At 56.2% G+C, this 57,671-nt stretch carries 44 protein-coding genes and 1 rRNA gene (1 of these 45 running past the window's edge); 22 read left to right on the plus strand and 23 right to left on the minus strand.

The annotated features are described in order from the left end of the window. The 3 genes from MK110_00005 to MK110_00015 form a co-directional block, all read right to left on the minus strand. Positions 1-696 (minus strand): 16S ribosomal RNA (locus MK110_00005); the annotation flags it as partial. A 282-nt stretch (positions 697-978) separates the two neighbouring features. Beyond that, complete coding sequence (locus MK110_00010; protein ID MCH2209654.1) at positions 979-1,431, minus strand: DUF983 domain-containing protein; 453 nt, start codon at positions 1,429-1,431, stop codon at positions 979-981. Between the two features lie 13 nt (positions 1,432-1,444). Beyond that, positions 1,445-2,236: a Nif3-like dinuclear metal center hexameric protein gene (locus tag MK110_00015; GenBank protein ID MCH2209655.1), complete on the minus strand. Its 792-nt coding sequence runs from the start codon at positions 2,234-2,236 to the stop codon at positions 1,445-1,447. Between the two features lie 87 nt (positions 2,237-2,323). On the opposite strand from MK110_00015, the gene MK110_00020 reads away from it, so the two are divergent. After that, entirely contained in the window at positions 2,324-3,223 is a 900-nt protein-coding gene (locus tag MK110_00020; protein MCH2209656.1) for a sugar phosphate isomerase/epimerase, read from the plus strand. Positions 3,224-3,377: 154 nt separating this feature from the next. Further along, positions 3,378-4,631, plus strand: coding sequence for a formylglycine-generating enzyme family protein (locus tag MK110_00025; protein ID MCH2209657.1), 1,254 nt, complete (start codon positions 3,378-3,380; stop codon positions 4,629-4,631). A gap of 31 nt (positions 4,632-4,662) precedes the next feature. Here the strand turns inward: MK110_00025 and hflX are convergent, their stop codons facing one another. Continuing rightward, positions 4,663-6,000: a GTPase HflX gene (gene hflX, locus MK110_00030; protein MCH2209658.1), complete on the minus strand. Its 1,338-nt coding sequence runs from the start codon at positions 5,998-6,000 to the stop codon at positions 4,663-4,665. Between the two features lie 180 nt (positions 6,001-6,180). Here hflX and queC point away from each other — a divergent pair, with 180 nt between their 5' ends. The 4 genes from queC to yidD all read left to right on the plus strand — a co-directional run bounded on the left by queC (position 6,181) and on the right by yidD (position 9,447). Continuing rightward, positions 6,181-6,975, plus strand: a complete 795-nt coding sequence (queC, locus tag MK110_00035; protein MCH2209659.1) for a 7-cyano-7-deazaguanine synthase QueC — start codon at positions 6,181-6,183, stop codon at positions 6,973-6,975. A 51-nt stretch (positions 6,976-7,026) separates the two neighbouring features. Beyond that, positions 7,027-7,704 (plus strand): 7-carboxy-7-deazaguanine synthase QueE, encoded by a 678-nt coding sequence (locus tag MK110_00040; GenBank protein MCH2209660.1) that lies wholly within the window; start codon positions 7,027-7,029, stop codon positions 7,702-7,704. 360 nt (positions 7,705-8,064) lie between these two features. Further along, on the plus strand, positions 8,065-8,988 hold the full coding sequence (locus tag MK110_00045) for a DnaJ domain-containing protein (GenBank protein ID MCH2209661.1): 924 nt from the start codon (positions 8,065-8,067) through the stop codon (positions 8,986-8,988). A gap of 189 nt (positions 8,989-9,177) precedes the next feature. Continuing rightward, entirely contained in the window at positions 9,178-9,447 is a 270-nt protein-coding gene (gene yidD / locus MK110_00050) for a membrane protein insertion efficiency factor YidD (protein MCH2209662.1), read from the plus strand. A 467-nt stretch (positions 9,448-9,914) separates the two neighbouring features. Here the strand turns inward: yidD and MK110_00055 are convergent, their stop codons facing one another. The 6 genes from MK110_00055 to ffh all read right to left on the minus strand — a co-directional run bounded on the left by MK110_00055 (position 9,915) and on the right by ffh (position 15,586). After that, positions 9,915-11,174 (minus strand): bifunctional riboflavin kinase/FAD synthetase, encoded by a 1,260-nt coding sequence (locus MK110_00055; protein ID MCH2209663.1) that lies wholly within the window; start codon positions 11,172-11,174, stop codon positions 9,915-9,917. A 99-nt stretch (positions 11,175-11,273) separates the two neighbouring features. Then, entirely contained in the window at positions 11,274-12,308 is a 1,035-nt protein-coding gene (locus MK110_00060; protein MCH2209664.1) for a hypothetical protein, read from the minus strand. A 110-nt stretch (positions 12,309-12,418) separates the two neighbouring features. After that, positions 12,419-12,802 carry a 50S ribosomal protein L19 gene (rplS, locus tag MK110_00065; protein ID MCH2209665.1) on the minus strand — a complete coding sequence of 128 codons (384 nt, stop codon included), beginning with the start codon at positions 12,800-12,802 and terminating at the stop codon, positions 12,419-12,421. 1 nt (position 12,803) lies between these two features. Further along, positions 12,804-13,526 (minus strand): tRNA (guanosine(37)-N1)-methyltransferase TrmD, encoded by a 723-nt coding sequence (gene trmD, locus MK110_00070; GenBank protein MCH2209666.1) that lies wholly within the window; start codon positions 13,524-13,526, stop codon positions 12,804-12,806. 40 nt (positions 13,527-13,566) lie between these two features. After that, on the minus strand, positions 13,567-13,872 hold the full coding sequence (gene rpsP, locus MK110_00075) for a 30S ribosomal protein S16 (protein MCH2209667.1): 306 nt from the start codon (positions 13,870-13,872) through the stop codon (positions 13,567-13,569). Positions 13,873-14,101: 229 nt separating this feature from the next. Beyond that, complete coding sequence (ffh, locus tag MK110_00080) at positions 14,102-15,586, minus strand: signal recognition particle protein (GenBank protein MCH2209668.1); 1,485 nt, start codon at positions 15,584-15,586, stop codon at positions 14,102-14,104. A 68-nt stretch (positions 15,587-15,654) separates the two neighbouring features. Here ffh and MK110_00085 point away from each other — a divergent pair, with 68 nt between their 5' ends. Further along, a complete protein-coding gene (locus tag MK110_00085) occupies positions 15,655-16,014 on the plus strand; it encodes a hypothetical protein (protein ID MCH2209669.1) in 360 nt (119 codons plus the stop codon). 476 nt (positions 16,015-16,490) lie between these two features. Continuing rightward, on the plus strand, positions 16,491-17,729 hold the full coding sequence (locus tag MK110_00090; GenBank protein MCH2209670.1) for an aminotransferase class I/II-fold pyridoxal phosphate-dependent enzyme: 1,239 nt from the start codon (positions 16,491-16,493) through the stop codon (positions 17,727-17,729). Positions 17,730-17,846: 117 nt separating this feature from the next. Here the strand turns inward: MK110_00090 and MK110_00095 are convergent, their stop codons facing one another. The 5 genes from MK110_00095 to MK110_00115 form a co-directional block, all read right to left on the minus strand. Further along, positions 17,847-18,197 (minus strand): aspartate 1-decarboxylase, encoded by a 351-nt coding sequence (locus tag MK110_00095; protein MCH2209671.1) that lies wholly within the window; start codon positions 18,195-18,197, stop codon positions 17,847-17,849. A gap of 102 nt (positions 18,198-18,299) precedes the next feature. After that, positions 18,300-20,321 carry a phenylalanine--tRNA ligase subunit beta gene (gene pheT, locus MK110_00100; GenBank protein ID MCH2209672.1) on the minus strand — a complete coding sequence of 674 codons (2,022 nt, stop codon included), beginning with the start codon at positions 20,319-20,321 and terminating at the stop codon, positions 18,300-18,302. Positions 20,322-20,492: 171 nt separating this feature from the next. Next, positions 20,493-21,047: an orotate phosphoribosyltransferase gene (pyrE, locus tag MK110_00105; GenBank protein MCH2209673.1), complete on the minus strand. Its 555-nt coding sequence runs from the start codon at positions 21,045-21,047 to the stop codon at positions 20,493-20,495. Positions 21,048-21,300: 253 nt separating this feature from the next. Continuing rightward, positions 21,301-21,690, minus strand: coding sequence for a hypothetical protein (locus MK110_00110; protein ID MCH2209674.1), 390 nt, complete (start codon positions 21,688-21,690; stop codon positions 21,301-21,303). A 35-nt stretch (positions 21,691-21,725) separates the two neighbouring features. Next, positions 21,726-21,866 (minus strand): hypothetical protein, encoded by a 141-nt coding sequence (locus tag MK110_00115; protein ID MCH2209675.1) that lies wholly within the window; start codon positions 21,864-21,866, stop codon positions 21,726-21,728. A gap of 421 nt (positions 21,867-22,287) precedes the next feature. Between MK110_00115 and MK110_00120 the strand changes: the two genes are divergently transcribed. The 3 genes from MK110_00120 (at position 22,288) to MK110_00130 (ending at position 28,003) form a co-directional block, all read left to right on the plus strand. Then, on the plus strand, positions 22,288-24,711 hold the full coding sequence (locus MK110_00120) for a PSD1 and planctomycete cytochrome C domain-containing protein (protein MCH2209676.1): 2,424 nt from the start codon (positions 22,288-22,290) through the stop codon (positions 24,709-24,711). 20 nt (positions 24,712-24,731) lie between these two features. Then, positions 24,732-26,159 carry a DUF1501 domain-containing protein gene (locus MK110_00125; protein MCH2209677.1) on the plus strand — a complete coding sequence of 476 codons (1,428 nt, stop codon included), beginning with the start codon at positions 24,732-24,734 and terminating at the stop codon, positions 26,157-26,159. 179 nt (positions 26,160-26,338) lie between these two features. Beyond that, positions 26,339-28,003: a CehA/McbA family metallohydrolase gene (locus MK110_00130; GenBank protein MCH2209678.1), complete on the plus strand. Its 1,665-nt coding sequence runs from the start codon at positions 26,339-26,341 to the stop codon at positions 28,001-28,003. A gap of 170 nt (positions 28,004-28,173) precedes the next feature. Here MK110_00130 and MK110_00135 read toward each other — a convergent pair whose 3' ends face one another. The 3 genes from MK110_00135 to MK110_00145 form a co-directional block, all read right to left on the minus strand. Continuing rightward, positions 28,174-29,583, minus strand: coding sequence for a hypothetical protein (locus MK110_00135; GenBank protein MCH2209679.1), 1,410 nt, complete (start codon positions 29,581-29,583; stop codon positions 28,174-28,176). A gap of 365 nt (positions 29,584-29,948) precedes the next feature. Next, positions 29,949-31,172 carry an SUMF1/EgtB/PvdO family nonheme iron enzyme gene (locus tag MK110_00140; protein ID MCH2209680.1) on the minus strand — a complete coding sequence of 408 codons (1,224 nt, stop codon included), beginning with the start codon at positions 31,170-31,172 and terminating at the stop codon, positions 29,949-29,951. Between the two features lie 331 nt (positions 31,173-31,503). Then, positions 31,504-32,166 (minus strand): protein kinase, encoded by a 663-nt coding sequence (locus MK110_00145; protein MCH2209681.1) that lies wholly within the window; start codon positions 32,164-32,166, stop codon positions 31,504-31,506. Positions 32,167-32,560: 394 nt separating this feature from the next. Between MK110_00145 and MK110_00150 the strand changes: the two genes are divergently transcribed. The 8 genes from MK110_00150 (at position 32,561) to MK110_00185 (ending at position 42,412) form a co-directional block, all read left to right on the plus strand. Further along, entirely contained in the window at positions 32,561-33,457 is an 897-nt protein-coding gene (locus MK110_00150) for a hypothetical protein (protein ID MCH2209682.1), read from the plus strand. Beyond that, positions 33,445-34,137, plus strand: a complete 693-nt coding sequence (locus MK110_00155; GenBank protein MCH2209683.1) for a hypothetical protein — start codon at positions 33,445-33,447, stop codon at positions 34,135-34,137. Before MK110_00150 ends, MK110_00155 begins: the two co-directional genes overlap by 13 nt. Positions 34,138-34,139: 2 nt before the next feature. Next, a complete protein-coding gene (locus tag MK110_00160; protein MCH2209684.1) occupies positions 34,140-35,480 on the plus strand; it encodes an FMN-binding glutamate synthase family protein in 1,341 nt (446 codons plus the stop codon). Positions 35,481-35,659: 179 nt separating this feature from the next. After that, positions 35,660-37,018, plus strand: coding sequence for a type III glutamate--ammonia ligase (gene glnT, locus MK110_00165; protein MCH2209685.1), 1,359 nt, complete (start codon positions 35,660-35,662; stop codon positions 37,016-37,018). 130 nt (positions 37,019-37,148) lie between these two features. Next, positions 37,149-38,393 carry an FAD-dependent oxidoreductase gene (locus tag MK110_00170; GenBank protein ID MCH2209686.1) on the plus strand — a complete coding sequence of 415 codons (1,245 nt, stop codon included), beginning with the start codon at positions 37,149-37,151 and terminating at the stop codon, positions 38,391-38,393. A 6-nt stretch (positions 38,394-38,399) separates the two neighbouring features. Continuing rightward, positions 38,400-38,666 (plus strand): sarcosine oxidase subunit delta, encoded by a 267-nt coding sequence (locus MK110_00175; GenBank protein MCH2209687.1) that lies wholly within the window; start codon positions 38,400-38,402, stop codon positions 38,664-38,666. Continuing rightward, on the plus strand, positions 38,659-41,562 hold the full coding sequence (locus MK110_00180) for a 2Fe-2S iron-sulfur cluster-binding protein (protein ID MCH2209688.1): 2,904 nt from the start codon (positions 38,659-38,661) through the stop codon (positions 41,560-41,562). The genes MK110_00175 and MK110_00180 overlap by 8 nt, the downstream gene beginning before the upstream one ends. 166 nt (positions 41,563-41,728) lie before the next feature. Further along, positions 41,729-42,412, plus strand: a complete 684-nt coding sequence (locus tag MK110_00185) for a hypothetical protein (GenBank protein MCH2209689.1) — start codon at positions 41,729-41,731, stop codon at positions 42,410-42,412. Between the two features lie 36 nt (positions 42,413-42,448). Here the strand turns inward: MK110_00185 and MK110_00190 are convergent, their stop codons facing one another. Both MK110_00190 and MK110_00195 read right to left on the minus strand, forming a co-directional pair. Then, positions 42,449-45,946 (minus strand): PSD1 and planctomycete cytochrome C domain-containing protein, encoded by a 3,498-nt coding sequence (locus MK110_00190; protein ID MCH2209690.1) that lies wholly within the window; start codon positions 45,944-45,946, stop codon positions 42,449-42,451. Positions 45,947-45,999: 53 nt separating this feature from the next. Beyond that, the gene (locus MK110_00195; GenBank protein ID MCH2209691.1) at positions 46,000-47,466 is read right to left on the minus strand and encodes a DUF1501 domain-containing protein; all 1,467 of its coding nucleotides are present in this window, start codon (positions 47,464-47,466) and stop codon (positions 46,000-46,002) included. A gap of 631 nt (positions 47,467-48,097) precedes the next feature. Between MK110_00195 and pepN the strand changes: the two genes are divergently transcribed. Then, a complete protein-coding gene (pepN, locus tag MK110_00200) occupies positions 48,098-50,725 on the plus strand; it encodes an aminopeptidase N (protein ID MCH2209692.1) in 2,628 nt (875 codons plus the stop codon). A gap of 114 nt (positions 50,726-50,839) precedes the next feature. Continuing rightward, the gene (locus MK110_00205; GenBank protein ID MCH2209693.1) at positions 50,840-52,429 is read left to right on the plus strand and encodes a D-aminoacylase; all 1,590 of its coding nucleotides are present in this window, start codon (positions 50,840-50,842) and stop codon (positions 52,427-52,429) included. A gap of 153 nt (positions 52,430-52,582) precedes the next feature. On the opposite strand, the gene MK110_00210 is transcribed toward MK110_00205, so the two are convergent. The 3 genes from MK110_00210 to MK110_00220 are packed head-to-tail and all read right to left on the minus strand — an operon-like array spanning position 52,583 to position 57,007. After that, the gene (locus tag MK110_00210) at positions 52,583-53,728 is read right to left on the minus strand and encodes a hypothetical protein (protein MCH2209694.1); all 1,146 of its coding nucleotides are present in this window, start codon (positions 53,726-53,728) and stop codon (positions 52,583-52,585) included. Between the two features lie 15 nt (positions 53,729-53,743). Beyond that, positions 53,744-55,603 (minus strand): signal peptide peptidase SppA, encoded by a 1,860-nt coding sequence (sppA, locus tag MK110_00215; protein MCH2209695.1) that lies wholly within the window; start codon positions 55,601-55,603, stop codon positions 53,744-53,746. A 42-nt stretch (positions 55,604-55,645) separates the two neighbouring features. Next, positions 55,646-57,007: a Gfo/Idh/MocA family oxidoreductase gene (locus MK110_00220; GenBank protein MCH2209696.1), complete on the minus strand. Its 1,362-nt coding sequence runs from the start codon at positions 57,005-57,007 to the stop codon at positions 55,646-55,648. 451 nt (positions 57,008-57,458) lie between these two features. Here MK110_00220 and MK110_00225 point away from each other — a divergent pair, with 451 nt between their 5' ends. Next, positions 57,459-57,671 carry the 5' portion of a succinylglutamate desuccinylase/aspartoacylase family protein gene (locus MK110_00225; protein MCH2209697.1) on the plus strand. It continues 855 nt past the right edge of the window, so 213 of the gene's 1,068 nt are visible here — the first part of the coding sequence; its start codon is at positions 57,459-57,461; its stop codon lies off the right edge, out of view.

Genomic DNA, 57,671 nt, shown 5'->3' on the forward strand with positions numbered 1-57,671 from the left:
GCATTTCACCGCTCCACTGGCAGTTCCGCATACCCCTGGAATACTCAAGTCTATCAGTTTCAAACGCAGTGCCTCAGTTAAGCTCAGGCATTTCACATCTGACTTGATAAACCGCCTACGCACCCTTTAAGCCCAGTGATTCCGAATAACGTTCGCACAGTACGTGTTACCGCGGCTGCTGGCACGTACTTAGCCCGTGCTTCCTTTGAGGCTCTGTCAACATGGAAGGATAACCTACCATGATTTCATCCCCTCTGACAGCAGTTTACAACCCAAGGGCCTTCATCCTGCACGCGGCGTCGCTCCGTCAGGCTTTCGCCCATTGCGGAAGATTCTCGACTGCAGCCACCCGTAGGTGTCCGGACAGTATCTCAGTTCCGGTCGTGGGGGCCATGCTCTCACACCCCCTAGACATCGTCGCCATGGTAGGCCATTACCCCACCATCAAGCTAATATCACGTAAGCCGCTCCTCGGGCGGAATCACACCTTTGGTCCACAGACATCATCGGGTATTACCCACAGTTTCCCGTGGCTATCCCCGACCTGAGGGTACGTACCTACGCATAACTACGCCGTTTGCCGCTGTCCTCTGAATGAATCCACCGAAGCTTCATCAAAACAAATTCTCGCTCGACTTGCATGCCTAATCCACGCCGCCAACGTTCATTCTGAGCCAGGATCAAACCCTTCAAAAATATGCTTACCAAGCAAAAGACAAAGAACAAAGCCTTTGTTCCATCGCTCGGCGATTAGCATGAAAAGAGTGATACCTGTTCGCCATCCCGGTCAAAAGATGGCAAGTGCAGATCGTTAGCCAAAACTCACAGACTCACAGATCTCAACCATATTGTCAAAGAACGGCGCCTAACCAAGGCCGTGTCACCCACGCCCGTTGACGCAAACTACGTCGAGGCATGGAGATGGCCGAATTCAGGCGGGCGGGAAAGTCTACCGAGCCACTCGATCCTGTCAAGGCCTCAGGGACCGATATTTGGGAGTTCGTCACGGCTTTCCTTCCGCTGCGAACTCAACCTGACCTGTTGAGCCCCCACCGGATCAAAAAAACAATCAAGCGACAACCACAGTGAACGAGCGTAGCGAAAAAAAAGTAAGGGAAAAATCAGGCAAAATGCCATCAATCCCGGTATCACCACTCGATTTGAACAGCCCAGGCCAATATGCAGCACCACATAAGTCAAAGAGGAAAATCCGGCGGTGATTCCATAGTTGATATAAGCAGAACCCAGAAAATATCCCGGTTCCCGCTCCAGTCGTGTCCCGCACTCACAGCAGATCGCATGCATGTGAAGCAGTCCTGCAAACAGCGGCCCCTTGCCGCAGTACGGGCAACGAATCCTGACCGCTAAAGACAACGCCCGGCCCAATGACAAGTCGAATACAGTGGATTCAGAACGATGCTCAAAAGTCATAGAACGGCTACTGTCAATGGCTCAGACGAAACGGATCCTGTTCATTGATGCTGGCTCGCACATCCACTCCGGTAAATGAGGCCTGCAGTTTGTCAGCCAGCCATTCCATTGCCGGCCGTTCACTGGAATAGTGCCCCGTCACTATCAGATTCACGCCCGCCGCTCGCGCCGCCAACGCAGAATGAAAACGAGCTTCTCCGGTCACAAAGGTATCACACCCCACTGCTATCGCGTCATCCAGAAACTCGGCCGCAGCCCCGCACGCTACGGCAACGTGCTCCACCACTGCGTCCTCTTCTCCGCAGTATTCAAGGTATTTCGCCTGACAGACCTCACGAACCACATCAAGAAAATCCTTGAGCAGACAGGGACCGGACAACCGCCCGACTCGCCCGCTGCCAATCTCCGGCAGGCATTCTGAGCGGCGGATCGGCACAACACTCCGCAGTCCAAAACCTTCTGCCAACTGCTGATTGACGCCATACTGCGCACTGTCGAACCGGGTATGAGCACTGTAAACGGCCACAGCCCCCTGAATCAGCTCCAGCAGCAAACGGCCCTCACTGGTCTGGTCGGAGATGGCCCTGGCACCCCGAAACAGCACCGGGTGGTGCGAAACAATCAACTGGGCTCCCTGTTTCAAAGCTTCTTTGGCAACATCGGACGTCAGTGTGAGGCAGGTCAGGATTCGGCTGACGTCGACGTCAGCCCGACCGACCAGCAGACCGGTGTTATCCCAGTCTTCAGCCAGCTCCTTCGGAGCCATTTGATCCAGAAATCGACAAACTTCAGAAACAACGGGCATTATCGGTTTTCCGGGTTCGGTTTTCCGGGTGCAGTGTTCTCTATCTGAACCCTAGACTGTTGATTCTCGTTTTATAGTCAAACGATCATGTCACTTCGACTTGCCGTGGCAACGGCCGATTTCGGAACACCACTTCGCCGGTCAATTCCTCGCGCAGGAAAGGCCCAGGTCTCCGGCATTCGATTAAACGCGCGTCATGAAATCCTCGCAGAGAACTTCTCCTCGTCAGGATTAAGACAGCTCTGGCAATACGTGCGGGAAAACCGAATGGAAGTCGCAGGACTCAGCTGTCCGGTTCGACACAGTCTGGCGGATCCGGAATACCTGGAAGAGCGAATTTCACTGATTCGCTCCGTAATGGATCTGGCCCTCCCCCTGAAGACGTCCCACGTGTTCGTGCCATGCGGTCTCATTCCCGATCCGTCGGCAATGCAGCCGGCTGCAGAACCGGACAATTCCAGTGTCCACCCTGTGGAAAAACTGTTCTCACCGGCAACAGATTCGTCGACAACGCCAAAGACAGTCACAGCTGACGATGAATTCAGTACGCTGTGTCAGGTGGCCGGTGACCTGGCAGGCTATGGAAATCATATCGGCTGCACCTTAACACTGCAGCTGCCAAACTACGACGTACCACTGATTGAACGACTGACGGCAGCCGTGACAACCGGTCCCCTGCAGATTGTTTTTGACCCGGCAGTGGCCGTTTTTACAGGCGTGTCGGTAGTCGATACCTATCGCAAACTTTACAAAAACGTGGGCGACATCCGGGCTCGGGACGGACGTCGGAATTCAGACGTCACCGGAACAGAAACGGCTTTGGGAGATGGGATTGTCGATTGGGAAGAGTTTCTGCCGACACTCGTTGAGGCGGATTATGCCGGCTGGGTTTGTGTGGAACGAACGTACGGTGGTCATCGTGAGCCGGACGTCCTCAATGGAGTGTCCCGGGTCAAATCGTTGCTTCCCCATCCTGCGGAAGGATAGAATTAAGGCTCGTTCCGGTAATATGTCAACCGATGTGATTCACTCGTACCTGATTACAGGACGTCTGGGGGTTCCGGCTGTCAACACGAAGAGATCAGGAACACCGCAGCCTTCCGACCGGGATGTTCGGTAATTTCTGAAACGGGAAAGCGTTTTGAAAAATCCCGTCGCTGCTGTTTTGATTTTTGCAACCTCGGCCGCAGCACTGTGTGCCGTGCTGCTGTTCCCGCGCAATGATCACGTGAATCTGAATCCGCCGGTAAAGACCGCAGAGATAACAGCGCAGGTTGATTCTGACTCAACCGGTCGTTTGCCTTACAGTCCGCCGAATCCCGAAGCACGTATCAGTCAGCAGGAACAGGATGCCGAAACACGTTCGCTGCTCGATGGGATTCCTAAGCAGATTCAGTCGTCACTGATCATTGAGGAACCTCAGCTTTCCACCGCAGACAGGGAACACCTTGCCGGCATGGTTTGGGTTCCTGGCGGTACTTTCGTGATGGGAAGTCGTCACGGACCTCCGGATGAAGCCCCGCGCCATGCACTGGTCCTCGATGGATTCTGGATGGACGCACTGGAAGTCACAAATGCCCGGTTCCGGAAATTTGTCGATGCGACCGGATATGTCACTTTGCCGGAAAGAAAGCCGGAACTCAGGAGTGTGAAAAAAGGCTCAAACCTGGATCAGCTGGCCATCCTGGAAGAAATGAATCAGCCTGGTTCGATTTGCAGCCTCCCGATCGCCAGTCGCAACGAAATTGACGCTCGAGGAGCATACAGCTGGTGGCAGTACGTTCCGGGCGCCAGCTGGAAACACCCGGAAGGTCCGGAATCCGGTATCACGGACCGCATGGATCATCCGGTCGTCCATGTCAGCTGGCTGGATGTCCAGGAGTACTGCCGATGGGCCGAACGAACATTGCCGACAGAAGCCCAGTGGGAATACGCCGCACGAGGTGGCCATCATGGCCGCATCTATCCCTGGGGAAACGTCCGTCAGCCAAACGGTAAATGGCTGCAGAACATCTGGCAGGGAGAATTCCCGGTAGAAGACACGGGTAAAGACGGACACACAGGAACGGCTCCGGTTGGATCCTACGAGTCTAATGATTACGGACTGTATGATATGTCGGGAAACGTGTGGGAATGGTGTTCGGACTATTACCGCCCTGATTCCTATCTCACAAGTACCGTTCATAATCCATCGGGTCCCGACAACAGCTGGGATCCTCTGGAACCCGACCTGATCAAACGCGTGCAGCGCGGAGGGTCCTTTATGTGCAGCGAGCAGTACTGCGTCGGATACCGGGTCGCATCCCGAATGAAGGGCGAAGAAGATACGGGAGTCTTTCATACCGGTTTTCGAACAGTCGTAACACCGGACATGATCGGCATCAGTGCCGATTAGCACAACGTATTCGAAATCTGCCTGGCCGGTTTTACGCTCCCCCGCTGCCGGTCAGATTGTCAACCGCTTCGTCAGAAACCACCACAACCGTTGTATCGGGGTCATCGATGGACGTGGTAAACCGGCGGGGAAGACGGCAGGTGATGATGACACGCCGGGCAGTCGAATCGGTGTACGTACGTTTAAGCTCTTCGGCGTGCTGTTTCAGCCAGGCAAACAGCCGGCCGTTTCCCGTACCCGTTTCAATCTCTGCCGTGACATACCCCCCCGACAACCGTTCAGCCACGACATGATTCAGCCGGTCAATTCCAACCCCGGTGGCAGCACTGATCGTCACAGTGTCTTCGTAGTGCCGACGCAGTACCGCAATCAATGACTGATCAGTTACCTGGTCCACTTTATTCAGGATCAGCAGCACATTGGTACAGTCAACACCGATTTCCTCGAGGACCTCGTAACAGGTTTGAATCTGCTGCTCAGCTTCGGGGTGGCCGGCATCGACGATATGCAGCAGCAGGTCAGCGTGACGGGCTTCCTCAAGCGTCGATCGAAATGAAGCAACCAAATGGTGCGGCAGATTGCGGACAAATCCCACGGTGTCGCTGAGCAGGGCCTCACCGTATCCGGGAACAGCCCAGCGGCGTGTGCGCGTATCCAGAGTTGCAAACAATTTATCCTGTACAAGCACATCAGCCCCTGTCAGTCGCCTCATCAGCGTGCTCTTCCCGGCATTGGTATAGCCGACAAGTGAAACAGTGGGGTGTTCACGGCGACCGGACACAGTGCGTTCGCGCCGCTGCTCAACACCTGCCAGTCGTCGCTTCAGTTCTGAGATACGTCGGTCAATCAGACGGCGGTCTGTTTCCAGCTGCTTTTCTCCGGGGCCACGCCCTGCACCGATACCACCGGTAATTCGTTCAAGATGAGTCCACATGCGTTTCAGACGAGTACGAAAGTACATCAACTGCGCCAATTCGACCTGCAGCATGGCTTCGTGAGTCCGGGCGTGTGTGGCAAAGATGTCCAGAATCACTTCACTGCGATCAACGATCGGTTTGTTGATTTCCTGTTCGAGCGTACGTCCCTGGGACGGTGTCAGGTTGTTGTCCACAACAACCAGTTCCGCATCGGTCGCAGCAACCAGAAGCCTGAGTTCTTCAAGTTTACCTGTACCAAGGCAGTGAGCCGGGTGGGGCGTGTCCCGAAACTGAACAATTTCCCCTACGACCTCCACCCCGGCGGTGGAGGCGAGTCCTCTGAGCTCATTCAGTGCATCGTGTTTTGACCAACAGTTGCCCGGACTGAACACGCCGGTCAGGACCGCCTTTTGGTTGGCAACTTTGAGTTCTTCGCGTTTGGGATCGCCCAACAGTCCTTGGCCTTTGAATTGCAGGAGAATCTGAGGATAAAGTCAGTGTGCAGCGGCATCCGGCCCATCCTAGCGTCAGACTGACACACCGAAAACACAAATGTTCGCGCTCAGGCCGCCGGTGGGTGTCCGGAACTCCCTGCCTGTCGCCATTGTCCTCACGCAACACCGAAACGGGCAATGTTGGAGTCACGCGAACTTCATCCTTTCATCGCCGAAAAACTGGCCCCTGCCGGGCGGGTCGTTTCACGAACGACGAATTGGTCTCAGATGCCGACTCCCAATAAAGCTGTGGTTCTGGTAAGCGGTGGCCTTGATTCTGCCACCGTGCTGGCGATAGCTCGGAAAACCGGTTGCGAACTGCATGCCCTTTCACTGGACTACGGTCAGCGGCACCGCTTCGAGCTGGAATCAGCCGCCCGTGTGTGTCAGGCCGAATCTGTGGCCAGCCATGTGGTGTTTCCGCTTGATGCCCGGATTTTTCGCGGGTCAGCACTCACCAGCGATATTCCGGTACCGCATCAGCGCTCGGATGCGGAAATCAGTACCGGGATTCCCGTAACGTATGTTCCGGCTCGCAACACGATCTTCCTGGCTGTGGCGCTTGGACTGGCAGAATCCATCGTCGCCGCCGACATTTATATCGGAGTGAACGCCGTCGACTACAGTGGCTATCCCGACTGTCGACCCGAATTCATTTCAGCGTTTGAGACGACAGCAAACCTGGGTACAAAGGTGGGAGTGGAAGGAACGCAAATTACAGTACACACACCTCTTGTGTCCCTGACGAAGTCACAGATCATTCAGCGTGGTCTGCAGCTGGGTGTCGACTACGGTCTGACCCACAGCTGCTACGATCCGAATGCAAACGGTGTCAGCTGCGGTGTGTGTGATTCGTGTCGCTTACGCCTGAAGGGTTTCCGCGAAGCCGGTGTCACCGACCCAATCCAATACCAGCGCAAGAACGACCAGTGACATGCTCATGAATGGCCAGCCGGGCCGAAAGCGGCACGGGTACCAAAATTGATGTTCATTGCCGAGACATACGAATCGTTTCAGGGCGAGGGGCCGTGGGCCGGGACCCGATCTTTGTTTATCCGAACATCCGGCTGCAATCTGCGCTGCTGGTACTGCGACACCCCGTACACGTCCTGGCATCCCGAAGGCAACCAGCGCACACTTGATGAGCTGACCGCAACTATTCAGAAATGTTCGGCCGAACACGTGGTCATCACCGGCGGGGAACCCATGCTGGCAGCCCAGTTGACGGAACTCACGGTGATCTGTCAGAAGCTGAACCGAACCGTCACCATTGAAACTGCGGCGACGGTCGATCGGTCCGTGGAATGTGATCTGATGGCCATCAGTCCCAAGCGGCCAAATTCGGCTCCCCAGGACCCACACTGGAGAAAACACCATGAACAGACGCGACATCAGCCGTCTGTCATCCGCTCACTGCTGGATCAATACAACTGTGTTCTCAAGTTTGTGATTAACCACGAGACTGATGTGACGGATGTCCACGACTATCTGACAGAGTTCCCGGAAGTTGCAGCCGGTCAGGTGTGGCTGATGCCGCAGGCACGCACTCAGGAGGAACTGAAGACGCAGTCCGGCTGGGTTCAGGCCGCAGCCGTCGCAAACGGTTTTCAGTTTTCGCCACGCCTGCATGTGGAACAGTTTGGAGACAGACGCGGTGTTTAGTTCATCCCGGAATACCGGTTGACGTTCTGACTCAGGTCAGAACATTGCCACACACACAATCGTATCAACATTCCCCAAAATTCACCGAAAGTGGCAACGCTGCCGGAAGAATTGTCTGCCGCTTCCTCGTTTCTGGTTGTGGCACCCCTGGTCAACAATACCAACAGAGCAAACCTGAGGGGTTCCGGCATCAGAACCTGTCAATGGACATGAGGCATCGACCGAGCGTTCCTGGGTTTGACCGCTGGACTCCGAAAGCCGGCTGAACGAGAATTGATCGGTGACCGGACGGAATTCCCGGATACAATCCGTCCGTCAAACTCCCTGACTGTTCATCATACTCTGTCCCGGGCCGCATTGGTGTCATCGCGCGATTACTACGAAATTCTTGGGGTTCCCCGAACATCGTCCGCCGACGAAATCCGCAAAGCCTACAAAAAGCTTGCCCGGAAATATCATCCTGATGCAAACGCGGAAAATCCTGATTCACAGCAAAAGTTCGCTGAAATCACCGAAGCTCACGAAGTTTTAGGAGACTCTGACAAACGTCAAAAATACGACCAGTTCGGACATAACTGGAATCGTGTCCCGGAAGGAGCAACCGGAGGCAGCCCGTTTGGTGGATTTGGTGGTGGCCACCCCGGAGGTGGGAGCGGATTTTCGCTTGACGATATTCTCGGTGGAGTTTTTGGGGGGGCAGGTGGCAGCCCGTTTGGCGGACGCCCGCAGGCACGAAAAGGTGAAGACCTGCGAACCAGTGTGCGTGTAGCGTTTCTGGTTGGAGTGGAAGGCGGCGAGCACGAACTGACGGTTCGCACCGGGGACAAGGCGGAACGTCTGACTTTCCGAATTCCTTCAGGCATGGAAAGCGGAAAGTCGATTCGTCTGGCCGGCCAGGGTCATCCGGGTCAGTTGGGCGGCCCTCGCGGAGATGTGCTTGTCACCGTTGAAGTGGCACCGCACCCCTACTTTCGTCGCGACGGATTCAACCTGATTCTGGATGTACCCGTCTCTGTGACCGAAGCCGCACTGGGTGCAAAAATTGATGTTCCAACCCTGACCGAAGGAACTGTGATTCTGTCTGTACCGCCAGGCACGTCGAGCGGCGGCAGGTTACGGCTGCGCGGCAAAGGGGTCATGAATCGTACCACAGGAAAACGTGGTGACCAGTTCGTGGTGATCAAAGTGACCGTTCCCAAAGAGCTGAATGATGAAGCCAGGGATTTACTGCAGCGTCTGGACGAAGTCGCCCCCGAAAATCCTCGGGATGGATTATGGCCCTGACAACGTGCAGGAGGTTGTCAGACGGACCGCCAGACCGGATCCTGACTGTCCCTGTTTGTCGGCACAGCAGGATGCATCCCGAAACAGGAAAGGGCATCTGCCCTGCGAAGGTCGTATCTGACTGATATCGTTTGTTCGGAATGCATCCGACCCCTTGTTCGTCACCAATCATGAATCATACCCGCTAAAATGCAGAGCAGGCTTCCGATTCTCAGCTTCTGGATCAACCTGGTTCTGCTCGTATTCAGATTACCCGGCACAATGGTGATTCTGCTGATTCGCTGTTATCAGAAGCTGCTGAGTCCTCTGCTGGGCCGCACGTGTCGATTTCACCCTTCGTGCAGTGAATATTTTGTGCTGGCTGTCCGCAAACAGGGACTGCTGATCGGTTGCTGGAAGGGGATTTGTCGAATCAGTCGCTGTCATCCGTGGCACCCTGGCGGCTATGACCCACCCTAAGCCGTTTCTGTTCAGCTAACGAAAATCCAGGTAACATCGGGAGTCAAAGCGGGTTTACAGGCAAAATACTAAACCTGCAGGGTCAAATTGATTCGACCGTGTCAGCCCATTGTTGTTACAGGATATCCGGCATTCACGGAATGCAGGGACCGCTCCGCACTCGCTGATCCCATTTGACCAAATGGCAAAGTCATCATTCCTGAAACCCCGATCACCAGCAGCCTGTTACAAAGTGTCAGAACGCGGCTCCGTCCCCGGTCATTGGCAGCTGCGTGTTACCGCTCATGATTGTCCTGCTCGGGCTGTGTATTCTGACCGTGCTGGTCATTCGCCTGCTGGGGCTGCTGCCGGTTAACAGGGAAAACCCCTGGTGACTGGCTGGCATGGTGCCGGTCGCCGCACTCAGCGCGCGGATCTTTCACAAGCAGAACAGCCCGCTGCCGCAAAAGTCAGGCGTTGCGGGTCTCTCAGTCGACTTCCCGGGGAAACCTGTGAGTCCCGCTGATCCACGGCAGTGGTTGTGTGCCAACAGCCGCGTCGACGGGCAGGCAGTCATACAGATGAGGAAACAGCCGGCCTCCCCGGGACAACTCCCATTTCAGCGCCGATCCAAGACGAATGGGGTCAACTTCCACCAGCAGCAGATTTGACTGACCGGAAAAATGTCTGGCAGCCGTTTCTCTAAGCTGGTCTGCCGTAGAGAAGTGGATAAATCCGTCGGCCAGGTCCGCCTCCGAACCACTGAACTCTCCTTTAGCCACAGCCTGCTGCCATTCGCTGCTGGAACAGATTTTGTAAACGGGCTTCGAAAGTCGATCCACCAGCATCCGGCATTGCTCAACGTCTGCAGCAATTTGTGCGATAAGTTGATCAACCGAATCAAAAGAACGGAGTGGTCGAATTTCGCTCAGAAGATCAATCTCCAGACCGTCGTCGTAAAGGTCGTCGTTGAAATCCAGCAGATGGCATTCAACTTTCAGGTTGTTGTCTGCAAATGTGGGATTGGGACCAATACTGAGTGCTGCGGAATATCGCTGGTCCCCGACACAGACTGTTCCTGCATAAACTCCGCTGGCCGGGAGCATGGTGGGGATACCGTCCAGATTAGCCGTCGGAAATCCCAGCTGTTTTCCTCGCCCTGCTCCGCAGGAAACAACGCCTGAAATTCGGTGAGCATGCCCCGTCATCGCCACCGCATCACCGGCGCGTCCCTGGCTCAGCAATGTGCGAATGCGGCTTGACGAAACCAGACGCCCTTCATTCTGCACCGGCGAAATCTCATGAAATACAATTCCGGCACGTTGGCAGAGTTTCGCCAGGCTGTGAATATCGCCGGCGCGATCGCGGCCGAAACGAAAATTTGGACCTTCAACCACTCCTGCCGCTGCAAAACGCTCCACCAGCACCTGGTCAAAAAACTCCTCCGGCGTCATTTGAAGAAGAGCATTGGTTACGGGCAGAACGACCACTTCGTCAGCCCCGTATTCTTTCAGCAGAGCTGACCTGCGTTCGATTGTTGTCAGGCGGGGAAGCGGGGAGTCCGGCCTCAGCAGACTCAGCGGGTGCGGATCGAACGTGACAACAACTGCCGGAGCAGAATGCTTTGCGGCCGTCCTGCGCAGGGTCTGCAGCATCTGCTGGTGGCCGCGGTGGACACCATCAAAATTGCCAACCGTGACCACGCCCTGGAGTGCGTTGCCGGGAATATCAAATTCCGCGTAGTTCATTCGCCGAAAAATACCGGGGTGTCATCCGGTATTCCAGACGATCGGCACCGTTACCCCAAACTCGGGATAATTCCTGAACAAAAAACGCTGAATCACATGCTAGTTTTCCTCAGCAATGCGTTGGCTGTATTTACTGATGATGTCAAGGTAATTCGCCGGAAACTGCTGACGGATCAGTTCGCGGGCTTTGACTTCCCTGCGACGATCAAGCATGCCCCAGCTGCCGGTTTCTTTGAGCTCGCGGGAATCTGCTTCGCCTTTGCCTGGTGAACCATGGATTCTGCTGTTGGGAGCGGCTCTGCCCGAAGACGGCTGATTCGGCGTCTGCTGCCCGTTTTGTCCCTGGCCCTGCTGCTGATCGTTGTTCTGTTTGTTTTCCGCTTCTTCCAGCAGGTGATCGATCGCATCAATCACCTCAACCTGACGTTCCTGAACCCGTTCTCCCGATCGCCCCAGGTCCAGTTGACGTTTAACATCGGCCATTAGACGCGCCACGTGCCCCAGGTCGTCAGCGCTGCGACCACTAAGTTCCTTCTGCAGGATCATGGCCACGGTGCGAAAACGGGGCGGAACCTGAAGGGTGTGATTCAGCAGCAGGCTCAGACTGTCCAGAGCCGCCTCACGCCTGAACAATTCACTTTGACAGACAGCACGATAGAAAAACATTCCGGCCGGATCGACAACACGATCGGGTAAAATCCTGTCGTAGATCTCCAGGGCTTCGTCGAACAGACGATGCTGAGTCATCCAGCGGGCACGAAAAAGCTCGATATGGTTGTGGTAGATGTCAAGATCACGGATGCCGTCGTAGATGATCTGCTCAAGAGGACCGGCACCCGCCGAGGATTCCAGCAGTCGTTGAGTCGACACATCAGCGGCGGCGAATGATTCAACAAGCAGGTCAAGCAAATCCTCATCACTCAGACGGGCCAGCTGACCATCATCCGTCCAGTCGGCGATCACGGTTTCACGGACCTGAGGATCGGCGTCTGAACGAGCGATCCACTGCATCAGCTCCGAACGGACATCCGCCATGTCCGGCCTGGAGAACATAATCGCGGCATCGTCTGCACTGAAAACAGTACCGAAAAAACACAGTGCCGGAAGAATTGTGAAACGGAGCAGCCGGTTCATACCCACAATGATACCCGGATACAAAACATCGTGCGACGGCCGATCAGAAAAGCGTCTCGACCGTTGGTGCTGCTGCACACTGTCAGCAACGTCAGTTATTCGACCGCAGCCTACTTTTTGGCATTGGGATCCACTTCCCACGATTTGGCTTTGCGTTCACGCAGGCGAGTCGCCTTACCGGTTCGTTCACGCAGGTAAAACAGTTTGGCGCGGCGCACACGACCGTGTCGTTTGATTTCGATTTTGGCAATCTTCGGCGTGTTAACCGGAAAGGTTCGCTCAACACCTTCACCGGCAACAATTCGTCGAACGGTAAATGTTTCACCTGTGCCTTGGCCTCGCCTGGCAATCACAACACCACTGAAGATCTGGACGCGTTCTTTACTGCCTTCCAAAATTCGTGTGTGGACATCCAGTGTGTCACCAATTGCAAAATTAAGAGGTTCGTCGCGCAGACTCGACTGTTCAGCAATGTCCAGCAGTTTATTTCGCATCTCAGGAACTCCCCGGTTGAACCGTTTTCTTTGTAGCCTGCGATTTGTCGAGCAGATCTGCTCGACGTTCGGCCGTCCGTTTCACACTTTGCTCATGTCGCCAGGCCGCAATGGCCTGATGGTCACCACTCAATAAGACCTCAGGAACTGCCATCCCCCGAAATTCCCGAGGTCTGGTGTATTGCGGATATTCCAACAACCCTGCGTTACTAAATGTATCATATCGACTGCTGGTCTCATCGCCCAATACGTCCGGAATCAGACGGATGACGGTATCAATCAGCAACATGGCCGGAACTTCACCACCGTTACAGATGAAATCACCAGCCGAAATTTCCGTGGGCTGCAACCCTTCCCGGATTCGTTCGTCAAACCCTTCATAGCGACCGCAAAGGATGACCAGTCGCTGCTCGGTGGCCAGTTCTTCAACCAGCGACTGGTCAAGAGTACGCCCCTGCGGACTCATCATAATCAACCGTCCAGGTTTTTCGGCTGACGCCTGCACCGATTCGACACAGTCGAAAATCGGCTCACACATCAGCAGCATTCCCGGACCTCCACCATACGTTTTGTCATCCACCTGAGCATGCCGACCGGACGCAAACGCTCGAAAATCATGAGTTCGGACCTGTACCAGTCCACGTTCAATTGCCAGCTTCAGAATACTCTGCCCGAGATAGCCCGGGAAAATTTCAGGAAACAGCGTCAGCACGTCGAAACGCATAACCATGTCCCGGCACTGCTGAGACCAAAACAAACAGAAATCACTCTGCCGCTTCGGTCGTTTCTTCTGCTGCCTGATCCGCGGACTCAGCCTGCTCGCCCGCTGCCTCCGGCTCCGGCGCTTTCGGTGCCGTCATCGGTGGCGGCGCCGCAGCCTCACCAAATGTTCCTTTTTTGACTTTTCTGATCAGCGCATTGACCTTCTCAGATGGCTGAGCACCAACCGAAAGCCAATAATCGATGCGATCCATTTTCAGGTTGATGCGCTGTGACTTATCCGGAATGGAAGTGTCGTAAAAACCAACTTCTTCTATGGCTTTGCCGTCGCGTGGTTTGCGCTGATCCATAATGCAAACGCGGTAAAAAGGCCGGTGCTTTCTGCCCAGCCGCTTCATACGTATTCGAACTGACATTGTTTCTCCCGTGGATCGCGCGACGATGCCGCATGTCTTTCAGTTTGTGTTTCGTTGACCCTGCCGGACGTCACTGACGTCCGTTATGTCTCTGCGGGGCCTGTGACCAACCCCGGTAAAAAATCGTCCAAACACCGGTCCAATTCCGAAAGGGTCCGTCGTTTTACCTTCTTCGGTTACGTTTTTTCGCCCTTTTCGCGTCTTTCCGCTTATTTTTCTTCTTTTCTCTGGCAGCAACAGCATCCAATGGCCCGCGTTTGCTGCGGGTCTTCCTTTCCCGCAGGTCTGCGTTCGGATCCATCATGCCCTGATCAGTCAGCTGTTTGACAGCCTTCATGCGGTCCCGTAACCCCATGCCGGACATATCCTGCATCAGCTTGCTCATGGACTGAAAGTCCTTAAGCAGCTTGTTCACGTCCGACGCCTCAACTCCGCTTCCGTCCGCAATACGATGGCGACGGCTGCGGTCAATCCTGTCAGGATTACTGCGCTCGTCCAGTGTCATCGAATTGATAATCCCTTCAATCCTCCGCATGTCGTCTTCCGGGTTCATATCTCCCATCTGATCGACCATCTTGCCCATGCCGGGAATCATTTTCATGACTTCCCCCATAGTGCCCAGCTTTTTGATCTGGCCCATCTGCTTACGGAAGTCATCCAGAGTGAACTTGCCCTCCTGCATCTTTTGCTGCTGGGCAAGCATCTCTTCTTCATCAAATTCCCGCTGAGCCTTCTCGACCAGGGACAACACATCGCCCATGCCCAGAATCCGACCGGCCATCCGGTCAGGGTGGAATTCTTCCAGTCGATCCAGCTGTTCCCCCACGCCCACATATTTGATGGGCACACCAGTCACCGCTTTGACGCTCAGTGCCGCGCCGCCTCGGGTATCCCCGTCGAGCTTGGTGAGAATGACACCGTCTAATTCCAGAGCCTCATTGAATGCATTGGCGCTGTTCACAGCGTCCTGACCGGTCATGGCGTCGCAAACGAACAAACACTGATCCGGACCGACACGCGAATCAATCCGCTGCAGCTCCTTCATCAGCTCCTCGTCGATCCCCAGTCGGCCGGCCGTATCCAGAATGACAACTTTCAGTCCCTGCCGCTTCGCTTCTTTAACCCCGTTGCGGCAAACCTGGATGGGATCGCTTTTGGCCGGATCTTCGGCATACACCGCACAGCCAACCTGTTCTCCAATCACCTTCAATTGTTCGATCGCAGCCGGACGCTGAAGGTCTGCGGCAACCAGCATCGGCGGCTGATCGCTTTCTTTGAGCATCCTGGCCAGCTTGCCGCAGGTCGTGGTTTTCCCGCTTCCCTGCAACCCGCACATCATGATGACGCTGACACCACTGCGCTTGATTGCCAGAGAATGATCCACCGGGCCCATCAGGTCGATCAGTCCCTGATGGACGATTCCCACAACCTGTTCGTCAGGGCGCAGGGCCTTGAGGACCTCCTCTCCGACAGCCTGGGCGGTCATCCGCTGCACAAAATCCTGGGCAATATCGTAGGCAACGTCGGCTTCCAGCAGAGCCTGTCGGACCTGCTTCATGCCATCACGGATGTTGGATTCGGTAATCTTTCCGGTACCGCGGAAAGCCGAAAACGCGTCTGTCAGCCCTGCTGTGATTCCTTCAAACACCGATTTAAACTTACTTTGTGGTTCAGGGATGTTTGATCACAGAATCAACACTGCCCGGATCTTCTGTGATGGTCGAATGGTACTTTAGGGTTGTCGTCAACCAGGTACACCCGGTTGACTTGATGCAGCAAACCCGGCAGACGATCAACGGACAGAAATTCCCGGGACCGGCAGATCTGCAATGTGCCACAAATCGATTCCCGTATAAGAAACGAGCAGGTGACGTATCAGAAATTTCCGGCAACCCGGGAGAGCAAAGTCCCCGTTTGAAGACCAACCGGGCAAGTCGATTTTCATCGAATACCCGCCACTGCCGCTCAGCAGATTCTCCGGCGGATAACGATCAAAAAAAATCGGAATTTTCCATGATATCGCTGGTGTCTACCGATAACAAGCTGTTGTTGAAACTGGCCGGAGACCGACAGTGACCGGAATCAGACGAGCGAAGCCCGGCGGGTGATCAGGGCCGGGCCGTCCGGCTTTCTGTGGCTTCCCGGGACCAGCCTGTTACCGGACGTAAATACAACGGAATCCGGCCGTTGCTGGAAGACGCTGCAGGTTACCGGACACACCTGATGAAGCACGGACAATTCAGTCAGGCCAAAGATGCTCCGGTTACTCACCCGGCCCCTCCCCTGGTCGGCTGTGTTCGTTAGTCACAGACAGCACACGGGAGGCTACCGTTCCAAATTCCCAACACCCTGGCCGGGATCGCACGCAGGCTGACTGATCGGTAGAATTGCGGAGGCAACTGGAGAGTTCAACTTCTCCAGCTGACCGTGTCCCGGCTGCGTCAACAGCAGGACCGCGACATCATCAGTACAGATCACACTGGCACTTCAGGTGGCTGACGCGACCTCAGATTTCACCAGGTAACAGGTCATGTCACCAATCAGAGACAACCATGCGCAGCGAATCTGATGTTCTGTTTGAAGACAGCCCGTTTGCGATCCCTGTCGCGGATCGCGTCAACCGACTGCCACCATACATGTTCGGAGCCATCAATCAGCGCAAATACCAGCTGCGAGTGGAAGGTGTCGATGTTATTGACCTTGGAATGGGGAATCCCACTGATCCTCCTGATCCGCTGATAGTTCATAAGATCGAGGAAGCACTTGAGGATTCGCGTAACCACCGTTACTCGGTCAGTAACGGGATCAGCAACCTCCGCAAAGAAGTGGCCAAACGTTACTGGAAACGCTACGGCGTGCGGCTGAACCCCGATGACGAAGTGCTGGCCTGTATCGGTTCCAAAGAAGGCTTCAGCCACATGTGCATGGCGCTCATGGGGCCTGGTGATACGGCGATTGTCCCCTCCCCGTCGTTCCCCGTTCATGTTTATGCCGTAATGCTGGCATCCGGCAATGTGATTACTCTGGATACCCGTGACCCGCAAAATTTTCTGCGCAATGTGGCCTACACCTGTGAAAACCTGTTTCCTAAACCAAGAGTCGTCATCGTCAATTTTCCCCACAATCCGACAGCCACGGTCATCGAACAGGATTTCTACATTGACCTCGTCAGGCTCGCAAAGAAATACGGCTTTCTGGTGATCAGCGACTTTGCATACGCCGACATTTGCTACGACGGATACGTAGCTCCCAGCTTTTTGGCGACTCCGGGTGCCATTGACGTTGGAGTCGAATTCACCTCGATGAGCAAAAGCTACAGCATGGCCGGCTGGAGAATCGGCTACTGCTGTGGCAATCAGGAAATGGTGCGTGCCCTGGCTACGATCAAAGGCTATTACGACTACGGCATATTTCAGCCAATTCAGATCGCGGCGATCGTGGCCATGAGACACTGCGATGCTGCCGTGGAAAGCATCACCCGCGAATATCAGCATCGCCGTGACACTCTGTGCGAAGCCCTGGGCCGTCTGGGCTGGAATGTCCCGCCCCCGAAGGCCGGAATGTTCGTCTGGACAGAAATGCCGGAAGAATGGCGAGAAATGGGATCGATTGAATTTGCGATGAAACTGCTCAACGAAGGCGGAGTAGCCGTCAGTCCTGGCCGAGGTTTTGGTGAAGACGGAGAAAACTGCCTGCGACTGGCCATTGTGGAAAACACACAGCGGCTCCGTCAGGCCGCGCGACAGATTGACAAATGTCTGACCAGGCCGGAAACCGATTCCCCCGTATGATTCTGTTGGCCTGACAAAATCGCCGGTAACAGAATCCTGTTAATCACGTTGAAGCATCTATCAACGTCAGACACCCGCATTCCGGGCCACGCCAACCCGGTTCGACTTCCAAAGATCTCAGCGGCAAGGCCGGTTATTCTCGTCCACCACAATAACGACCGGCTGGTGGCCAGGTATCTCATTCTCGTGGAAGTCGGCATAACTAACGATAATCACAAGGTCTCCGACTCCGATCAGTCTGGCAGCGGCTCCGTTCAGACAGATCACTCCGGACCCTGCCTGCCCCCTGATCACATATGTAGTCAGTCGATTGCCGTTGGTAATGTCATAAATATCAACCTGCTCATAGTCGACTATTCCGGCGGCCAGCATCAGACGCTCGTCGATCGTGACGCTGCCTTCATAGTTGAGATCAGCTTCAGTGACAGTAGCACGATGGATTTTGGATTTGAGCAGACGACGAATCATGTCTTCCGATGAAATTCGCTGGCGTTATGAGGTGCACAGTTTGGTGATCGCTCGCGTTTTCGGCATCTGTGTCCGTGCGAGCTGTATGAGAGAAATTGTGGGTCATCGCAACTGAGCTTCAAGCTTTTCCTGACAGGCAGTGACAATGTTCCCAACGGCTGCATCAACTTCGTCAGCAGTGAGAGTCCGGTCGGGAGCCCGAAAACCGGCACTCAGTACATAGGATTTACAGCCGGCATCAATCTGACTTCCACGGTATTGACCACCAAATGACACGCTGGTTAACAGGTTACCACCGGCAGCCTGAGCCACGTCAGCCAGTTCAGCCCAGTTCACCGTTTCCGCCAGCACAAAATTCAAATCCCGCGAAATCCCGGGAAATCGAGGAGGTGGCGTTGAACGACGATGCGGCTCATACAGTTCTTCCAGCAGCATCACGTCGAGTTCGGCCACGGAAACGCCGCTCTGTAATCCCAGCTGATCAGCGGCGGACCGGTCCAGTTCTCCCATATAACCAAGTGGTTGCCCGTTCAGAGTCAGTTGTGCGCCCCGTCCGTCAGCCAGCCCCCGGACATCGCTCGGCTGAGTGGTCAGCAAACTCCCTGGAATCAAATCCCGCACCAGCGTCTCCACAACACCCTTCAGCCCCAGGAAATCCCGACCACTCACCATTCCCACCGTCATGGGTTCTGCTTCCCGTTCGGGTTTTCCATCCCCGGCCGAAAGGTAAACCCGAGCCACCTCAAACAACTCCGCATTCGGGGTGCCAGTCCGTTCGTTCTGGCGACGACACTGCAGTAAACTGGGCACCAGACTCTGCCGCAGCTGATTTTCCAGACTCCGGGTGGAATGATCGACCGCCACAACGGGTCGATCTCCTCGCGGGCGAAACAGCAGCTGAGTCGCCTCACTGACAAACGATAGCGTCAGCGCCTCAAAAAAACCACAGGCTGTCAGGTGCGAACGAATTCGGTCCCCTGTCTGTTCGCGCCGACTGCGAGACGTCGCCGTGACCGGCAGCATGGCGTCATCCGGTATCCGGTCGTAACCGTGAATTCTGGCCACTTCTTCGATCAGGTCGCATTCGCGGGTGATGTCCAGTCGCCAGTCAGGAATGAGGAACGAAGCTTCGGTCTCCGACTGATCCGTGCATTCCAGTCCCAGACGACTGAGAATCGAAACACACTCATCAGCAGGGATTTCCATGCCCAGCAACCGCCTGATTTGATGGAATCGCAAAGTAACCGGCTGGACAGACTTTGGTTTACGGTCTCCGGCAACCACCGAACCTGCTAACAGCTGCCCGCCGGCAGTCTGCAGTATAAGTTCGCAGCAGCGACGAGAGGCCCAGTCCATATTTTGCCGATTGACGCGACGTTCAAACCGATACGAGGACGGGCTGTGCAGTTTAAGTGTCCGTGCCGTTGACCGAACGGACACCGGGTCAAAAGACGCCACTTCAATCAGGACATTGGTCGTGCCGTCTGAAATTTCGGTTTCCAATCCGCCCATCACACCCGCAACCGCCACCGGTCCCACTTCATCCGCGATCACACAGGCCTCAGCCGGCAGCAGATAATCACGCTGATCGATCGCCGTGATTTTTTCACCGTCGAGGGCCTGTCGTACGATCACCGATGACCCGTTGAGCTGATCGAAATCAAAAGCATGCAGCGGCTGACCGCATTCCAGCATCACATAGTTCGTCACGTCGACCACATTGTTGACACTGCTGATCCCGGCAGCCGCCAGCCGATCTCGCAACCAGTCCGGACTGGGGCCGATGCTGACTCCCTGAATCACACGAGCATGATATTCGTGACACAAGTCCGGACAGTCGATCCGTACGGAAGCGGCACTTGAGCAGGCATCTTTGGACTCCGCCACCTCAGCCGCAGGAATGCTGAGCGGCGTGTTGAACAATGCAGCAACTTCCCGGGCAACACCGATATGCCCAAGACAGTCCGGGCGATTGCTGGTGACTTCCAGATCAATCGCCAGATCATCGCCCACCGGCTGCAGGCCTTCGAGATTCAGACCCGACATCGTCAGGCGATCCGTAAGATCGTCGACCGAATCGGGAAGAGTTATATATTCAGCAAGCCAGTTATGACTGACAATCATGAGAAGCCAACGATTGTTAACAGGAGTGCGTGAAAAAAACGGCAGGAAAGCTGACCGCCGGCAGAATCAAGCAGTCTATCCAACTGCAGCACCAGTCCACCATGCCGGACACCGAAATGCTGAATCCGACCGGCATTTGGCAGCAGAAATCGTAACACAGGCTGTGGCCAACTATCGTGGCGGGACCTCGATGCCAAAGTCCTGGACAGTAAACAAAGTTGAAAACGGAATTCCACGAGCCTCAAAAGCCTCCTGCCCGCCCTGCAGCCGGTCCACAATGCCAATCGCGTGAACGACCTTACAGCCAAAGTCCTCGACTCGGTCCACGGCCTCCAGCGAACTGCCGCCGGTGGTCACCACGTCATCAACAATCACCACCCGGTCACCCGGCTGCACAGGCCCTTCGACATATTTTTTAGTACCGTGTCCCTTGGCTTCCCTGCGTACCAAAAATCCACGCAGTTCCATATTCTGCGCGGCAGCAGCGGTGAGGACTCCACCGACAATCGGATCGGCGCCAATCGACATTCCACCAAATCCGGAACAATCAACACCACGCAAAAGGCTCAGGATTCCCTCAGAAATCTGCAGAAGACCTTCGGCATGCAGGGTCACCTGCTTTCCGTCCAGGTAGTACGAAGATTTTTGGCCGGACGCCAGAGTGAAATCACCGAACTGCAGAGCACGCTCGCAAATCAGTTCCATGAGTCGTGTGCGATTGTACATAACGGGCCTCTGTCAGAACAAAGCTGTTTCCAGATGCAACGATGGTCCAGGAAAACCTGCATCATAGACATGTTGAACCAGGAGGGAATCCAGACAAACTGAATTCTCATGTGGTGTTGATCAGGCGAACAGACCAGCTGCATTTGGCAATGCTGTTGAGCTCAGCACGGGGGAGGCCGTCTTACCTGTGTGCCGACACCCTGCAGCCACTCATCACCGAACCAACCCGTGAAAATCCGCAAATTGCGACTGTTCAGAACGAAACCAATCGGCGACCCGTTGCCATCAGCGGGTTTTCGCCGGACTCTGCGGTCACCAGCGGATTACGATATTCGCCTGACGTCAGCAGGGGTTTCATGCTGTCGGGGGAGAATCGGTCGGGTGACTGAGCTCGAGCCGTCTTTGTTTTCTGAGTCAACACGGAAGCCATTTTCTGTGTCGACTCAGACGTCGTGGTGTCAGTCGAAACAGGCCGGACGGCCAGCTGCCTGGAAATATGTTTCCGATTTGTGTCACCGGCATCCACCGACAGCTGCATCCCCAGAAACGGGACACCACTGTCGCTGTTCATATTCAGGAATGACCGGTTGTACTGACAACCGGAAAGCAGAGCGATCAGCAGCAGAGAAACAAAGTACCGCATTGAACTAAAAACTCGCGAAGAGACAGGCTGTGGAGCTATTCATCGTCCAAAACGGGTTCGGTCAATTTCGGAACATCGGAAACACCATTGAATGCCATCATATTGGACAGTCGTGCGCAACCGGGCAGCAGAATCAGGCTGACATACAGCAGCAAACATGTCAGTCGTGATTTCATGAGTTTGTCCTACATTAATATGACAAATACCAGGGTGGATTCTTCCAAATAAAACAGCTCTGACCAGGCAGCCGGGCCGCAATGCGTCGCGGAGGATACTTACGATGGCCCAACCCACCAATGGCAGTCCACGGGGGCCCGTCACTGGTCCCAGGAAACCGGCGAAGCCTGCCGGTTCTCCGATTCACAAACCGGCGAATACTGCAGAACCGACCCCCTGTTGAGAGGGTCACCAGGGGGTCCGGCGATGCAAGGAACCGAGGTGGCCACAAACGGCCTCGGAACCAGACCCCGGAAACCGAAAGTTCCGCAGAATTTGTGATCGATTCAGGTACCCCGCATGCAGAACATCGTTCGGTTTTCATCGCTCCGACCGGTAAGATACCGACAGAGCGGACGCCGTCACAGAAAGCCCACCAACATGAAAATGATGTACCTGCTGTTGTTTTGCCTGGCATTCAACCTGCCGGCACCCGCCGATGGCGACAGCCAGCAACGTGCGCAGAATCATCCCGCGACTGACTCTCGCAATCCCTCGACGTTGCCCACGCCAACATTCGAAGACGACATTCTGCCAATCTTTGCCGAAGCCTGTCTGGACTGCCACGGAAGCGAGACACAGGAAGCCCAGCTCGATCTTCGGACAGCCACGTCGACTCTGCAGGGCGGCGAAAATGGTCATGGAGTCGTACCTGGCGACCCGGAACGCAGCCTGATGCTGGATATGATCGTTCGAAAGCAAATGCCTCCCGACCAAACGGATCTGCTGACAGAAGATCAGATCAGCACAATTCGTCGATGGATTCAGGCGGGGATCCCGGCAAAGGAAACAGTCGTTCGGTTGCCGCCGCGCACAATGATTGGCGAATCCGACCGACAGTTTTGGGCATTTCAGACACCTGTGAAAACAGTCCCCCCTGCGGTACACATGGAACACCGGGTGCGAACACCCATTGATCGTTTTTTGCTGAAACAACTGGAAGAGAATCACACCTCATTCGCGGCGGATGCTGACAATGCCACTCTGTTGCGGCGTGCCCATCTGGCCCTGACCGGCCTGCCGCCATCCCCCGAACAGCTTGAGGATTTCCTGGCCGATCAGAGGCCGAATGCCTGGAATCTGCTGATCGACCGTCTGCTGGAATCACCACGATACGGCGAACGCTGGGGTCGACACTGGCTGGATGCGGTGGGCTATGTAGACAATCGCCTGTTCGACGGCGATCTGGGCACGATCTATCCCAATGAAGGCATCTGGCGTTATCGCGACTATGTGGTCGACAGCCTGAATGCCGACAAACCGTACGATCAGTTCCTGACAGAACAACTGGCCGGAGACCAGCTTGTCGACTGGAAAAATGCGGACGAACTGACCCCCGAAATGTCGGAGAAACTCATTGCCACCGGGTTCTTTCGCAGCATTGAAGATGCCACCAGCGAAGCTCAGTACGGACTGGCTAAACGATATGAAGTTGTTTTTGACACGATGACCATGCTGACGTCAGCCGTCATGGGACTCACCATCGAATGCTGTCGCTGCCACAATCACAAGTTCGATCCCCTGCCTCAGCGGGATTACTACCGGCTGATGGCGTTCCTGGAACCCGCGCTGAATCCTCACGACTGGCTCACTCCTCAGGAACGCTGGTTGCCAACCGTTTCCGCGAAACGCAGAAAACAGATCGACACTCACAATGAGACCGTCCGGAAGCAAATCGAGAAATTGACCAAAACACGTGACAAAGCAGAATCAAACGACACGGCGGCCGTCAGCAGACTCACCCAACAAATTCAACAGCTGGAACAGACCAAACAGTCTTACGGAAAAATTCAGGCCCTGTGGGACACAAAAACCATGCCTCAGTCCCGCATCCTGCGACGAGGACAGGTCGAAGCAGCCGGGATGGTTGTGCAGCCCGGGTTTCCTGAAGTTCTGTCTCAGGACAGCGAATCGGTCCGGCGGCCCGACGAAACAGGTAATGATTCCACCGGACTGCGTCTGGCACTGGCCCGCTGGCTGACGAACCCGAAACATCCGCTGACCGCACGCGTGATCGTGAATCGTGTGTGGCATCATCATTTTGGTACCGGAATCGTGGCCACCCCCGGCAATTTTGGACACACGGGCAGTCTGCCCACCCATCCCCGTCTGCTGGACTGGCTGTCTGTGGACTTCATCGAACACGGCTGGAGTCTCAAACGTCTCCACAAACAGATCATGACATCTACCAGTTATCGGCAGTCGTCACTGCCGGCAGCAAACGAAACAATGCCTGACAGACCAGGTGAATGGCTGCTGGCAACCATGCCACTGCGGCGAATGGAATCAGAAATCATTCGCGACTGCATCCTGGCCGTCAGCGGTCGACTGGACAGCACCCGCGGCGGACCATCGGTGATGGTCACCACCCCGGTCGACGGATTGTCGCGGATTGAACAAAACCCCACCCCCACCAGTCATCACCGCAGAAGCCTGTACGTGTTCGCCAGACGCGTGTATCCGCTCAAATTTATGGAAGTGTTCGATTCTCCCATTATGCCCGTCAACTGCACGAAACGCATGACATCCACCACCGTGCTGCAGTCGTTTACTCAGCTCAATGACAGCTTTATGCTGGAAAATGCGGCTGCCGCCGCCCGACGCATTCGCAGGCGGGCGGAACACGATATCTCCGAACAGATTGATGCGGCGTTTCGACTGATCCTTTCCAGGCCGCCTGACACTACAGAATTGCAGAGATGCACTGATTATTTTAAATCCCGGCACACAGCTGATTCCGACGCAGCCCTGGACGGACTGTGTCACATGCTTTTGTGTACCAACGAATTTCTTTACATCCACTGATCCTCCGGACACTTTCAGGAATGCAGACGTCATCCTCACGCCGCGATATGCTCGTCCAGTCAGGCCGAGGCTTTGGTTCACTGGCACTGGCAGGTCTGATGAACGAACAGGGGCTGCTGGGCGCCCACTCGTCCACCCTGCCAAGCACGCTGACGCCCCGACGGAGTGACGTGCCGCCCAGAGCCAAAGCCGTGATTCAGCTTTTTCAAAACGGTGGTCCGTCGCAAATGGACCTGTTCGATGAAAAACCCGAACTCACACGGCGCAACGGTGAACCCCATCCTGGCGATGTGGAAACCTTTCAGCTGGGAAACAAAAACGTCCTGCTCAAAAGCCCGTTCCGCTTTCGTCGGCACGGTGAATGCGGAATGAATCTGGGTGAAACGATTCCGCAGATTGCGTCCATCGCTGACGACATCTGTCTGATCCGCTCAATGTACACCGAAAACAACAACCACCCGTTCGCAATCAACATGATGCAGTCCGGCAAAACGTTCGCCGGAAGACCGGCGATGGGATCGTGGGTGTGCTACGCCCTGGGCAGTGAGAACCACAACCTTCCCGGCTATGTGGTTCTGCGTGACCCCGCCGGCTACAACACGTCCGGAAAAATGGTCTGGGCCAGTGGCTGGCTGCCGTCCATCTTCCAGGGAACCGAATTCAGTTCCGCCGGGACACCCGTTCATCATTTGGATCGTCCCGAATCCGTGTCGGCCGAATCGCGGCAGCAAAGCCTGAAACTGCTGGCCGACCTGAACCGACGACACCAGCAACGCTACCCCGGCAACTCCGAACTGGATGCCCGGATTCAGAACTTCGAACTGGCTGCCCGCATGCAGATGGAAGCCACCAGCGTGCTGGACGTTGCCCGGGAATCGCAAACAACACGAACCCTGTACGGACTCGACAACCCCACCACGGCTCCCTACGGGCTTCGGTGCCTGATGGCACGCCGCCTGGTGGAAAACGGGGTGAGATTCGTGCAGGTCTTCCCGCCGCTGAACCCTTCCAATCAGCCGTGGGATAATCACAAAAATCTTGAAGGACAGCTGCCACAGATTTGTGCCCAGGTCGACGGCCCCAGCGCCGCACTGATCACCGATCTTCAGCAGCGCGGACTGCTGGACGATGTGATTGTGCTGTGGACCGGAGAATTCGGTCGCCTGCCCATCACCGAAAACGCCAACGGTCGTGACCACAATCGCCACGCCTTCAGTCTGTTTCTTGCCGGAGGAGGATTTCGTTCCGGACATCAAATGGGACAGACGGATGAATTTGGTTACGCAGCCATTGAACAGCGTGTGAGTGTCCCCGATCTGCACGCCACACTGCTGCATCAGCTGGGCATCGATCACACGCAGTTGTCGTACGTCCACAACGGACGAGCCGAACGTTTAACCGACCCCGAAGTCACCAAAGCCCGAATCGTCAAAGAAATCATCGCCTGATCAGGACTCGAACATCCCAACCATCGGGTTTGCAGTCCACCATAACCGCCGTGACCACCATAACCACCGTGACTCCCGCACGCTGCTGATCCGCCAAAGCAAATCACCCCCAAAACAAACCACCGCCAAAGCGAACAACGGCAAACTTCAATCGTCACCCGAATCCGGACAGAAAAATCATGCTGCACAGCAACTGTACTCGCATCTGCCTGACACTGCCGATGATCGCAGTTGTTTTGTTCCCGGCCGCAACCAGGGCGGCCGAAGGTCGGGTGGCCATCCGGATTGTCGACGAGCAGGGCAATCTCACTCCCGCACGAGCGTGGGTCAAAGTGGGTGACAGACGCCTGTACGAACCGTCCGATCCCGATACGGCCACACCCTACCCAGGCGACGGCAGTTTCAGCTGTGACGGATCATTTACCATGCAGGTCCCGGCCGGTCCGGCCGTGGTGCATGTGGAAAAGGGCAAAGAATTCCAGCCGCAGGATGTGGACGTGGTGGTTTCACAGGATGAGACCGTCACGAAGACCATTCAGATCGGCCGCTGGATTGATATGCCGGCAAAAGGATGGTACTCGGCCGATCTGCACGTGCATCTTGGATTCGACAACCCGCGGGTCCTGAAACAGCTGTCACTGGCCGACGACGTTCACCTGATTCCTTCGTTCACGTACTGGCTGCGCGGACAGGGAGAACCCTGGCACGAAGCCTGGCCCGACAAATCGTTCACCGCGCCGATCGAGGTTGACAGTCATCACCTGATCACACGCAACAACATGGAGATCGAACGGATCACCCACAAAGCCGATCCGGGAGCCACCATCGGAGCCACCTTTCTTTACAATCTGAATCACCCCGTTACCGCAAAACGAAACGGCGAACATTTTCCAACCGACGCAGAACTGTGTCGTGTGGCCCGCCGCCACTCCCCGCAGGCCGTGTTCGACAGTGACAAACCTTCCTGGGCAGAAACGGTGGTGGGAGCAGCACTGGGCATGCTCGACACCATTCAGGTGTGCCACAACCATTACAATCGTCGCAGAACCGTTCCCGGAGGCTGGGGCATGATCGGACCTCTGGCCACCGGTGAATCCAATGCGGCTGTGGGCGATGGCCTTTTTCATCGCACCAACGCACTCTACTATCGTTTTCTGAACTGTGGTTTCAGACTGGGAGTCTCCGGAGGATCCGCGGTGGGAGTCATGGGCGTGCCAACCGGGTACAACCTGGTTTATGCAAAAATCGATGGACCACTGACCTCCGACAAAATGTGGACCGCAATTCGCACCGGCCGGACGTTTGCCACCACCGGCCCCATGCTGACTCTGAATGCCAATCACAGCACGATTGGCGACACGATTGCCGTCAATTCAAATCAGTCCCCGCAAATTTCGGTCCGGACCACCGTGCAATCCCGGGAACGGCTGGAATCTCTGCAGATCATTCACAACGGACGCACAGTGGCCTCCCGCAGCCTGCAGAACACGGAACCCCGGCCGGGTGCAGAACAATTCGTGGTGGAAAACACCCTGGAATTCACTCTGTCGGCACAACACAGTGGCTGGGTGGCGTCCCGCGCTCTGTACCGAACTCCGCACGGACTGCTTCGGCAGGCACATACGAGTCCGATCTACATTTCTGTTGATAACAAACCCACCGCATCAGCTGAAGATGCCCGATACATGCTTCGCTGGATCGATCGACTCGCCGAAATTGCCAATTCTCACTCGGATCATTTTCCCGATGATGACGCACGACAGTCGGTGCTGTCGGTTTATTCCGAAGCTCGTTCACGATACGAACACATCATTGACACCGCACTCAACAACAACGGCGGCTGATCCTCCGGGGGGCAGCATTCGATTTCAAATTCAGACGTGCTGGTGATCATCGTCGGTTCGCAGGCCCGTGTAAGTTCCGCTGCGAATTCCACTGCCGCTGCTCCCGGTGGAAACTCCCGGCCGTATGTTGGGTCTGGAAAACTCCCGAATGGAGACGCAAAACGGCGAGATCAACGAGTGAACACAAAAAGCTGCGGCAGGAGGATCCGGTCCGGTGCACATTCGTCGTAAAGGATCGCCATCTGCCGGTTCGAGTTCACCAGGGAATCGGCGGCACCGCGGTGTAAGGAACTGAACAGTAAATGGCACCGGGCGGTTTGCGGCTTGTCATCAATTTTAAACTGAACGTCGATGCGGTATTCCATCCGGTCACTGCTGTAATTCCCCGTGGGAGCAAACCCAGTGATCTGTCCGTAGACCAAAGTGCCAAGTTCGAGCAACCGTCGGGCCCGACGAGGGCGACTGACATGCCGCACAAACGCGAAGCCGCTGATCGCACTGACAATGCCCATAAACACAACCGCGGATACGACAGGAGAAACCGCCAGTTCCCCCACCACCAGCCCGGCTGCCAATACGGAAAACAAAACGTACAGGACCAGGCGAAACGCATGCACGGCGGTCAGCTTCTTCCATTCCCGCTCAAGTTGGCGGGGCGGCGATTGTGACAGCACAGACCGGTAACTCTCAGCAGAAAAAGCCGCCTTCCCGAACGGAAAACGTTGAACCGTTTTTTCCAGGTCAATGCCACTGTGTTCCGGTTCACTCGACGTGGACTGTTCGACGCTGAAGATGTCTGCGAAGACCAGCAGCCCTGCCAGCAGTCCGTTAAATTCGCGAACAGAAAAGACTTTCCCCTGGCGGTACAGCAGGACATGACCGCCATTTGCTCTCAAGGTCCAGGCAGGGTAACGATCCCCGTACGAAACATGGGCCAGCCACTGCTTAACCGAAACCCACACTTCCGGCGGGAGACGGTCGTCGGTTGCCGGATCGATGTCATAAAGATTTTCAAATTTACGACAGTCTGCAGGCTGCAGGGTGAGCCTAAGCAGCCGGCCCGCCACACGCAGTGGATTGCTGACGGGGTTCAACTCAAACACGGGCAGCACAAGTCCGCGATTCTGAACAAGGCACACGGTTGACGAACGATATTCCCCTGAGTCATCTCCGCTTCCGCGGCGAACGACTTCCGTGACATCTGCAAAATAGAGTGTCGTCCCCTCACGGATGACATATTTTGCCAACGGGTCGATCTGCGAAAGGCCTGCAGCAAACAAACCCTGGATTTGTTCGCAGAACCACTGGTTTTCTTCAGACGTCAGGCGGAGACATCCGATGGACTCCAGCCCCGTTTGTCGCTCTGCGATGCCTCGCCGGTGCAGTTCGCAGCCCAAAAACCCCAGGCAGAAAACCCCGGCGGCAGTAACAAGCCACCACACACCCTCAATCGGCAGCCGGATCCCCCAGAGCTGACGGCTCAGCAGAGCCAACAGGTAGATCACAAAAACGCAGAAAGCACCAAGCACGCCGAATCCAGCTGACTGGTACATGCCACCTTCATGAATCAATCGTTTCATGACGACACTCCTTCAGACGCGATGTTCGGGTGCTGACGAGGCGTTCAGACGGCACTCTAACCGGATCTCCGGACTATGCAATTTAGAGAACCGTGGGTGCACTCCACAGATTCATTGACCAGCCGTTACGACTGCACACCGCTCACCCGCTGCGACTTTTGTGGGTGACGTAAAAATATCAGACGAGTCTGGCGCTCGTGGCGTGTCGAAGCTCCCGCTTCGACCGCCGGTCCGGGACCGTCCGGCGTCCGTGATCAGACTCAAACCCGATCGGCCTCTGTGAGCAGACGAACGACGTCACGCATGCAGGCCCGGCTGTCGCGGCTCCGCCACGCGACCCCCAGGCTTCCGCGACGGACGAAGTCTCACCGGCCTCCGGCCACGGACGGACTCAGGCACAGGCGGAAGCCTAGGCGGTTGTTGCGTCGGTCCGGCGTGTACCTGATGCGGAGCGCCGAGCGGCAAAGCCTGGCATTGTCGTTCCAGCTACCGCCCCGGCTCATCCGGTTCGAGCCTGACGAAGGGCCTGTACGATCCGTGACTACTCCTCCCCCATATTCTTCTGAATACCAGTCTGAGCACCACTCCCATACATTCCCATGCATATCGAAAAGACCTTTGTCATTCGGATACAGAACGCCCACGGGATGCACCTGACATCCACTATTCTCATCGTACCACGCATATCCAGACAGCAGAGCTTCAGGATTGCCAAAGTGATAACGAGTTTCTGAACCGGCACGACACGAATACTCCCATTCAGACTCCGTCGGTAATCGGTAACCACTCAGCTCCCAAAAATTATCTCGAGCACGCACACCCTCTCCGTACTCGCCCTCTGTATTGGGGTCATAACACCACTGAGACTCCGTAATCCCTTCCTGCTCACTTAGCCAGTTGCAGTAATGCGCTGCCTCATACCAATCCACTTCCACCACCGGTGAGTCATCGCTGCTATCACCGGTCAATTCACGTTCATCCCGCAAGCCCACATCACTGATGAACGTGAGCCACTGGGATACCGTCACTTCTTTCGTACAAATCGCATAGTGACCGTCAAGCACGCGACGATGCAACATTTCATTATCTGAACGATTGGCTTCCGTTTCCGGAGAACCCATCTGAAATTCCCCACCTTCAAGTACGGAAAACGTCTGCCCCTGACTGTTGATAAACCACTCGCGGACATTGTCGTCGGCAGAAAAAAACTGTGCGGCCGGCTGAGCAAGATCCGCATCAATCACAGCCAGCTGTTCCGACGCTCCCCAACGACGAAGCAACCATTCAGCCGACCCGTGAAGGCCCGCATCCGGATCGTTCCGGTAAGCATCCAGAAGTTGCTCAATCAACACCTGACGGTCTGAATCGGGTAAGTCAAACTGCCCCAGACAAAGCAGCAAAGCACGACGGATACTCACATCCGATTCCTGTTCGTAGCGGGAAATGATCGTTTCCGCACTCACGCCGGACGGACCAAGCCGATCGATAATGTCGCTGCGAACTGTCGGATCCGGACTGTGCCTCAGTAACGGCCAAACAGAATCCGCTTTACCGTCTTTCAGCAGTTGAATCGCGGCATCAGCTTCCAACTGCTCAACGGTTCAATCTTCTCTTCCTTGACGGGTTCACCCTCGCCACAACCAACCCAGCCAACACAAAGCAGCACCACTAAAAATCGGTTTCGCATTTCTTAAATACCTCAAACAATGTTTGTCGTGGTGGCTCGCTTTCTGAGAACCTCAGCCTCACGCACACGGAGCGATCGCGCCCAACCGGCAGCCCCAAAGACCACTCCTCATCTCTCACGCCCGTTGTTCAGCAAATTGACAACCCGTCCTGCTTCGGCAAGTCGAACAGTCTAATGACCAACCACAGCCTGATCGTTGTTTGTTTTTTCTGATTTTCACAGAACTAACGGATTCACCCGGCGATTTCATGGACGTTGAAGCGTTTCGCCGTAAAGCAGCGAGTCCCGTCTTCCGTGATTCCTGCGTCCAGTACTTTGGCAATATGCGGATGATCCATCATGGCCAGAGCCTGACGTTCGGCTTCAAACCGAGCGATCATCTGCTTGCTGTCCATCCCCGATTTGACCAGCTTCAAAGCCACCCGTCGTTTAACGGGTTCCAGCTGATCGGACATCCAAACTTCACCCATCCCGCCTTCACCCAGCTTTTGCAGCAGCTTGTACGGGCCAATCCGTTGAGACGGCTGATAACCGCCTGCAACAGCCCCTGACGCTGCCGCCTGGGCCGGCCGGGCAGCGGAGGAGGAATTCGGCTCAATCGTGGGCAGATCTGCGGGAGAAAACAGCGAATCCTGAATCTCAGCAAACGCTTTGCCAAACCGCGGCTGGTAATCAGCCGGAGTCACGTCATCGCCCGCAGCTCGCCGGTGATGAATGTCCAGATCGATCAGAGCTTTGAGCAGTTCGTGGTTGTTGTCGCCCGGCAGTGATTCCTGAAAGTCCTCGATCTTTGCGGACGGATCGGTTTTGAGGGCCGCTTCAAAACGATCGCAAATCGCATCAATCTGCTGCTGCAGAGAGCCAGGTGAATTGGCAGAGGCGTCGGGATCAGGCATCGGTGATTCCCCGGCAGGGGCGCAATGAATGTGGCTGCGGTATCAACAGTTTCAGAGACTTACCATCAGCATAACCCCGCGGTCCGGACAATTCATCCTGCAAATTGAGTGCCGCGGTGGCTGGTTGACATAGTACCGGCAAACAACATCACAGCCTCACCGACGGGGCAATGTTCGAGTGAGTTGAAACGAGCGGTGCGACTTGAAAGTAATCATACCGACCGTACCATGAGGCTCCGCCTGGATTTCGGACTGTCGGGTCAACCGGGTGACTTCCTACCGGTCACACCTCGGGACGATGGGCACGTTGGCGGTGCGCACTTTTTTATATGTCCAATCGTGAAACTTTTCCTGCGGACTTTCGACCTTCATCATCACATCCCCGGAGCACACTGTGTGTGGAATTGTCGGCCTGCTGCTGAAGAACCGTGAATTGCGGGAAAGTCTGGGCCAACTGGTTACACCCATGCTTGACTGCATGAGCACGCGTGGCCCGGATTCGGCAGGTCTGGCAGTGTTTCACCCGCTGCCGAACCCGGAACAGACTCGGTTCGGTTTGTTTTCATCGTGTGCTGATTTCGACTGGCCGTCGTTTCATGACGGATTTGAACGTGACACTCAAAGTACCGGATCGATCCGTTTCACCAAAAAACACGCGGCACAGGTTTCGTCGATTGACGTCGACACCTTCAAACAGTGGTTGAGTTCTTCTCACCCGGAGGTGGATTTAATTTCCACCGGCCATGCAATTGAAATGTACAAGGACGAGGGGACTCCAAGTGAAATTGCTGCGCGATACAACTTCCCCCAACTGACAGGCACGCATGCTGTCGGGCACACGCGAATGGCCACCGAATCGGCCGTTTCTCCGGCACACGCTCACCCCTACACGGCCGGTCAGGATTTCTGTCTGGTACACAACGGGTCGCTTTCCAACCCGTACAGCATTCGTCGCAGGCTGGAAAGCCGCGGGATTGAATTTGAAACGGACAACGATACCGAAGCAGGCTGCCGGTTTCTGGAGTGGCGAATGCGCGAAGGCGACACTCTCGAACAGGCCATTGAAACCTCGATGACAGAACTCGACGGGTTTTTCACCTTTCTGATGGCCACGGCCGATCGAATGGTTCTGGTGCGCGACGCGTTTGCCTGTAAACCGGCCGTCGTCGCCGAAACCGACGGTTACATTGCAGTGGCCTCTGAATTTCGCGCGCTGGCGCATCTTCCTGATATCAAACAGGCCGACGTTTTCGAACCGGCCCCGGAACAAATCTACTCATGGACTCTGTGACGCAGCTGGATCTGTCAAAGCTGAATGTCCGTCAGGTCAATCAGATTCTGCACCACGAACTTCCCGACAGCGGAACACAGCGTGTTGAGATTCTGAATCCCGGCGGTCTGCACAGTATTGCGGCCGGACTGGACCGCGAGATCACAGTCGACCTGCTGGGGCATGCCGGGTACTTCATCGGCGGAATGAACAAGCTGGCCACGGTCACCATCCACGGCAACGTGGGCTGGAGCGTGGCAGAAAACATCATGTCAGGCACTGTGCGTGTGAAAGGTCATGCGTCAGAATCAGCCGGAGCATCAGGTCACGGAGGCCTCGTCGTGATCGAAGGAGATGCGTCTTCACGGTGTGGCATTTCCATGAAAGGCTGCGACATCGTGGTGGGAGGCAGCGTCGGACATTTTTCGGCTTTCATGGCCCAGGCCGGGACACTGGTTGTTTGTGGCGACGCCGGGCCCAATATCGGTGATTCCCTGTACGAAGCAACAATCTACGTCCGCGGCAAAATTCACAGTCTGGGTGCGGATGCTCAGGAAGAAGAAATGCAGGCGGAAGATTTTGAGCAAGTGGATCATCTGCTCACGGCGGCCGAAATTGATTGTGATTCCAAAAATTTCAGGCGTGTCGCCTCAGCTCGCAGTCTGTATCACTGGAATGCAGATGCACATCAGGAGTATTGAGTTTGTCCAGACCGGTTCACCGCGAAGAAAGTGCTTCAATCGATCGTCAGGCGATACGCTATATTCGTGAAGCCGCCGAATGCGGTCTGTACGAAATCCGCGGAATGGGCGCCAAGCGGCAGGTGCCGTCATTTGATGATCTGGTGTTTCTCACTGCATCCGCCTCGCGATATCCGCTTGAGGGATACCGCGAAAAGTGCGTGGCAAAAACCGTGCTGGGAACCCGGTACGCAAAGAAACCCGTCGAACTGGAAATCCCGATCACCATCGCCGGGATGAGTTTCGGTTCCCTGTCGGCCAATGTGAAAGAAGCATTGGGTCGTGCGGCCACTCAACTGGGAACGTCGACCACCACCGGTGACGGAGGAATGACGCCGGAAGAACGGCAGTCGTCGAAAACTTTGGTTTACCAGTGCCTGCCGTCGCGCTACGGGTTCAATCCCGATGATCTGCGCCAGGCAGATGCGATCGAGATGGTGATTGGCCAGGGCGCCAAGCCGGGAGGCGGCGGAATGCTGCTGGGACAGAAAGTCAGTCCGCGTGTGGCAAAGATGCGCACGCTGCCGGAAGGCATTGATCAGCGTTCGGCCTGTCGGCATCCCGACTGGACCGGACCGGATGACCTGAAAATCAAACTGGAGGAATTGCGGGAAATCACCGACTGGCAGATTCCCATTTATATCAAGCTGGGTGCCACCCGAGTTCGTGACGACGTCAAACTGGCAGTCAAAGCAGGAGCAGACGTAGTGGTCATCGACGGAATGCAGGGCGGTACGGCGGCAACCCAGCAGGTCTTTATCGAACACACCGGCATTCCCACCCTGGCCGCAGTCCCACAGGCCGTGGAAGCCCTGTCAGACATGAACGTGACGGGTGAAGTGCAGTTGATCGTTTCCGGTGGTATTCGTTCGGGGGCGGACGTGGCCAAGGCCCTGGCACTTGGCGCCGACGCGGTATCGATCGGACAGGGGGTGCTGGTGGCCCTGGGCTGCAATCACGATACATTTTCCGCCAATGGACAGGACGTGGATGCAACAGCAGACTACACCAGACTGGGCACGGCACCGGGCTTCTGCCACCATTGCCACACCGGACAATGTCCCGTTGGAATCACCACACAGGACCCGAATCTGCAGGACCGGCTGACACCGGAGACCGGTGCCCGGCGGCTGAGCAACTATCTGCGGGTGCTCAACATGGAACTCACCACCCTGGCACGTGCCTGCGGTAAGTCCAACGTACACCATCTTGAACAGGAAGATCTGGTCGCCCTGACTGTGGAAGCCGCCGCCATGGCAAAAGTTCCACTGGCCGGCACCGATTGGATTCCAGGAGTCAAATAGTTCAGAATCGATGATGCGGTTAGGTCTGTGGTGATCCACCGCGGCAGCCATCGCGATCTGCGGTGCGGGCCATCCGGTTGAGCGGCCCGAAACTGGCAGCACGTGACAACATAAAACGACCGGCAACAACGGAAGGATTTGCGGCCGGCAATTTTTTTACAGATTCGGAAACCAACACCATGAGTACCCGGGAACAAATTCAGGAACAGATGAAAGAGGATGGTGTTGAATTCATCCTGGCGCAGTTTGTCGATGTCCACGGTGCCGCCAAGGTGAAGATGGTACCATCGTCGTCACTGGACGATGTACTGGACGACGGAGCCGGCTTTGCCGGTGCTGCCGTGGACGGCGTTGGGCAGGGACCGCATTCGCACGACATGATGGCCCGCATCGACCTGAACAGCTATACCCGACTTCCGTGGATGCCCAACACGGCCCGTTTTGCCACGGACCTGTATGTGGATGGCGAATCGTTTCCGTTCTGTTCCCGGACAAATCTTAAACGCGTTCTGGCTGACGTGCGCAGCAGCGGTTATGTGTTCAACGTGGGAATGGAACCGGAACATTTTCTGGTGACCCGTAATCCTGATGGATCGATTGTTCCGTGGGATCCGGACCACGTGGATTCGCTGTCAAAACCGTGCTATGACTTCAGGTCCATGGCTCCGGCCATGGAATATCTGCAGGAACTGACGCATTCGCTCAACCAGCTGGGCTGGGGGGTGTACCAGACCGATCATGAAGATGCCAACGGACAATTCGAAGTCAACTTCGACTATCAGGATGCACTCACAACGGCCGACCGGATCACGTTTTTCAAAATGGCGACATCTCAGCTGGCAAAGAAATACGACGCCATTGCCACCCACATGCCCAAACCCTTCGGCGACCGGACCGGCAGCGGTCTGCATATTCATTTTCATCTGGCGGGTGCTGACGATGGCGGTGGCGTGTTTGAAGATCCCGCTGACCCGCGCGGCCTGGGCTGTTCCGAACTGGGCTATCATTTCGTGGGAGGTGTGCTGCATCATGCCCGCGCGCTGTGTGCCGTGACCAGTCCCACGGTGAACTGTTACAAACGTTTGCAGCTTGGTGCCGGGCTGAATTCAACACGCAGCGGATTCACATGGACACCGGCATTCATAACGTACGGAGACAACAATCGTACTCAAATGATTCGCACGGCCGGACCTGGTCATTTCGAGGATCGCACGGTGTCGGCCGGGTGCAATCCGTACCTGGCCCTTGCCGCTTACGTGGCAGCCGGTATGGATGGAATTCAGAACAAAATTGATCCCGGAGACCCAAACCTGGGCAACATGTACGAACGGCCACTGGAAGAAGTGCTGACACAGGGCATTCAGATCCTGCCGCAGTCACTGCACGAAGCGATTGAAGAGCTTCGCGGGGACGAAGTCATCTGCGGCGCACTTGGTGCGATCGCTGATGAGTTCATCGATCTGAAAACCCGGGAATGGCAGACATATCACAATCAGGTGACACAGTGGGAAATTGACCGTTATCTGACGTATTTTTAAGGGAACCGCAGAAGGCTGAACGTGGCCTGATCCGGGCAGCAGATCCGGACACGGCGGCGAGATCTCAACCTTCAATTCCACTCGCAGCCCTTCACTTTTTGTCCCGTTCTCCTCACCTGCTGACTCCCTCATGCCTCACCGACTTCTCAGGTTTGCTCTGAACAAAAAGCATCCGGAACCACGCATGTTTCGTGAGCCGGAGCAGCTGAAGGACGAATACGATGCGGTGATCATCGGCGGTGGAGGCCACGGGCTGGCAGCAGCCTACTACCTGGCTAAGGATCACGGGATCACGAATGTGGCCGTGATTGAAAAGGGCTATATCGGTGGCGGAGGAACGGGGCGCAATACGGCAATCATTCGGTGCAACTATCTGACCCCGGATGGTGTTCGGTTCTATCGGCAAAGCGTTGATCTGTTTCAGGATCTCTCACGCGATCTGAATCTCAACCTGTTCTACTCTGAACGGGGACACTTTACCCTGGCCCATTCTCCGGCCTCACTGAACACACAGCGGTGGCGTGCCGAAGTGAACCGACATCTGGGAGTCAACAGCAGAGTCGTTACTCCCGATTTCATTAAAGACACGGTTCCGGAGATTGATTTGAATGTTGGCGGACATCAGGCGCCGGTGTACGGGGCGCTTTACCATCCGCCGGGAGCCATCGCCCGTCATGACGCGGTTGCCTGGGGTTATGCCCGGGGAGCCGATCAGCGAGGCGTGGAGATCCATCAGAAAACCGCGGTTTCCGATATTGAAATCCGGGACGGTGCAGTCGCCGGGGTTCACACGAACCGCGGATTCATCAAAACACGCAAAGTTCTGTCGGCAGTCGCCGGCTGGACCACCAGTATTACTCAGATGACCGGACTGCGAACACCACTGGTCGTTCATCCGCTGCAGGCCATGGTCACCGAACCTCTGAAACCCTGGCTGAACAGCATCGTGGTTTCGGCCAGCCTGCACCTGTACGTCAGTCAGTCATCACGAGGCGAACTGGTGGCCGGCGCGTCGCTGGATCCTTATGAGCTGATCTCAATGCGGTCATCACTGGACTTTGCAGAAGGAATGAGCACCGGATTGCTCGATCTGTTCCCCTGTCTGGGCGATGTGCGGGTGCTGCGTCAGTGGGCAGGACTCTGCGATATGACTCCCGATTTTTCGCCCATCATGGGGACCACTCCGATCAAAGGTTTTTACATTGACGCCGGCTGGGGCACCTGGGGATTCAAAGCAACACCGGTCAGCGGCAAAACAATGGCGCATACACTGGCTCACGATCACAATCACGAATTGATTCAGGCATTCAGTCTGTCACGATTTGAACAGTTCAATCTGGTCGGTGAAAAGGGCGCAGCCTCGGTAGGACACTGATTCACCATGAAAATCATCAACTGTCCACTCAACGGTCCCCGACCGCTGCAGGAATTCCACTACGGCGGAGAACTGCGGGACATGCCCGATCCGCAGGCAGCGACCGACACCGAATGGGCCGGCTACGTGTTCAATCGCAAAGGCGAACCGGGTGTGAAACGCGAATGGTGGTATCACGTTCCTAGCGGTGTGTGGTTCATCGCCGAACGGAACAATCAAACCGACGAATTCCTGAATACGTATCTGTTCGAAGCGGAGAACTCCGATGGATAGACGTCTGCCGCCGCGTGACGGCGAATGGATCGATCGCACCCGGCCGGTGACGTTTCGATTCGAAGGCCGAACGTATCAGGGATTTGCCGGGGACGTGCTGTCGGCAGCCCTGTGGGCCAGTGATGTTCGGCTGCTGGGGCGCAGCTTCAAATATCATCGGCCGCGGGGAATCTGCAGCCTGGCCGGTCACGATGCCAATGTCGTGGTTGAAGATGCGTCCCGAACAAATATGCGGGGTGACCAGCTGCAGATCGAACCGGGACTTGACGTGCGTTCGGTCAATACATTCGGCGGACTGGAACGCGACCGGTTGCGGATCATGGAATGGTTCAGCCGCTTCCTGCCGGTTGGCTTTTACTACAAAGCCTTTCACACTCCGCGATGGCTGTTTCCGTTTTACGAAAACCAGATGCGAAAAGTGGCCGGTCTGGGTCGCATCAATCCGGACCACAGATCCCGACCCTCACCAAAAGACTATGCCTTCTGCGACCTGCTGGTGGTAGGCGCCGGACCGGCCGGGATGGCCGGAGCAATCACGGCTGCGGAACACGGACTGAAAGTTGTGCTGGTTGATGAGCAGCCCAGGCCCGGCGGCAGCCTGACATGGCAGTGGAAGGGTGACGCCGCGTGCAAAGACCATCTGAACCGAATGCTGCAGCAGATTGAAGTCAGTGACAACATCGAACTGCGCTGCCGGACACAGGCCGCCGGCTGCTACGCAGACAACTGGATTGGGCTGTTCGACAATGATCGTCTGACCAAAATGCGGGCCAAAGGACTGCTGGTGGCCACCGGATGCTTTGAACAGCCGGCCGTGTTTCAGAACAACGATCTCCCGGGTGTGATGCTGGCCTCAGCTGCCCAGCGGTTAATCCATCTGTATGCGGTGAAACCGTTTGACCGGGCCGTGGTGTGCACGGCCAACAGTGACGGCTATCGGGCGGCTCTGGATCTGCACCGGGCGGGTGTTGTTGTCACGGCAGTCGTGGACCTGCGACATGAGGGCGAATCGGGCGACCTGGCACAACAGACGCACGATGCCGGAATCGACATACGCCGCGGACAGACGGTGACCGAAGCAATCCCGGTCCGCGGTCAAAAACGCATTTGCGGAGCCCGCATCTGTCCGCTGGACGAAAGTGGTCAGCCCATAGAACAGCAGGCAGTGCGAATGGACTGTGACGGCATCGCCGTCAGTGTGGGATGGGCCGCCAACTGCGGTCTGATTTATCAGGCCGGAGGTCGCTTCCGCTACAGTGATCGGGTGCAACAGCTGATCCCGCACACCATGCCCGACCATGTTTTTGCAGCCGGCCGGGTCAACGGTGTGTTCAGTCCCCAGGACCAGATCAAAGACGGATCGCGTGCCGGTCTGGTTGCCGCTGCCCGCATCGGTGGCTTCAGCGGACAGATCCCCGAACCACCGCTGCACGACGCGCCTGCACCCGGTCATCCTTATCCGGTGTTTGCCCACACCGGGAAAAAGAATTTTGTTGACCTGGATGAAGATCTGCATCTGGCAGACTTCAGCAATGCCCATCAGGAAGGGTACGACAATATCGAACTGATCAAACGCTTTACGACAGTGGGAATGGGCCCCAGCCAGGGCAAGCTGTCAAACGGCAGCGCGGTCCGAATTCTGGCTCGATTGAATGAAAAATCGATTGACGAGACGGGAACAACAACCTCACGCCCGTTTCATCAGCCGGTTCCGCTGAATCACCTGGCAGGTCGTCGGTTTCACCCGCAGCGGCGGACGCCCATGCATTCGTGGCATGTGCAGGCCGGCGGACAAATGATTCATGCGGGTGCCTGGCTCCGTCCGGAATACTACAACTCAGGACAGAAATCTCGTGCCGACTGCATTTTCAGTGAGTCCGAAAATGTTCGACAGCGGGTGGGGCTGATCGACGTGGGAACGCTGGGTAAGCTTTGGGTCAGCGGCCCGGACGCCGTCCGCTTCCTTGAACGTCTGTACACCGGCCGATTTGCCAAACAGCCTGTGGGACGGATCCGCTACGGCGTGGCCTGCGACGAAACCGGTGTGATCATTGAAGACGGTGTGATTGCCCGACTTGCTGATGATCGCTTTTATGTAACGGCAACCAGCAGCGGTGCGGCCGCATTCTACCGAGAAATGCAGCGCTGGGCTTTAATGTGGAACATGAATGTGACCCTGGCCAACGCAACCGGTCAGCTGGCCGCCATGAATCTTGCCGGACCGCAGTCACGCGATGTGCTGCAGCAATTGACACAACTGGACCTGACCAGCGAAGGATTTCCGTACTCCGGAGTCCGGGAATGCAAAGTCGCCAAAACACCGGCCACGGTGATGCGAGTCGGATTTGTGGGGGAACTGGGATTTGAGATTCACGTTCCGGCGTCCTGTGGTCTGCATGTCTGGACCGCACTGATGCAGGCCGGCCAAACGGCCGGGATTGCTCCCTTCGGTGTGGAAGCTCAGCGGCAGCTGCGTCTGGAAAAGGGACATCTGATTGTGGGTCAGGACACAGACGCCCTGACGAATCCGTACGAAGCCGATGTTGGGTGGGCGATCGGCCGCAACAAATCGTTTTTCGTCGGTTCACGCAGTCTGGACATCCTTCAGAAACAAACACAGAACCGCCAACTGGTGGGACTGAAATTTCCAGCCGACGCCGGCGACAATCTGCCGGCAGAATGTCATCTGATCATTGCCGGACAGGAAATTGCCGGACGAATCACCAGCATCGCTCCCCGTTCGACTCTTGGACATCCTGTTGCCATGGCGTTCGTGCGGCCGGATCTGGCGGAGCCGGGAACACACGTACAAATTCGCCGCGACGACGGAACACTGGCTACCGCCCAGGTGGCCGATCTGCCGTTTTACGATCCTCAGAATACTCGACAGCAATAGCTCACCAACCCGCCGTGATTTCACAGACACACACCCAACCCGCCGATGTCCCAACCGTTTCACGGGTCATGACCACCCTGGCAGGACGGGCCGGGCAGGACCGACCTGGAGCCGGTCTGCTGTTCCTTCCCGTCCGGTTGGGTCATTAAGAAAGTCAGCAAAACCAATGACGCCGTCCGCTGAAAATGTCGTACCGCGCAGCCCCGTCCAGGACTGGCTGGATCAACACGAAGCGCAGCAAACGACCGTGGGAGACAGCCGATTCGTGTTGCGGTTTGCGTCTGATGAAATCGAACGCTCGGCCATGGAAACCCTGGGACTTTGTGATGTCAGCGGACTCCGCAAACTGGGTCTTAAGGGACCCGATGCACACAGGGCACTGCAGGCAGCCCGTCTGGATGTGCCACACAATATTTTTGAATCGCGTCCTCTGACGGACGGCGGCGTTATTGTGCGTTTCGGTTCCGACGAATTCTTTCTGGAAAGTGGATTTCAGGACAAAAGTGTGCGAGCCGTCTCTGACAGCGTGGATCAGAGTCAGGGTCAGATGTTTCGCGTGGCTCACCAGGAAGCCAGCTTCCTGGTGAGCGGCTCGCGGGGGCCGGAAGTCCTTGCCCAAACCTGCGGTATCAACTTCAGCGAAGCGGTTCCTCAACAGGCCGTGTTCACACGCGTTGCCGGTGTCAGTTGCTGCATCTTACCGGACACTGTCCGGCAGGTGCTGTGTTATCGGATCTGGGTCGATCCGAGTTACGCCATGTATCTGTGGGACACACTGGTGGAGATCTGTGAAAGTCTCGACGGCCGGGTGATTGGCGCCGGCTGTCTGTTTCCGACGCTCACAGCATGACCGTGGTTGCGGTTGCGTCGCACCCGGTCAGATTTATCAGTCGACCCAGGAAAACTCATTCGACATCAGAAGAACCTGAGACAGTTCTTCCCAGGCATTCAGCGGCCGGGGAAGACTGCCGGGGTTCCGAAAGTTGTTCTGAGCATCCCAACGCATGGGGATTCCCTGCATGGTCGGCAGATCACGATTCGGCATTGTGATGACCGGTGCCCACTGAAAACTGTCCTCCGGGGAGTCATCTCGACTGGTGGTCACAAAATCCAGAATGTCACCGCGTTGAACTTCCACGTCCGACAGTTCGGTCAGACGGCTGCTGCCGGTTACCGACCACTCGCCCAGCAGTCCTGTGCGACCGGACACCACGCGGCAAATCACACCAGCGCCCGTTTCATCGGCATGAATCAATTCAGCATAAATGTCCACGTGATCGTCGAACGGTGACGTCCAGCGACGGATCGTGGCTTTGCCCCGGGCCGTCGTTCCTCCCTGGGCCGTCATTTCCAGTCCGGTCAGATCAAGCCCGTCAGTCTGTGTCCCCCGCACCGTGGAATCGGAAAACTCCAGGGGTCGGAAATTCACAACAGACTGGGTGTCTTCCTGGTAATCACCCGCACCGTAACTCCAGGAAGTGACTTCCGGCATAATACTTTCCTCAGCCGCATAGCCGTCAACAAAGCTCAACGCCCCGGCAACTTCCTGGTCGGTGGGATCCCGCTGCAGCGCCAGTTGAAACAGGCGGTTCACTCGAGATGCATTCAGCCGATCCTGTTCGCCACTGTCTGTCACGTTTGCCGGTTCTGCTGAGCTGAATTCTGCCGGGTCGGCCTCCGACCCGGATTGGGTGCATTCGATTCCGGACCGTTCCGCAAGCAGTCGGGCACAATCTATCGCCCAGGGGCTGTTCAGCAGAAATAACGACTGAGGTGTGAGTGCGGTCTGATTTCGAGTCGCTGCACTGAAGTTCGGATCGGGGAAGTCAAAACTGCGGAACAAACCTGGCAGGGTTTTGCGATCCACAGTGCCGTAGATTGTCCGCCGAACGGCCGTTTGTTCCGACAGGTCAAGCGACCTGCCGCCGAGTGTCGAGTCCAGACGACCGGATACCGCCAGCAGGCTGTCTCGAAACGGTTCGAATTCCAGTGGTCCGGGATTCATCCACCCCAGTAACCGATTCACCGGATCGGTTGCCTGCAATTCGTCCGACACATCGCTGCGCTGCTGCCATGCGTCAGTCCGCAGCAGCGTTCGATGCAGCTGTTTGAGGCTCCAGCCCTGGTCGATGAACTCTGTCACCAGCCAGTCGAGCAGTTCGGGGTGCGTTGGAGCTTCACCCCGCAGACCAAAGTCGCTGGTCGTTGCCACCAGTGCGCGACCGAAATGCCATTTCCAGACGCGGTTGATGATCACACGTGCTGTCAGAGGATTCTCGGGACTGACGATAGCCCGGGCCAGTTCCAGCCGACCACTTGTTGTTTCAGACAACACGGGTCGGTCGGGGCCCGCCAGGACTTCGAAGAACCGTCGGGGAGCCGGGTCACCCTGAGAACCAGGATCACCACGAATAAAGATGTTTCCGTTGTGGGGCCCATCGTCCCTCATGGCCATCAGACGCACGGGCGACCCCGGATGTTTGCTCAGCGCATTAATCTCCGCCGACAGTTCATCAAGTTTCTTCCGGTGTTCTTCAGTAAATAACTGACCGGCCTGCAGCCGGTCCGGAGTGATCTTCACAGGAGAAGCGGCGACAGTCAGTATCTGTCGCAGGGCTTCCACACCGGCATCTGATACCGCCAGTCCGCTGTGCACTTCGTTCAGTCGGGACAGTACGCCTGAGCGAAACTGGTTGAACGGAGGATTAAGATCGTCTTCACGAAGAGCGGCGGCTTCTTTCAGCGGCATTGCGGCAAGCGGACGCCACCGGGTGTCCACATCGGCGAACAGCCGGTTGTAACGTTCGGCCACATCTTCAAGAGCTGCAGACAGGTCCTCCTGAAACATGTTTGCCACAGCCGGGTGCAGTTTTTGATCTGCATTGGAACGGAACTGTGCAAACAACTCCGGCGCCATCGTCGGGAAGTCATCATCGGGCAGCGCGATCAGCATTAACCACGGTGAAAACACTTCGGGATGCGCTTCCAGCCAGCTTTCGCGTGCGCCAACCAGGGCATTGTGCAGTTCTTTGTGCAGATCACGTTCCTGCAGCACTTCTGCAAAGGATTTGTGATCGTCTGTGGTTTTCCAGTCAGATTCGTGAGCGGCCAGCAGATAGTCACCCACCCGTGACCAGGCGGCCACGGTTACATTTTCTGAAGCAGTCAGCAGAGTCGCCACGTACCGGCTGCGCACGTCACGGTTTTGTTTTCCGTAATCATCTGTGGCGGCATTCACAGGCTGGGGTGTCATCAGCGGATACACTTGCGATTCCCGGCCGCCGCGCAGAACGCCGAATAACGCGTAGTAATCGAACTGAGTGACGGGTTCCAGCTTGTGATGATGACAGCGTGCACACGCCGCCGTGAGTCCCATCAGACCGCGGGTGATCAGATCGATCCGGTCGTCGTAAACATCATTGTCCACACGACGATCGGTTCGGCGACCGACTGTCAAAAAACCGAGTGCGGCGTGCGCACGATTGTCTTCCGGTGGCTGCGGCAGCAGGTCGGCAGCCAGCTGTTCGGTGACGAACTGATCGTAAGGCTTGTCTTCATTGAACGCCTGAACAACATAGTCGCGATAGGTGTAGGCAAACGGATAACTGTCGTCTCCGTTGAAGATCGCTCCCATGGTGTCAGCGTAGCGGGCAACATCCAGCCAGTGCCGACCCCAGCGTTCACCGTAGTGTGGTGATTCCAGCAGGCGATCGATGAGCCGTTCAAAGGAATCCGGATGGTCATCCGTGATGAATGCCTGCACGGTTTCCGGAGACGGCGGCAGACCGATCAGATCAGCATAGGCCCGACGAATCAAAGTCCGCCGATCGGCTTTGGCTGAAAAGCCTCGACCGTGCTTCCCGAGTTCTGCCAGCAGAAAGGCATCAATCGGTGTGCGAGCGGCTGTGTCTTCAGTCGGCGGTCGTGTTTCTTTGACCGGCTGAAACGCCCAGTGCCGGGTGGCTTCGTCGAACAGCTTTGCCGTGCCGACCAGCATCCGCGGGCCGTCCCGTGGATCCGGGGCTCCCATTCGTACCCAGGCTTCCAGATCGGCAATTTGAGCATCGCTGAGTTTTCCGTCGGGCGGCATCTGTCGGTCACCGTGATAACGAACGGCGCTGATCAGCAGGCTGTTGTCCGGGTCACCCGGTACAACGGCCGCACCGCTGGCCCCGCCACCCAGAACACCGGCCCGGGAATCCAGCAACAGGTCGCCTTCCTGTTCGTGTTCAGCGCTGTGACATCCGTAACAATGTTCCACCAGCAGTGGACGGACCTTGCGCTCAAAGAATTCTGTCTGCTCAGGAGGAAGTTCGTCACCGGCAACGGCAACAGCCGCGTGCCCCGCAACCAGCAACACTGTTAGGATCAGGCAATCTTTCATGATGACTGTGCTGCTGCGGTTGATGTGTTACGTAACAGACGAAGACACCGGTTTCAGGCAAGGATTTCCCTGACAACTCTGCCGTGCACGTCTGTAAGTCGGAAGTCACGTCCGGCGTGACGGTGTGTGAGCTGTTCATGGTCGAAACCAAGCAGATGCAGAATCGTGGCGTGCAGATCATGAACATCCACCGGGTTCTCAACGGCAACAGCTCCCAGTTCATCTGTTGCCCCGTAGATGAAACCGCGTTTGACTCCACCACCGGCCATCCAGATAGTAAAGCCGGCGGCATTGTGGTCGCGTCCGATCGATTTTTTGCTGGCAACGTCATTGTTGTCGGCGGTCGGCGTACGTCCGAACTCGCCTGCCCAGATCACCAGTGTATCCCGCAACAGGTCACGTTGTCTGAGGTCTTCCAGCAGGGCGGCCAGCGGCTGATCGGCCGCCCCGCACAGATCGCGGTGTCGTTCGTCGTTTTCGTCGTGTGTGTCCCAGCCCTTGTGCCATACCTGGACAAATCGCACGCCGCGTTCCACCAGTCGGCGAGCCAGCAGTAACTGTCGTCCCTGCTGCGTGTCTCCGTACATTTCCCGAACCGGCAGTGGTTCCCGGGCGATGTCGAAGGCATCGGTGGCTTCGACCTGCATGCGAAACGCGGTTTCGAATGAGGTGATCCGCCCTTCCAGCAGGGCCTGTCCCGGTCGTACGGCCTGATGCCGGTGGTTCAGCCGGGCCAGCAGGTCAAGCTGCCGCCGCTGTTCACTCAGCGATGTACTTCCGCTGCGAAGATGCTCCAACAGACGATCCACGCTGGTGTCTTCGGTGGCCATCGCTGTTCCACGAGACCAGCTTGGCAGAAACACATTGCTCCAGTGTTTGTCACCGCTGGAAGTCGTTCCGTTGGGAGACAGGGCCACAAACGCCGGCAGGTTCTCATTCTCAGTACCAAGTCCGTAGACGGCCCACGACCCAAGACTGGGACGCGCCTGAATCACATCGCCGGTGTTCATCATCAGCTGCGCCGGTTCGTGAACACTGCTGCTGGTGCGCATCGATCGAACAATACACATCTCATCGACGTGCCGGGCCAGCTTCGGAAACAGGTTGCTGACGGGGATACCGGATTCACCGTGTTTGGTAAACGGGAACGCAGAACGCTTGATTTTCCCGCTGAGTCTGCCGACCTGCTGACGGATCGCAACGACCACACCATTTTTGGTGTAGTCCTTCTGCACTTCATTGACTCCACTACCGTGATACTGATCCAGTGCCGGCTTTTCGTCGAATGTATCAACCTGAGACGGTCCTCCCTCAGGAAAGATATGGATGATTCGTTTGGCCCGGGCGGGAAAATGCGACTCCCTCGAAGCCAGCGGGGAGATAAAACTGCCTGACCCCGCGGATTCCGTACCGACAGCCGTCTGCTGCAGAAGCGGGACCAGCGACAGGGCTCCCATCCCCAGTCCGCAGCGGGACAGCATTTCTCGACGACTGGTGATTTGCGGAAACGCAGGAGGCATGGTGGATACTCAACAGGTGGGCGAAAACTTCATCGTTATCCCGCAGACTCCACGCTGAAACACACCGAAACCGGGCATCCGTGAAGTCGTCCCGCGTCGTTTTGAACGACAGCGGGCACCTCAAAGGTTACGCTGATTATAATCCATTCCCCGGAAGAATGCAGCGCATATCTGGAAAGTTGAAACAGCCGCCGGACCATCGATGCTGTTCAGCCGGACCCGAATTTGACGCACCGACCGACGGCATGACGCCGTAAATTCAGACGCGTTTTTTGACGGACGATCGTGGTACAGCAATACAGACAACCAGCCGGGTATCAGGAACATCCCGACTTTCCAAATCGACGGAATGGTACCGGTCAGTGAAGATATTCCAATGATTTTTCAATAGGCTGGGCTTTAGAGTCTGATGATGTCACGTTCGTACGTGATCCGCACAGACGGGTGAACGAGCAGCCGAATCCCGGGATGCGGGAAAACGCCGGCAGGAAAAGGATTCAGGGGCACGCCCCCTGTGAGCAACAGCAGCGATCGGGTTTTCTGCGCGGAGTTTCAAATGTGCGGCGGAAATGCAGAGCATGTTGGAACATGAGCAGAAGGCCGGAGTCCTGTGAAATTCGGAGCTGGAAATTTGAGTGCATCGAAAACAATTCAGACCGTTGAGCGCAGCAACTATCAGCCACCGGCCTGGTGGATTGAAAATGTCGCCCTTGAATTCGACCTGGATCCAAAACAAACGCGTGTGACAACACGAATGACGGTCCGTCGTAATCAGGATCAGCCGCAGGATCAGCTGGAACTGCACGGGGAACAACTGCAGCTTGAATCCGTGCTGATCGATGGTGTGGAAGCGGGTCCGGGCAGGTCTGCGGTGACGGACGAATTGCTGATCCTGACCGGTCTGCCGGAGCAGTGCGTTATCGAAACCACTGTGGTGATCTCACCGGTGACCAACAAGTCACTTTCCGGACTTTACCAGACGTCGGGTAACTACTGCACCCAGTGCGAAGCCATGGGGTTTCGCCGGATCACGTATTTCCCCGATCGGCCCGATGTGATGGCGACTTACCAGGTCACCATCCGTGGTGACAGGACCTTGTGTCCGGTCATGCTGTCCAACGGTAACCGCGTGGCGGCCCGCGACCTGGACGACGGCCGGCACGAAGTGGTCTGGGAAGATCCCTTCCCCAAACCCAGCTATCTGTTCGCTCTTGTCTCCGGCAATCTGCAGTGCCATCGGGGAACGTTCACCACACTCAGCGGTCGCGAAGTGGCGCTGGAGATCTGGGTGGAACCACAAAACATCGACAAATGTGAACACGCGCTGCGGTCACTGCAAAAATCGATGAAGTGGGATGAAGAAGTGTTCGGGCTCGAATACGACCTGGACATCTACATGATCGTGGCCGTCAACGACTTCAACATGGGGGCAATGGAAAACAAAGGCCTGAACGTTTTCAATTCCAAGTATGTTCTGGCCCTCCCGGAGACCGCGACCGACACAGATTACATATCGATCGAAGCCGTGATTGCCCACGAATATTTTCACAACTGGACCGGAAACCGTGTCACGTGCCGGGACTGGTTTCAGTTGACTCTGAAAGAAGGACTGACCGTGTTCCGCGATCAGCAGTTCACTGCTGATCAGACGTCTGCGGATGTCAAAAGAATCGATGACGTTGCCGGGTTACGCTCCGGCCAGTTCCTGGAAGACAGCGGCCCCATGGCTCACCCGATTCGCCCCGAGTCGTATATCTCGATGGACAATTTTTATACCGCGACTGTGTATCGCAAAGGGGCCGAAATCATTCGCATGTACCATACGCTGCTTGGAGCGGACGGGTTTCGACGAGGGATGGATCTGTATTTCCGGCGGCACGACAACAGTGCGGTGACCTGCGACGACTTCCGGGCCGCAATGGGTGACGCCAACAGCGTGAATTTCGATCTGTTCGACCGCTGGTATTCCCAGGCCGGAACCCCTGAGTTATCCGTCAGCGAACACTGGAACCCGACTGCGGGCGAGTTTCGCCTGTCCATGAAGCAACACTATCCGGATCTGTCGGGAGACATCCCGGGGGCCTCCGATCGACAGCCGGTGCCCATACCCGTTCGAGTCGGATTACTGGAAACAGAAACCGGCGCGGAACTTGCCGAACACGCGCAGGTGTTACTGCTGGAATCGGAATCGGAGACATTTACCTTCAGTGGTCTGAGCAAAAAACCGATCGCATCGGTCCTGCGCTGTTTTTCGGCCCCCGTCCGGCTGCGCATGCAGCGCAGCGATGCGGAACTCGCGTTCCTGATGGCTCACGACACCGACACATTCAATCGCTGGGATGCCGGCCAGACGCTGGCGACGAACCGATTGCTGGATCTGGCGAACGATGCGGCCCATGGCAGAACATTGAAGATGTCTGGTGAGTTTTGTGAGGCGTTTGGTGTTGTGCTGAAAGACCGTTCGCTGGACGAATCCGTCAAAGCGCTGGCCATCACACTTCCCCGGGAATCGGTGCTCGGTCAGGAAATGGACGTGATTGATCCTGATGCCGTCCATGCGGCACGGGAATTCTTTCGCAAAAGTCTGGCGGCAGAATGGCGTTCTGAGTTGCTGTCGATCTACCACGATCTGACCACCGACCAGGCTTACAGCAGTGACGGGGAATCCATCAGTCGGCGGCGACTTAAGAATGTCGTGCTCGGGTATCTGGCGACCATCGACGATCCCGGGATTGTCGCTCTGGCCCGTCAACAGTTCGATGCTGCTGACAACATGACAGACAAACAGGCCGCGCTGTCGGTTCTGACCGATCTGCCGGGGCCGGACCGTGACGAGGCACTGCAGACGTTTTACGATCAATACCGGAACGATCCTCTGGTGATCGACAAATGGTTTGCCGTGCAGGCCCTGTCACGTCGAAGCGATACGATCGATGTCGTCACAAATCTGACCACACACCCGGATTTCAATGTCGAAAATCCCAATCGAGTTCGTTCCCTGCTGGGAGCACTGACTCAGAATCAACATCACTTTCATCAGGCGGACGGAGCCGGCTACAGACTGCTGACCGGGTTTGTGCTGAGAATTGATCCCGTCAATCCTCAGCTGGCCGCACGTTTGGTGGCTGCCCTGAACAGCTACCGCCGATTTGATCCTTCGCGGCAATTGTTGATGGAAAACGAGCTGAAACGAATTGCTGAACATCCCGGATTGTCCAAAGATGTTCATGAGATTATCCACAGAGCACTCAATTTCTAAAGTACACACACTCAGGATCTTCCCGACACATCGGAAGACACCAACGTATTGCAGGATGTTTCCTGCAGCCAAAGCCTGATCTTCAATTCACTCTCAGGGAAAGTGCGAACGCACATGGCAGAATTTGACACAGTGATTCACGGGGGCACGATTATTGACGGTTCCGGTGCACCGGGCCTTCGCGGTGACCTGGGCATCAACGGTGATCGCATCTCCCGAATTGGTTCCCTGGACGCTTCCAGTGGTGACGTGGCCATTGATGCGGCCGGGCAGATGATCGCTCCAGGGTGTGTGGACGTGCATAACCACTCCGACGGCTGGCTGCTGAGAGAACCCCATTTCCTGCCCAAGATCAGTCAGGGCGTCACAACCGAAGTGATCATGGCTGACGGGATCTCCTACGCTCCGGTGGCAGCGGAAACGACACCGGAGTGGATTCATTATCTGCGTTCCATCAATGCACTCACCATCCCCGAGTACACCGGCTGGGAAACCATTGCCGAGTACATGCAGTGCCTGGACGGCCACACGGCTCAGAACGCCATCGCACACATTCCTTATGCCAACGTGCGAACACTGATCATGGGATGGAGGCGAGATCCTGCAGATGACGTCCAGAAGCAGATGATCCAGGCCGAAGTGCGGCGGGGGATGGAAGACGGTGCGGTGGGAATTTCGACGGGCATCGATTACGTGGCCCAGTCGTTCTGCACGACCGATGAGATCGTCAGCGCCTGCCAGGCAATGGCCGAATACAACGGTCTTTACGTTACCCACGTGCGGTATAAGAAAGGTCTGATCGAAGGCATCCAGGAAGCGGTGGAGATCGGCAAACGTGCGGGTGTCGCCGTTCATATTTCCCACCTGAAGGCCAGGACACCTGAACTCGCCGAACAGGTCCTGGATTACATCGACCGCGTTGCGGTGAATGAAGTCGATTTTTCATTCGACGTGTATCCCTATCTGCCTGGCAGCACGATGCTTCATTCACTGCTGCCGTACGATGTCTGGGAAGACGGCCCGCTGCGGGTGCTTCCAAAACTCGCAGAACCGCGAGTACGGCGACTGGTGGCCGCCACCATGGCGAGTCTTGGCGATCTGGACGGCGTGCGGCTGGCCTGGTGCGCCTCCAAAGAAAACTCACAATACCAGGGTCTGACGGTGGGAGAATATGTACGGCACACCGGAAAGAGCGCTGCGGATGCCGTCTGTGATCTGTTGATGGAGGAAAATCTGGCCGTACTGGCCGTCTTCGGTCCTGGCACTTCCGATCAGGATGTCGACAGCGTTGTGGATCCGTTCCTGCAGCATGACCGGTTCATGCTGGGAAGTGACGGAATCTACTACCCGGACGGTGTTGTTCATCCGCGTGTCTACGGTTCTGTCCCGCGTCTGCTTGGTCCGCTGGTTCGCGAACGGAAACTGTTCACTCTGGAAGACGCGGTGCGCAAGGCTGCCGGCTATCCGGCCGAACGATTCGGTCTGACCGATCGCGGACTTCTGCGAGAAGGCGCGTTTGCCGATTTGTTTGTCTTCAATCCGGATACAATCCGCGATACGGCGACTTACACAGACCCGCATCAGATTGCTGAAGGAATCGATACGGTCATGATCAACGGACAGCTGGTGTTGTCGGCGGGCGCGGCGGTTGGCGCTGAACAGCAGGACCAGCCGGGGCGTGCCCTGCGATATCGCAGTCAGTGATTGATCCCTACTGACGTTTCACAGTGGCCGGGGTCAACTTAAGCACGCCCGCGGCAGGCCAAGCCGGAGAGACCTCGGCGCGTGAGAACTCAAAGCCCGGCCGCATGACTGATCAGCTCAGACAAACGCAGACTGGCTGAAACCCGCAGGAAATTAGTTCCTGGGTCGAATGACTCGCACCTTGTGAGCCCCCGTGTCACCAATGAACACTTCGCCCACAGCCGGATCAACACCCACTCCGTGAAGTCTGGCCATCCGGCTGCGCAGTGGATCTCCGTCCGGGCCGTCTCCTGGTTCTCCGGTTCCGGCAATCAGACGCAGGATCGGAGGCGTTGTGTTGAGGTCGATGGCCCGCAGGGTGTGGCTTTCTGTATCGGCCAGAAAGACCAACTGACGAACTTCATCAACCACGATCCCCTTGGGACCCGAAAGCGTTGCGTCCACAGCAGGACCGTTGTTTCCGGTGAAGCCTTTTGTTCCCGTTCCGGCCACGTGCCGGATCACCCCCGCCTGCCGGTCGAACCTGACAACCTGATTTCCTTCCCGCAGGGCCAGCCAAAGATCGTTTTTCGAATCGACAATCAAAGCCCGCGGCCCTTTGAGCGGAGTCAGAGGCGAGATGGCCGCGCCATCGGCCGGTCCTATCTTTTGACCGGTTCCGCAGTAAGTTGAAATTTTTCCGGTGCCCATGTCGACTCGACGAATTCGGTGGTTGCCGATATCACAAATCAACAGGTTGTCGGATGCATCCAGCACGATACTGTGGGGCCGACTGAGCTGTGCCTGGTCGGCGGGTCCTCCATCCCCGGCGAATCCCTGCACGCCCGTCCCGGCAACGGTGGAAATGATGCCGGTTTCCGCATCAATCCGTCGCACGATGTGGTTCATCATTTCCACGATGAAAATGTGGCCGTGTCGGTCAAAACGGATCTCATACGGTTCGAATAACCTGGCTTCGGTCGCCGGACCGCCGTCACCGGAATACCCGCTGCGACCGCCCTGCCCTGCGATGGTGGTGATCACGCCGGAAACTCGATCAATCCTGCGAATAACGTGATTACCGGTATCACACAAATACAGCTGACCGTCCGGCCCAACCTCAACACCGAACGGCTGATTGATCTGCGCCGCCGTGGCCGGGCCGCCATCACCGGAAAATCCGGGTTCTCCGGTTCCGGCCAGAGTCACAATTTCCTGATGATCGCCGCTGTGGACGTGATCGCCGCTGTGGACCTGATTGGCACTGTGGACGGATGCCGTCAGTAAGAGGGCAATGGCTGGTATCAACGATCGCTTCATGGCCGGGCCAGGCATTCAGTTTGTGATGATCGGCATGGTGAGTGACACTCGCTCCTTTTGCAGTACGAGTAACTGCAGCAGAGCCTGTTTAATGGCGGTGACACGTCGAAGGTCAAGCCGCTGCAGCAGCGGCAGGGCAGCCTCCAGAGCCGCCGGGATCTGCATTTGGTTCAATGATAAATTCTTCCCGTCATCCTCAGGGCCCGTCATGTCATTCATCAGCTGCTGCATGAAATTCTTCGGCCGCGGCACAATACGCACATCGTAACCTGGTTTGAGCTCTGCTTTTTCTGCAGCCAGAGCAATGGCATCGTTCAATCCCCCCATGTGGTCGACCAAGCCAAGTTCCTGAGCCTGTCTGCCGCTGTACACACGTCCACCGGCGATCTCATCGATGGGCTGACTAAGTCGATCGCCGCGACTGCGGGTCACGTGGCCTTTAAAGACTTCGTACGTTTCATCCATATAACTTCGAATCGCCGTTCGTTCTGAATCAGAGAACACTTCCGCGGAACTCAGCATGGCCGCATTCCTTCCGCGTTTGACGGGGGTAAAACGGATCCCCAGCCTGTCCCACATTGCCGTGGTGGCGAATTTGCCCACCACAACACCGATGGAACCGGTGATCGTTGAAGCCTCCGCAAAGATGGTGTCCGTACCGCAGGCCACGTAATAACCTCCACTGGCTGCCACATCTCCCATGGACACGATCAGCGGTTTGTTGGCGGCCACACGCCGGGACGCATTCAGAATCACTTCGCTGGCCACCGCGGATCCACCAGGCGAATTGACTCGAAACACGACAGCCTTGACGGCATCGTCTTCTGCCGCTTCGTCAAGTGCCCGGCGGATGTCATCAGAGAACGCGGCAGCGTCTGCCAGAAGCGGGTTACTGCCACTGCTGCCCGGCATAATGGCGCCTTCCAGATAGACAATGGCGACCCCCGGTTTTTTGCTGCGGCGCGGCTTTGAGGGAGCCAGCAGTTCGGCATAGAAACTCAGCATTCCGAAGGGAGAAGAAAAATCGATTTCAGTTGACGATTTCCTGGCATAGCGACGGTCAAACTTCAGTCTGTCACCATACAGATCTTTAAGTCGTCTCTCAAAATCCTGATGATGTTCCACCACATCGATGATTCCGGCCTCAGCCGCACGTTCTGCCGTGAACACCCCCTGATCAATCCATTCCTGCGCCTGTTCAGTCGTCACTCCCCGACCGCCGGCAATCATGGAAACCGTGTTGTCCCAAATGCTGTCGTACAACCACTGCGACATTTCCGCAGACTCATCACTGGGTTCATGCCGCATGAACATTTCGGCGGCACTCTTGTAGTCCCCGCAGGTGAAGTAGTCCGGTACCACGCCGATTTTGTCCAGCAGTCCCCTCAGGAAGACCTGTTCCCCGTACAGCCCCGTGATAAACATGTGGCCGGTTGGCACCATGCTGACTTCACTGGCGTGACTGATCAGAGCCAGTTCAGCGGTGGAAAACAAATCCGTATGGACGTGAACCTTTTTCCCTGCGTCCTTAATTGCTTCCACCGACCGCACGAGTTCTTCGAGTTGAGCCCGTCCGATGGTGATGTTACCAGGCTGCAGCACGATGGCCGGAACGTTCTGATCGTCTTTGGCCTTCGCCAGACGTGTCAGCAGGCTGTGCAGGGATTCGGACTGCCGGTCACCAAAGGCAAACGGAAAATCTTCCGGCACGGGCCGTTCGGGAATGGCTCCCGACAGTCGAAACACGGGAACAACCGTTCTTGTGCGATTGTTCCTGACAGCAGACGGCGTCTGATGTTTTGTCTCATCCGCGCGGACCAGACCAACGGAACACAGCAATGCCAGCGTGATTGCCGGCCGGATCATTCGTATCATGCCTGAACCCTTTCACAGGTAAACCCGTTGACGCGCACCCGCTCAGGCATAAATGGAATACTCAGGCCGCTGCTCGCGCTTGAGCATCGCAGTGGCCTGACTGTCGTCGGTGAAGGTTTCTTTTTGGGGATCAAAGGTCAGCTTTCGGTCCAGGATCATGGCGATGTTTGCCAGATGGCAGACACTCACCGACCGATGATGTGTAAACGGATCGGAAATCGTCAGACCGCCATCTCTGATACAGTCGAAGAAGTTGTGCATGTGAGCTCCGGCCCTGTCGTCATTTCCGTTTTCTCCGGACGGATCCTTCCCGTGACACAACTGAATGATCTGGTCGTTAATCCGGTCTTCGTCAGCCGCCGTCAGTTCTTCCACCGGTTTTCCGGTTAACCCGCCGCGGTTGACCCGAATCCGACCCTGATCCCCCGCGAGGATCAGTTCGTTTTTGCCACTGTAAAGACGGCACACCTGTCCGTCGGCAAAAGTCAGGCTGCAGTCAAAATCGACGGCCACGTTGTAGCCGTTTGGAATGTTCGGATAACTGCCGTGACCTGAAATACTCACAGGCCCCGTGTTTTCCAGGCCAAGAGCCCACAAAGCGATATCCATGTGATGGACACCCCAGTCGGTGACCTGACCTCCTGAGTATTCCAGCCACCAGCGGAAATCGTAGTCACAGCGTTCTTTGCAGTACGGTACCGCAGGTGTCGGACCAAGCCACATGTCCCAGTCGAGTTCGGCCGGCGGATCGGATGTTGCAAACGGACCTCCCTGGGTCCCGGTTCCAACCGAAACAAGTGCGTGCAGTTTGTCACCCAGTCGACCACTGCGGGCGATGGCAACCGCTTTTAGAAAATCCCGACCAAACTCACTGCGCTGCTGCGTTCCCACCTGAAACACCAAACCCGTATCTCTGACAACCTGATTCAGCTGCCGGCCCTCGTCCACGGTCAGACTGACGGGCTTTTCACAGTACACATGTTTGCCGGCACGCAAAGCGTCGATGGCCACCTTCACGTGCCAGTGATCCGGTGTACCGATTGTCACCGCATCGATGTCTTTCCGATCCAGCAGTTTTCGGTAGTCCTGAAAGACCTCAATGTCTTTGTTCAAATGATTTTTGAAGAACTCACCATGCTTCAGGTTAACGTCTGCCACGGCGACCGTTTCTCCCAAAGTCGCTGCCTGCAGGGCAATCGTCATGCCGCGGCCCGGATGATCGCCGGACCCCGTGTAACGATTTGTATACACACCCGTGCCGATCGCACCCAGCACAATGCGGTCACTGGCCGGCACCTGAGCGGTCGCGTTCTTTCGCCACCAGACCGGCAGGGCCAGGGCCCCGGCCGCTGCAGACGTTGATGTCAGAAAATCACGACGAGTGGATGCATTATTGCCTGCCATGAATGTCATTCCTCTGATAATCCGGGTCGATGAACTTCGGTCTGCATCTTAACGCACACACAACACAAAAAGTAGAACTCAGCCGTCATTGAACTCCGCACTGTTATCTTCCAACACCGCCATCGGATCGTCAAACAGGCTGATTTTTCGATTTGTCTGATTCGGTCTGACCTTATTGGAGATTTACCGGCAACTCGGAGTCACTTTGATGAACCCCGGCCGCACACATCCCCTGGGAGACGCACACGAAACCTGTACCGATTGAAATTTCAGTCGTGGAGTGCCGTGAGTCTCACGGTATTTGGCAGATTTTGCGAATCGCGGACCGAACGGCTCACGCCGTTTCGTTACAAAGTGAATGCTGTTGACCGCGGACTTCCAGGCTGCGTTCTGCGGTGATCGCCGCTCCGCATTTGTGTCACACACTGTAAACCCCTGCTGAGAAACCAATATGAATCAGCGACAGGAATTTGACTTTGATCGGCTGCCTGCCGGTACCAAACAGGCCTACCGGTTAACGGTGAACGTTCGGGAATCGTGTGATCTCGCAGACACCATCGAAATGATTTCCGGTGACCTGTGTCTGAACGAAAGCATTCAAAGTGAAATCGACCGTGCGTTTCGTGACGGGACTCTTTCCATCCCGGTACTGGCGGTTCGCGGA

This window comes from Fuerstiella sp., assembly GCA_022447225.1.
In the GTDB taxonomy this organism is placed as follows: Bacteria; Planctomycetota; Planctomycetia; order Planctomycetales; family Planctomycetaceae; genus S139-18.

Excerpts from the sequence above, each read along its gene's own strand:
- MK110_00010 (MCH2209654.1), bottom strand. The coding sequence starts at position 1,431 with ATGACTTTTGAGCATCGTTCTGAATCCACTGTATTCGACTTGTCATTG.
- MK110_00015 (MCH2209655.1), bottom strand. The coding sequence starts at position 2,236 with ATGCCCGTTGTTTCTGAAGTTTGTCGATTTCTGGATCAAATGGCTCCG.
- MK110_00020 (MCH2209656.1), top strand. The coding sequence starts at position 2,324 with ATGTCACTTCGACTTGCCGTGGCAACGGCCGATTTCGGAACACCACTT.
- queC (MCH2209659.1), top strand. The coding sequence starts at position 6,181 with ATGTTGGAGTCACGCGAACTTCATCCTTTCATCGCCGAAAAACTGGCC.
- MK110_00040 (MCH2209660.1), top strand. The coding sequence starts at position 7,027 with ATGTTCATTGCCGAGACATACGAATCGTTTCAGGGCGAGGGGCCGTGG.
- yidD (MCH2209662.1), top strand. The coding sequence starts at position 9,178 with ATGCAGAGCAGGCTTCCGATTCTCAGCTTCTGGATCAACCTGGTTCTG.
- MK110_00055 (MCH2209663.1), bottom strand. The coding sequence starts at position 11,174 with ATGAACTACGCGGAATTTGATATTCCCGGCAACGCACTCCAGGGCGTG.
- MK110_00060 (MCH2209664.1), bottom strand. The coding sequence starts at position 12,308 with ATGAACCGGCTGCTCCGTTTCACAATTCTTCCGGCACTGTGTTTTTTC.
- rplS (MCH2209665.1), bottom strand. The coding sequence starts at position 12,802 with ATGCGAAATAAACTGCTGGACATTGCTGAACAGTCGAGTCTGCGCGAC.
- trmD (MCH2209666.1), bottom strand. The coding sequence starts at position 13,526 with ATGCGTTTCGACGTGCTGACGCTGTTTCCTGAAATTTTCCCGGGCTAT.
- rpsP (MCH2209667.1), bottom strand. The coding sequence starts at position 13,872 with ATGGATCAGCGCAAACCACGCGACGGCAAAGCCATAGAAGAAGTTGGT.
- MK110_00085 (MCH2209669.1), top strand. The coding sequence starts at position 15,655 with ATGGTCGAATGGTACTTTAGGGTTGTCGTCAACCAGGTACACCCGGTT.
- MK110_00090 (MCH2209670.1), top strand. The coding sequence starts at position 16,491 with ATGCGCAGCGAATCTGATGTTCTGTTTGAAGACAGCCCGTTTGCGATC.
- MK110_00095 (MCH2209671.1), bottom strand. The coding sequence starts at position 18,197 with ATGATTCGTCGTCTGCTCAAATCCAAAATCCATCGTGCTACTGTCACT.
- pheT (MCH2209672.1), bottom strand. The coding sequence starts at position 20,321 with ATGATTGTCAGTCATAACTGGCTTGCTGAATATATAACTCTTCCCGAT.
- pyrE (MCH2209673.1), bottom strand. The coding sequence starts at position 21,047 with ATGTACAATCGCACACGACTCATGGAACTGATTTGCGAGCGTGCTCTG.
- MK110_00110 (MCH2209674.1), bottom strand. The coding sequence starts at position 21,690 with ATGCGGTACTTTGTTTCTCTGCTGCTGATCGCTCTGCTTTCCGGTTGT.
- MK110_00115 (MCH2209675.1), bottom strand. The coding sequence starts at position 21,866 with ATGAAATCACGACTGACATGTTTGCTGCTGTATGTCAGCCTGATTCTG.
- MK110_00120 (MCH2209676.1), top strand. The coding sequence starts at position 22,288 with ATGAAAATGATGTACCTGCTGTTGTTTTGCCTGGCATTCAACCTGCCG.
- MK110_00125 (MCH2209677.1), top strand. The coding sequence starts at position 24,732 with ATGCAGACGTCATCCTCACGCCGCGATATGCTCGTCCAGTCAGGCCGA.
- MK110_00130 (MCH2209678.1), top strand. The coding sequence starts at position 26,339 with ATGCTGCACAGCAACTGTACTCGCATCTGCCTGACACTGCCGATGATC.
- MK110_00135 (MCH2209679.1), bottom strand. The coding sequence starts at position 29,583 with ATGAAACGATTGATTCATGAAGGTGGCATGTACCAGTCAGCTGGATTC.
- MK110_00145 (MCH2209681.1), bottom strand. The coding sequence starts at position 32,166 with ATGCCTGATCCCGACGCCTCTGCCAATTCACCTGGCTCTCTGCAGCAG.
- MK110_00155 (MCH2209683.1), top strand. The coding sequence starts at position 33,445 with ATGGACTCTGTGACGCAGCTGGATCTGTCAAAGCTGAATGTCCGTCAG.
- glnT (MCH2209685.1), top strand. The coding sequence starts at position 35,660 with ATGAGTACCCGGGAACAAATTCAGGAACAGATGAAAGAGGATGGTGTT.
- MK110_00170 (MCH2209686.1), top strand. The coding sequence starts at position 37,149 with ATGCCTCACCGACTTCTCAGGTTTGCTCTGAACAAAAAGCATCCGGAA.
- MK110_00175 (MCH2209687.1), top strand. The coding sequence starts at position 38,400 with ATGAAAATCATCAACTGTCCACTCAACGGTCCCCGACCGCTGCAGGAA.
- MK110_00180 (MCH2209688.1), top strand. The coding sequence starts at position 38,659 with ATGGATAGACGTCTGCCGCCGCGTGACGGCGAATGGATCGATCGCACC.
- MK110_00185 (MCH2209689.1), top strand. The coding sequence starts at position 41,729 with ATGACGCCGTCCGCTGAAAATGTCGTACCGCGCAGCCCCGTCCAGGAC.
- MK110_00190 (MCH2209690.1), bottom strand. The coding sequence starts at position 45,946 with ATGAAAGATTGCCTGATCCTAACAGTGTTGCTGGTTGCGGGGCACGCG.
- MK110_00195 (MCH2209691.1), bottom strand. The coding sequence starts at position 47,466 with ATGCCTCCTGCGTTTCCGCAAATCACCAGTCGTCGAGAAATGCTGTCC.
- MK110_00205 (MCH2209693.1), top strand. The coding sequence starts at position 50,840 with ATGGCAGAATTTGACACAGTGATTCACGGGGGCACGATTATTGACGGT.
- MK110_00210 (MCH2209694.1), bottom strand. The coding sequence starts at position 53,728 with ATGAAGCGATCGTTGATACCAGCCATTGCCCTCTTACTGACGGCATCC.
- sppA (MCH2209695.1), bottom strand. The coding sequence starts at position 55,603 with ATGATACGAATGATCCGGCCGGCAATCACGCTGGCATTGCTGTGTTCC.
- MK110_00220 (MCH2209696.1), bottom strand. The coding sequence starts at position 57,007 with ATGGCAGGCAATAATGCATCCACTCGTCGTGATTTTCTGACATCAACG.